Origin of the sequence: Clostridium sp. Marseille-P3244 (assembly GCF_900120155.1) — a bacterium.
Classification (GTDB): Bacteria; Bacillota; Clostridia; order Lachnospirales; family Lachnospiraceae; genus Mediterraneibacter.
On sequence record NZ_LT635549.1, the window covers coordinates 1,928,715 to 1,986,385 of the forward strand.

Below are 57,671 nucleotides of genomic sequence, written 5' to 3' on the forward strand. Positions count from 1 at the left end.
ATGAATTTCGATGCTTCGGCAGTTGATTTCATCAATATTGACAAAGCCTTTTTTTCCTGCACGGCGTTTAGTGTGGAAAAAGGAGCTATGGTACCTGACTTGAATCTGGCGACAACAGAGCGGTGTATATTAAACAGGGCTGCGACGGTCATCCTGCTCTGTGACAGTTCAAAATTTGGAGAGGTTTCCTTTATCAAGGTCGTAGGAGTAAACGACATTGATATGGTGATAACAGACAGTAATCTTCCCAAATTTCACAGAGATACTATGGAAGCTATTGAACAGCTGGATTTTATTGTCGCTCCATAAAACAGGCGGATTTGATCGTGATTTTCCCGTATTTGGAGGAAAAAGAAGTGTATGATATTGTAATTATCGGCGCTGGTGTCAGCGGATGCGCAGTGGCAAAAGAACTTTCCAAATATGAATTGAAGATCTGTGTTCTCGAGAAAGAAACCGATATCTGTGAAGGAACCAGCAAGGCCAACAGTGGAATCGTCAATGCAGGATTTGACCCGGAGCCGGGGAAACTGTGCGCAAAATTAAATGCCCCGGGAGCGGAGATGATGGCGCAGATCGCGGAAGAGCTTGATATTCCCTACAAGCGGAATGGCACAATGGTTGTATGCAGCCATGAGGAATCTCTTCCAATGCTGAAAGTTCTTTATGACCGTGGAAACGCTAATGGGGTAAAGGGATTAAGGATCTTAAACCGTGAGGAAGCTCTCAGATTGGAGCCCAATCTGGCAGATGCGGTATGCGGGGCATTGCTGGCGCCCACCGGAGGAATCATATGTCCGTTTACGTTAACGCTGGCCTTCGCGGAAGTGGCTGCCGCGAACGGTGTTGAATTCAGACTGGGAGAGGCGGCCCTTCATATTGTCAGGGGACAGAACGGGAACGGTTATGAACTGGAAACATCAAAAGGAAAAATTCAAACAAAATATATTATAAATGCAGCCGGAGTCTATGCGGATGTCTTCCATAATATGGTAAGTGAGAACAAGATCCATATTATGCCCAGAAAGGGAGAATACTGTCTGATGGACAAGATTCCTGAAGACTATCTTCATCATACTATTTTTCCGGTGCCTACGGCAATGGGGAAAGGAGTTATTGTTTCTCCGACAGTGCATGGCAACATGCTGATTGGCCCGACTGCGGTGGATATAGAAGATAAGGAAGACACATCAACGACAGCCGAGGGACTGTCCCAGGTGATCAAGATGTCTGCCTTTTCTGTGAAAAATATTCCGTACCGGTCCATTATCACTTCCTTTGCGGGGCTGAGAGCACATGAAGACGGTGATGATTTTATTATTGAAGAAGTAAGGGACGCAAAAGGGTTTATAGATGTCGCGGGGATCAAATCTCCCGGACTTGCCAGTTCACCTATGATCGCTCTTTATGTCAGGGATATTCTGGCGGGGATGTGCGAGCTGAAGGAAAAGAAAGAATATGTGACAAAACGCAGGGGGATCATCCGGTTTGCGGATCTGCCTCTGGAGGAGCAGGAGGCTCTGATTCGAAAAGATCCGGCTTACGGGCGTATTGTCTGCCGATGTGAGAAAGTGACAGAGGGAGAGATCATTGATGCGATCCGAAGACCTCTGGGAGCCAGGACAATGGATGGGATCAAACGGAGGACAAGAGCCGGCATGGGAAGGTGCCAGGCCGGGTTCTGTACCCCGAGAACAATGGAAATTTTGTCAAGAGAACTGGGAATCGGAATGGAAGAGATATGCAAAAACCGGCCGGGTTCTGCTTTGATCAAAGGACTGAACAAAGACAGGATTCAGGGGGTGTGAGCGGATGGAAAGGCATGAATTGGTTATTATCGGTGGGGGACCGGCCGGACTGGCCGCCGCCGTGTCTGCAAGAGAGCATGGGCTGGAGGACATCCTGATCCTGGAGAGAGACAGTGAATTGGGTGGAATCCTGAATCAGTGTATCCATAATGGGTTTGGACTGCATACGTTTCAGGAAGAGCTTACCGGCCCGGAATATGCATCCAGATATGTATCCAAGGTAAAGGAACTGGAAATTCCCTGGTCAGCTGACACGATGGTTCTGGATATAACACGGGACAAGGTGATCACAGCTGTTTCCAGGACAGAAGGGATCCGAACGATCCGGGCCGGCGCTGTTATCCTGGCAATGGGGTGCAGAGAACGTCCCCGGGGCGCGCTGAACATTCCCGGGCAGAGACCCGCGGGGATCTATACGGCAGGGACTGCTCAGAGGCTGGTGAATATAGAGGGATTTCTTCCCGGACGGGAAGTTGTTGTTCTCGGCTCAGGGGATATCGGTCTGATCATGGCAAGACGTATGACTCTGGAAGGAGCTCAGGTGAAGGCGGTCGTAGAACTGATGCCGTTTTCAGGAGGACTGAAAAGAAATATCGTACAGTGCCTGGATGATTTCGGGATTCCCCTGAAACTTGGCCATACGATCATTGACATCAAAGGAAAAGAGCGCGTAGAGGAAGTGACTATCGCGGAAGTGGACGGACAGAAGCGTCCCATTCCCGGTACAGAAGAGACTTATTCCTGTGATACGATTCTCCTTTCCTGCGGACTGATCCCGGAGAATGAGCTGACAAAGCAGATGGGGGCAGAGCTAAGTGACGTGACGGGAGGTCCGATCGTTGATGAAAGTCTGGAGACGGATATCCCCGGTGTATTTGCCTGTGGAAATGTTCTTCATGTGCATGACCTGGTTGATTATGTCTCGGAGGAGGCTTCCCGTGCGGGAGCCCATGCCGCGGCCTATTTAAGAGGAGAACAGAAAAGACGGGAGCCGTCCCGCTCTGTGTGGCTGCGCTCGGGGGGCGGAGTGCGCTATACGGTACCGGCCTCTGTGCAGGAAGACAGGATCACGGAGGATATTGTAATACGGTTCCGGGTAGGAGATGTGGCAAAGAACTGTTATTCCTCTCTGTATATCAATGGAACACGAGTTTTGCATAAGAAACGGGCGATCGTAACGCCTGGTGAAATGGAGGAACTGAAGCTTACGAAAAAAGCGCTGAAAGAAGCGGGAGGCCTCAGAGATATCCTTGTGACACTGGAGTCCGAGTGAACGACAGGGGGTGAAAGGATTGCCAAAAGAAGAGAAGAACAGTAATATTCACGAGCTGACATGTATCGGCTGCCCTCTGGGATGCGCTGTCCGTGTGGAAATGGCGGAAGGAAAGGCAGTGTCTGTCACCGGATATACATGCAGGCGGGGAAAAGAATATGCGGTCAAAGAGGTTACTGCCCCGACAAGGATCGTTACGTCCACAGTGCGCCTGGAAGGGAGAGAACATCTGGTTTTACCGGTCAAGACAGAGCGGGACATTCCGAAAAATAAGATCATGGAATGTGTGTCTGCGTTAAAGAATGTGGCGGTCAGGCCTCCTGTCCATATCGGTCAGGTCATTCTGGAAAATGTGGCCGGAACCGATATCCCTGTTGTAGCGACAAAAAATATCAATGAATAAATGGCTTTGCCTCAGGGTCTGAGATTTCGAGGAGTTCTCTGGCCAGATCATAGTCCACGATCAGGACGTCTGCCAGGCCTCCCCGAAGGATGGCCCGCATGGTATATGCCTTTTTTTTATCTGCGGCGACAATTACCTTTGTCGGAATCTTTTTATATTCATCAAAGTCAATTGACAATGTACGGTCTTTAAGAGAAGTGTCACACTCCTGGCCGTTTTCATCAAAAAATCTCAACAAAATATCACCATATACTCCCTTTCTCTTTAATTCCCCCCATTCTTCGGAAGTCAGATAGTGGTAATCTTTTGCCAGAAGAGGAGAATCCATGTCCGGATATAATGAACCGCATCCGGATACGGAGACAGTGATCCTGGAGAACAATTCTTTGACAATGCGATTCTGCTTCATTGACAACACGTCGGCAAGATGCCTGGGGGAACTGCAGAGTGCGTTGGAGGTAAAATAGAATTTTTTTCCGCCGAAAGCCATCGCGATCCTGGATACCAGATTTTTTACATCATAGGAATACTGGCAATGGGCTACGCTTCCGTGGAGAGTCACAAAAGAATTATTAATTTTCAGGCAGGGGTTCAGGACCTGGATCAAATAGTTTATCGTCCTTCCCCAGGCGATACCGAAAACATCATTGTCATCTATGATACGCTGCAGGAAACGGGCTCCTTCCAGTGCCACGGCATGTCTTGCCGAAGCCGGATCAGAAGAGCCTTCCGCGGGAACCACAATAGTCTCTCTGAGCCCGTACCGGGTCCGGATCTCTTCTGCTATGCGCAGACAGTGTGCATAGGGTTCGTTTACGCGGAAAGAGATGATCCCCTGAGTTTTTGATTTGGTTAAAAGCCGGGAAACTGTGGAAGGAGAAATATTCAATATTCCTGCGATCTCTTTCCCGGAAAGACCATCTATATAGTAGAGGCTGGCTGCCTTCATAGCCAGCCAGCTGGACTGAGAATAAACTTCGCTTTTCAAAACAGACACTCCTTTCAGACAGAGTTTCAGATAGATCAGAATTAAGTCTGCCATTTCCTATTTATTATATTTGCAGATAAAAAGATTTGTAAATAGATATTATTGAAATTTCTTTCTTTATTGCAGTACTTTTCTGCGGGATTTAGAATGATTACAGAATCACTGAAGATTATTTTACTGATAAGTTTACAGAGGAGGAATCAAAATGTTTGTAGATCCTGTTATTGTTCAGTTCCCGGAAAATCTGGACAAAGAACGCTTTATTATTGCTACTTATTATTGCGCGACCAGGCCTGGTACAAATATGCTGAAATTTGCCGCGGCCCTCGCGATCGAGCAGACATGCGGCACCTGGCTGAAAGTCCCGGGAGAAACACCGGAAGTGAGGGAAAGGGCGATCGGGCGTGTCGTCGGTGTATATGAGGCACCTTCTTATCAGATCAATATTCCGGCAGAAGTGACAGAACGTCATTTTATCGTCAGAATCGCATATCCCTGGCAGAATTTTGGGGCTCAGTTTTCGATGATGTTATCTACAGTTATTGGTAATATTTCATCATCGGGTAAAGTTAAACTGATCGACCTGGAGTTCCCGAAGTCTTTCCTGGAAGGGTTCCAGGGACCTAAATTCGGTGTGCAGGGGATCCGTGATCTGCTGGGCGTGTATGACAGGCCTCTTTTGAATAATATGATCAAACCCTGTATCGGCCTTACACCGGAAAAGACAGCGGAGCTTGCCTACGAGGCTGCTGTCGGCGGTGTGGATATTATCAAAGATGACGAACTTGTCTGTGATCCCCCGTTCTGCAGGCTGGAAGATCGTGTAAAGGCGGTTATGGAAGCGGTCAGACGGGCCGATGAAGTAAAGGGAGAAAAGACTCTGTATGCCTTTAATATTACAGCGCCGGCAATGCAGATGCGGGAAAACGCATACCGCGCGATCGAGGCCGGAGCCAACGCGCTGATGGTCAACTATGCTACGTGCGGTCTCGATACAACACGGATGATTACGGAGGACCCGAACATCAATGTGCCGATCCTAGCACACAGTGACTACACCGGCGCCCAGTATGAGAGCGAGTGGTCCGGAGTGGCTGCCACGCTGATCGGGGCAAAGCTTCCGCGTCTTGCGGGCCTTGACATGATCATAGGACTTTCTCCGTACGGGAAATTCCCGATCTTGATGGATACATTTATCAATATGGGATTCCAGATGCTTCAGCCTCTGGGAGAGATCAAACCTTCCTTCCCGATGCCGGGCGGAGGCACAACACAGGGACACATTGAGGATGTGATCCACAAATTTGGAAATGACGTTATTATAGCTGCCGGCGGAGCGATCCATGGCCATCCGATGGGACCTGCGGCCGGAGCAAAGGCATTCCGCCAGGGAATTGACGCGGTTTGCAAAGGACAAAGCCTTGCTGACGCAGGAAAAGAACACGAAGAGCTGGGGATGGCACTTGATCTCTGGGGGATTTATTCGGAAGCGAAAGGCGGTATATTTGATCTGAAAGGATAATCTGGCGTACATGCTTATTTAAGATATTAAGTGTGCAGATAAAAAATATCATAAATCTGAGTTCTCATGATGCAGTAATTGCTCCCTGTCTGAAAAGGTTTCAGCAGGGAGCATTACTTTTGGTGGGATAGAGAAATGATCATTGTTTATTCTGTTGAATTAAGCAAAATTAGTTTTTATGAATAAAAACGTTAATAAAGTGTTAAGAAAAAATATTAAATGAGAATGAAAAACTGTATAGCATTCTGGATTAATAAATATACAATAATCTGAAATATTTCTGTATAATATATAAAAAATTTGACAATTTATGATGAAATTATTAATTATGCAATATGCACAATTATGTATAATAAAATTTGACATGACAATTTTTGATTGTTTATTGCAAAAATCAACAGCAAATGATAAAATATAACACGTAAAGATAAACGGGAAACACCAAGAATTGACACTTAATATGTCAAAACTGCGAATCGGAGGTATTTAATGATGAAAAATGAGTTTGACGTAGTTGTAATTGGCGGTGGAACGACCGGGACAGGAGTGATCCGTGACCTTGTGCTGAGAGGATTTACAAATTCTCTGCTGCTGGAGAGGGAAGACCTTGCGGCAGGTACGTCCGGCGGATGTCACTCTGCACTCCATGCCGGTTCCCGATATGTTATTTCTGACACTCAGACAGCAAGAGAGTGTGTTCAGGAAAACAAGATCTATCGGGAAATTGTTCCTCAGGTGATCGATCCTACCGATTCCCTATGGGTATGCAGAACTGATGAACAGGTTGCATTCGCAAAGGAATGGATGAAAGTAGCAGACGAGATCGGATTACATTATGAAGAAGTTCCGGTTGAAAAGGTGCTGGAAGAAGAGCCTCTTTTCGTAAAGGATCTGAAACTTGCGCTGAAAGCGGATGATGTTGGATTCGATCCGTTCCGTCTGTGTATCGCTCAGGCATATGACGCCAAGATCAAAGGCGCTGAAATCCGGACGCACCATGAAGTCCTTGGACTGCTGATGGATGGGAAAAAGGTCGTTGGCCTGAAAGTCCTTGACCGGGAAGAAAACAGGATCTATGAGATCAAGACAAAGCTGGTCATCAATGCGGCCGGCCCGTGGAGTTCTCAGATCACAGAAATGGCGGGATTCTCGATCCCGATGAAGCCAAACAGAGGAAGTACTGCAATCTACAGCATGCGTCCGACAAAGCATATGTTCTGTATTCTCCGTTATCCGTCCGACGGTGACGGCCTTGTAAGCCAGGGATTCCAGAATACAGCGCTCCTTGGAACATCCTCAGTGGATGTGGAAGATCCGGATGACAATGAACCGGGAATGGATGAGATCAAGCTTATGGAAGACAGCCTGTCAGAGGTTGTGCCGGGCATCCTGGATGCCAGAGCGATCCGTATGTGTGCCGGTGTCAGGCCGCTTTATTCAGAAGGACAGGAGACAGGCCGCGCGGTAAGCCGTGGGATCACACTTCTGGATCATGAGGAGATGGAAGGCGTGAAGGGCCTGATCACCATCACCGGAGGAAAATATGCGACTGCCCGTCTGATGGCGGAATATGCGGTTGATGTTGCGTGTGAGAAGCTGGTCGGCAAGGTGATTCCGTGTACTTCCGACAAACAGATGATCTATGGCGCGTCCACAAGAGAAGAAGCCGAAAAAGATGCGGCGGAGATCCACGAAAAATATCATATTTCCCTTTATGCCGCGCATAAATTCACCGCACGTTACGGCAAACGGGCGAAAGAGATCCTGGAGGATTATCCGGAACATGCTGTTATCATTGATGATACAGTCCAGACGATCGGGTCTGAGATCCCGGACTGCTTTGAAAAAGAAGATGTTAAGGATCTGTGTGACGCGAGAAGAAGGACCCGCCTGGGAATGGGGCAGGATCAGGGAGTGTTCTCTATCTACAAAGCCGGCGGGATCATGCAGGAGCACGGGAAAACAGTGGAAGAAGTTGAGGGATATATGATGGATTACCTGACAGAGCGCTGGAAAGGAGTATATTTCTCCAATCAGTATGGAGATCAGCTTCCTCTCACTCAGCTGATGCAGGATATGTATGTTGGCCTCGGCAGCTTCGATGTATTAAGTGTTGATTAGGAGGATATGCAATTATGAAGAATAATAAATATGATGTCCTGGTCACAGGCGGAGGAATCGCAGGCTGTGCGGCTGCAAAGGCTGCCGCTGACGCAGGAAAGTCAGTGGCAATGATATTTCCCAATGGCGGAGCTTCCGAGATTTCATCCGGAGCAATTGATATCCTTGGAGTGATCCCGGGAGAAAAGGCGGAGATCGTCGAAGATTATGAAAAAGGAATTGAGAAGATCGTCGCTGCATACCCGGATCATCCTTATAAGTACAGCGGAAAAGATGTTTCAAAAGGCGTGTCCGAGCTCATCGGGCTTGCAGCTGCAGGAGGATACGGCCTCCAGGGATTTGACGGAAAGAATGTATGGGTTCCCAATATAATGGGTACATTTTCTGTTGCCGCTTATCTCCCGGATACAATGACAGATTCTGTATGTACTTCCGAAAAGGACGTAGTCCTGGTAGTGGGATTTGAAGGAAACGTGAATTTCAACGCGGAAGCAGCCGCTCAGTCCTACAACAAATATCAGAAACAGCTGGGATTCAGGGAGACGTATTATTCGATCGTTGTCGGTCTTGACGGAATGGAAGGCCGTCATAAACTGAGTGATTCGGAACTTGCGGATTATCTGGATACTCCGGAAGGAGTCCAGGATCTTATCGATAAACTTTCTGAATTCTGCGCGAATAACCGCCAGAAATTTGACAAGATCCTGCTTCCGCCGGTACTGGGATTTGTAAATTACAGTGATGCTGTGAAAAAGCTGAAGAGCGATCTGGGATGCGCTGTCGGCGAAGTGATGACCATGGGCAATGCGGTTGTCGGGTACAGGATGACCAGAGCGATCTGGCAGGGGCTGAAAGAAAGCGGTGTAGATCTTTTCCCGGGTGGAAAGGTGACTGTGATTTCTGCTGCAGATGGCCAGGTATCCGCTGAATGTGTCCTGGGTCTTACAGATCAGCTTCATCCGGGCGCGAAAGTGACTCTTCAGGCTCCGGCTCTTGTCCTTGCGACAGGCGGATTCCTGGGCGGCGGTATCGAGGCAAGGCGCACGAAGATATGGCTGAATCTGCTGGAAGAAGATCTTGGTACAGTGGCGGCTGAAACGCTGGACAGAAATCCGGTCAGCACGACAGGCCAGGATGCTCTCCGGATGGGAGCTTCTGTAAACAGTGATCTGTCTGTTAAAAACGAGAAGTTTGGCGGCTGTGTATATGCCTGCGGAGATTTCCTTGCCGGTCATAATTCGGCAAGTGAGCGAAGCGGAGCAGGCGTGGCTGCTGCTACCGGATGGCTTGCGGGAACAAATGCAGCCAGCAGAGCATAGAGAAGGAGGAAAAGCGAAATGGCAATGAAACATGATTTTGAGACTCTCTATTTCAAGGCGGCGTTTTGTTTGACCAGTGATGTTATCTCGGATTTTAATCCGGTGAGCCGCAGGCTCGGCGTGGATGTGACAGATGGCATGGGAACCGTGTTCACGGCGCTGGGCGCCAGATACGAGATGCGCTATGTAGCTGACGAAGCGTTCCTGACCACCGACAGCTATGAGACAGACACCAGAAGCATCGACAATGTGCCGGTGGCGGAAGTCATGCGTTATACCCGGGGGCAGATCCTCAGGGAGGACGCGGTTCCGGGAAAATATGCCGGATTTGTTGAAAATGTCAAAGCGGGAAAAAGTGTATTTCATGATTATAAAGTTTACAGTTCCGGAGAAAAGGACGCGGCAGTCCTTTATCTGATCAGCCCGGCGGACAAAACACCGGAAAAAAGCGCGGAAGCGTTTGCGAAGCTGGCGGAAAAGATCGGTAAGAGCGCATATTCTACAAATGAATTCGGAGACTGCGGTTATCTGAAGATCCAGCTGGAGCTGTTCAAGGAACTGGAAGAATCTGCAGAGGCTGTTAAGGCCGCACTGGAAAAATATGATCAGATCGTTACAGATGATCAGTTTATTCTGGACGCTCTGCTTATCCAGTTTGAAGATATGGCAGATAAGATCCTGTTTATCGATGGATTTATCGCCGGGAATGCCGGTAAACTTGGCATTTCTGCAGCCGGGAAAAAGATTGCCGTTCATGAGAGCGGGATCATCAACAGACTTTATCCTCTCAGAAAAGCGGATTATGTGGAAGTTCTGAAAGACGCTGAACTCGTTTATCCTGCAAGAAACGGCTATGACGTGAGTGATTCCGGTATGGCAGGCGGGCTTGGCCTTGCGGATGAAGAAGTGATGAAAGCAGTTGCCGGCAGAAGAGAAAAAGATCTGGAAGCGCTGGGCGCGGATGTGATCGTCTCTGTATGTGCAGCCGAGAAGGCCGGACTGGAAGCAGGCGGCGGCAAAGTAGAATCTCTGCTGTGTTATGCTGCAGCACTTTGATAGGGGAAAACTACTTTAATAATTTAGGGAAACTATATTAATCATCATAATAAAAAATAATAAGACAGGAGGAAAGAAAGATGAAATATGATGAGAATATTTATCAGCTTTATGAGTCACTGGATTCGGAGGATGTGATCGTCGCTACATATTATGTGGCGGGATACAGCTCGGATCTCCTCAACAAGGCGGGGGCTATGGCGATCGAGCAGACAACGGGAACATGGCGTCCGGTTCCGCTTGAGACACCGGAAGTAAGACGTCTTCACGGCGGAAAAGTGATCGGAGTATATGAGATCCCGAATTATGAGTTTGATATGCCCGAGACGGAAGGCCAGGAGAGGCACGCGGTTCTTCAGATCGCATTCCCGTTTGAGAACTTCGGATGCAATCTGGGACAGATGCTGTCATCAGTGATCGGAAATATTTCCTTCGCAGGAAAGTGTAAGCTGCTGGATGTTCATCTGCCGAAGAAATTCGTGGCAGGTTTCCAGGGACCGAAATTTGGTATCGACGGCCTTCGTAAGATGATGGATGTTCCGAAACGCCCGATCATCGTCAGCATGATTAAGCCATGTACAGGAGCTTCTCCGGATGATGTGTACAAACTGGTGCATGAACTTGGTATGGCCGGGATCGACTGGATCAAAGACGATGAGCTTTTCAGCGACACAGATTACTGCCATGTAGAAGACAGATGTAAGAAAGCTGTTGAAGCATTAAAAGATGTGTATGAGAAGACCGGGAAGAAAGTCATCTACTCACCAAACATCACAGACCGCCCGGATCTTATGCTGGACAAGGCAAAGAGAGTACAGGAACTGGGTGCCGGCGCTTTGATGGTAAACACACTTCCGATCGGCTGGACAAGCATGCAGATGCTGGCTGAGAATAAGGATCTGGATCTTCCGATCCTTGCTCATCCGTGCTTCTCCGGAGCAATGTACGAGTCTCATTATTCAGGCCTTGCCAGCCACCTGGTACTCGGTAAGTTCATGCGTATGTGCGGCGCGGACCTGGTAATCTATCCGTGCGCTTACGGCAAGGTAGACATCAAGCGTGAAGGCTACATCAGGATCGCGCAGACACTGACTTCCAAACTTGGCGATATGAAGAGAACCTTCCCGGGACCTGCGGCAGGAATCTATCATGGACTGATCCCGGATGTGGCAGCGGACCTCGGACTGGACTTCTCCATCAGCGCAGGTGCTGCAATGCACGCTCATCCGCACGGAAGCGCGGCAGGAACAAAGAGTCTTCTCGTAGCGGCAGATGCTGTTGCGAACGGGATCCCGCTTCGCGAGGCTGCAAAAGACTGCGAAGACCTTCAGATCGCGCTGGATATCTGGGGTGAAGGAGCTTCCACAGACAATAAGCTCTTTGATCTGAAGAAATAAGACGAGTATCTGACAGGATTGATTTCATATTCAGTAAGAAAGGCGTTTGGCCGTGATGAAAAATTCTCTGTATAAAGCGGTGGCAGTCGATCTGGACGGAACACTGCTGAATTCAAGACATAATGTTGACCGGGAGTCACTGGATGCCCTGAATCGACTGCGCCGCGCAGGGATAGAAGTGATCGCTATCACAGGACGGACTTTATATGAAGCCGCGCATGTTGTCAAACCATTTTTGGATATTACGAGAGATACGATCGTTCTTCAGGCCGGGAGTCTTATCATTCAATACAGAGAGAGGAAGATGACCACGGATCTGATGCTGATGAGTGACAGCGATAAAGAGAAACTGGTCTCGATCGGGAAAAAACATGGATTCCCGCCTCTTGTCTGTGTTGACAATGAGATGTGTACGGAAAAGCATGATAATCCGGCATATCCGCCCTATGAGAGCATGATGAGCCACAATATCGTGTTTGTGGATGACCTTATGGATTTTGCACTTTCCAATCCGGTCGGCAAGATCGCCATGGTCTGCGAGAATCATATTCTCCGGGAGATGGAGAAGGATATGAAGAAAGCAGGGATTGAAAGTGCCTGGGGCTGGTCATATGCGGAGGGGATCGATGTGTGTGCCCGCAATAAGAAACGGGCGCTGATGGATCTTCTGGAGCGGATGAACATCACCAGAGAAGAACTGGTAACTGTTGGCGACAGCAACAATGATCTGGAGATGATCCAGTTCGGAGGCCTTGGCGTTGCAATGGCAAATTCAACCCGGGAGCTGATCGACGCGGCAGATTATGTGACTCTGGACAATGACCATAACGGCGTCGCACACCTGATCGATCACGTAATTTTGTCAGATTACACGAAGGGAAAATAGCACTATGAGCATTCAGAAAATGACGACAAATACGAAACTGATCCTTCTGAAACAGAAATTTAAAGATTCTGAGGAAGTGATCTCTACTTTGGGAAAGCTGGCAATGGAGCAGGGGCTTGTAAACGAGGATTATTTGCCGGCGATACTGGAGCGGGAAAAAAATTACCCCACCGGCCTTGATCTGCCGGTCAATATCGCCATTCCTCATATTGATACAGGCGTGAACAGATCCTTTGTCAGCATTGCCACATTGGAGGAACCTGTTACATTTTACAATATGGACTGCTCCGGGTCAGAGGTGAAGGCACGGATTGTATTTGTTTTTGGGATCATGGATCCCAAGGATCAGCTTGCAATCCTGAGAAAATTTGCCGGATCTTTTGCAGACAAAGGGAAGATCCAGCCGCTGCTGGACGCGCAGGACCCGGAAGAACTGATCAGACTTCTGAACGAGCTGCTGGATCAGATGCTGGCGGTAGAAGAAATCTAGATGTTCCTGATTATAATTCTGATCGTAAAAGATTCAGAATTTTAAAATAAAAGAGAAAGGAGGATACATCATGAGAACAGTGAAACTTGCAGTATGCTGCGGCGGAGGTATTTTTACGACTTCTGTAGTTACGGAGGAGATCGAGAAACTCCTGAAAAAAGAGGGGATCCCATATTCGATCACACCTCAGAAACTTGTTGAAATCCCGTCCCTTACCGGACTGGATGTGATCGTGGCTACAGGAAAGACCTCAGCCAAAAACGGCGAGGGAACTCCGGTGCTGATCGGCCTGCCTATGTTTACCGGCGTTGGAAAAGAGGAGTTCTCCAAGGAACTTGTTAAGACAATTCACGAAATAGTTGGAGAATAAGTGAAAACTGAAAGGAGGGGAACCTTTTATGTTAGAGCAAATAGGTGTTATCTTTAAAACATTTATGGACACCTTCGGCGCTTCAATACTGGTGCCGCTTATTGTATTTATTTTAAGTCTTATTTTGAGAGTAAAGCCGATGCAGGCATTCCGTGCGGCCATATTCATGGCCATTGGTCTGACCGCGTTCAATATTATCCTGGGCATCCTGATGGATGAGATGGGTACGGTCATGCCGCTCATGAGCGAGAACACAGGAAGAACATTCGACGTTGTCGATGTGGGATGGCCTGCAGCTGCAACAATTGTTTACAACAATTCCCTGGGTTATATTTACCTGGTTGTCGGACTGATCTGGAACGTTGTGCTGTTCCTTCTGAAGGTTACAGATACATTTGAGCCAACAGATATCTGGAATTATTACTTCTTCGTCACATATGCGATCTGTGTTCAGTTCGTAACGGGAAGCTTTGTACTGGGTCTGATCTGTGCGTTGTTCTGCAATCTGTTTGTGTTGCTTATCTCCGACGCGATCGCGCCGGCGGCGCAGGAATATTATGGCTATGACGGATTGACATGTACCTGTATCAGCTGTTCCAATATCGCGATCTTTGCGGCTGTCTGCAATATTCTTTTCAAGAAGATCGGTCTTGGAAGAGTAAAGGTCAACCCGGATACGATCAACAAGAGACTCGGCTTCTTTGGCGAGCCTGCGATGATCGGTGTTATCCTTGGTCTCATCATGGGGATCATTGCCTATGTGCATGATCTTGGAAATGCTTCCACATGGGCAGCGATCCTGACATTCGCGTTTACCATCGCGGCCATGCTTGTGATTTATCCTACCGTTTCAGGTATGTTCGTCCGTGGACTGATCCCGATCAGTAATACACTGAACGCAAGGATGCGCAGCGGCAACATGAAACGTAAATACTTCATCCTCGGTATTGACCCGGCTGTCTTCTTTGGTGAGACTGCGAATATGACGACGGGCGTACTTTTGATGCCGATTTTGATCCTTACCGCTATCATCCTTCCGGGCAACCGTCTGATCCCGCTGGGCGACATTTCGTCGATCCCGTTCATGGTGATCGGATGTACCTGTGTATTCCAGGGCGATATTCTGAAGTCCACGATCTGCGGTACGATCTACGGATCCTGTGCGCATCTGATCGCGACAGATATGGCGGAACTGTTCACAAATGCCGCGGTGCAGGCAGGCTTTGAAATGGCAGAAGGACAGGCATTTGTAGGCAGCTGGCTTGTATCCGCTCAGCCGCCGCTTTGGGTCTTCTATAAATGCTTCTCAGCATCAGGAAGCCTGAAGTACATTCTGATCGCTGTTCTTGTCGTGCTTTATGTGGCGGCTCTTGTACACTTCAAGAAACACCGCAAAGGCTGGTACAAATTCTTTGGTGCTTCCGAAGAATTTGCAAATAAATTTATGGGAATTGAGACAGCGGAGAATGCTTAAGTAAACAATGATTTCTTAGGGGGAAGATTACCTGCTGTGGAAAAACAGAAAGGGATCTTCCCTTTTCATTTACAGCATATTTTACTGTAAGGAGAGACAGAGGATGTCTGAAAATCAAAAAAAACCATTAAAACTGGTCGTAGTCGGCGGAGTGGCCGGCGGAGCTTCAGCAGCCGCACGTGTACGGCGTCTGGATGAAAAAGCAGAGATCGTAATGTTTGAAAAAGGCCGGCATGTGTCCTTTTCAAACTGCTGCCTTCCGTATCATCTGAGCGGGACGATCGCGGACAGCGAAGATCTTGTACTGATGACTCCGGAAAAGTTCCGTTCCCAGTATAATATCGATGCCAGGACGGACAGCGAAGTGACCGGCATCGACAGAGACAGAAAATGCGTAACAGTAAAAAACCTGCTTACCGGGGAAACTTATGAAGAATCTTTTGATAAACTGGTGCTTTCTCCGGGGGCAAATCCGATTTTTCCGTCAAGTATTGAAGGGATCGAACGTGAAAACGTATACGCGGTCCGAAATGTGGAGGATATCCGCGCGCTGAAAGCAGCTGCTGAGAAGGAAGGCACAGATAACATCGCAGTAGTCGGCGGAGGATTTATCGGGATTGAAGTGGCGGAAAATCTGAGAAACGCGGGGAAAAATGTAAGTGTGATCGAAGGCACAGAACAGATTATGCCTCCCTTTGATTATGATATGGTCCAGATCCTTCATAAAGAACTGGATGACAACGGGGTATCGCTCTACGTATCCACTACGGTTACAGCTATCGGAGACAGATGGGTCAAAGCCATAAAAAATGGAAAAGAATTAGAGATACCCGCGGATATCGTCGTGATGGCGGCCGGGGTCGCTCCGGAAACGAAACTTGCAAAACAGGCAGGACTGGAGATCGGCAAGACCCGCGGGATTAAAGTCAATCATAATTATCAGACCAGTGATCCGGATATCTATGCAGTCGGTGACGCCATCGAGATATTTCAGGATCTGACACATGCCGAAGGCCGCCTTGCGCTGGCAGGTCCGGCTCAATGGCAGGCCCGTGCCGCGGCGGACCATATATGCGGAACCTGCGGCCGAAGGAAAGGATATATCGGATCTTCCTGTATCCGGGTATTCGGCCAGAATGCGGCTGCCACCGGACTGAGTGAAAAAGCGGCGGAAAGGGCAGGGTATACATATGACTCTGTACTGGTCTTTCCACCGGATAAGGTGGGATTGATGCCGGAAAGCCATTATCTGGCATTTAAGCTGATATTTGAGGTCCCGACAGGCAGGATCCTGGGCGCTCAGGCTATCGGAAAGGGAGAAGCAGACAAGCGGGTGGATGTGATCGCTGCCATGATTACGATGAACGCGACCCTGGAAGATCTCAAAGACCTGGAACTGTGCTATTCTCCGGTGTTCGGGACAGCCAAGGATGTGGTGAATCAGGCCGCTCTGGTAGGGTTAAATATCCTGTACGGGAAATATAGACAGGTACATGTGAACGAGGTGCGCGGCCTGGTAGAAAAAGGCGCGTATATCATTGACGTGCGCGAGGAACCGGAGTTTGCCGCGGGCCATTTAAAGGGAGCCCATAATATCCCGCTGAGCCGGCTGCGCTCCCGTATGGATGAGATCCCGCGCGATCTGCCGGTTTATCTGCACTGCCGGTCCAGCCAGAGAAGCTATTATGCGCTGTGCTGTCTGCAGGGAGCCGGATTCCGTAACCTGTATAATATCAGCGGTTCCTATCTGGGGATCAGTCTGTACGAATATTTTAATGATAAGACAGAAGGGCGGACGCCCATTCTTGACCGGTACAATTTTAATTAATTAAAGAGAAAGTCTGTATGTAAAACAATAAAGATTTTATTTGAAACAGGAGGTGGAAAAAGTGTTAACTGCAAAAGACGTGGGCCCCGGGTTCGACCAGGGAATATGTTGTGCCATGGCTGTATTCGGTGAACTGGCTGAGGATGTAGGACTGGATAAAAAAACTGCATACAAGATAGCGTCCGGCTTTGGTTCCGGGATCGGCTATGGAAACGCATGCGGCTGTGTTACCGGCGCGATCATGGCGCTGGGGTACAAATACGGCAATTTTGAACCCGGCCAGCTGGAGCAGAAAGAGATCATGAAGGAAAAAAGAGAGGCGTTCCTGAAGGAATACAAGAAAAGGTTCGGACATTTTAACTGTCAGGAGCATCTCGACAATCTGAATCCAATGGATCCAGATGACCGCAAGATCATAGATGAGCGCGAACTGATGTACACAGTATGCCCGCCGATGGTGGCTGCTACATGTGAGATCGTCCGCAGTTTATTGTGATCTGTGTTATGAGGGATTTTTTATAAGAGAATAAAGATTAGAGGAGGTGCATTTTTTTGTTAGATACAATTAGTGTTGCGTTTAAGTCGTTTATGGATATTTTCGGCGCTCAGCTCCTGGTGCCGATGGTAGTGTTTATACTCAGCCTTATCCTGAGGGTCAAGCCAAAGCAGGCGTTCCGCGCGGCGATCTATATGGCGATCGGACTGGTTGCTTTCAATATTATCCTCGGAATCCTGATGGGACAGATGGAAAGTGTAATGACCCTGATCAGTTCCAACACAGGGAAAGTATTTGATGTTGTGGATGTAGGCTGGCCGGCGGCTGCTACGATCGTGTATAATAATTCACTTGGTATGCTGTACCTGGTGATCGGTCTGATCTGGAATCTTGTTCTGTTCCTTCTGAAAGTGACAGATACCTTTGAGCCTACAGACATCTGGAATTATTATATTTTTGTAACGTTTGCGGTGTGCGTACAGTTTGTGACCGGAAGTTTTGCTCTCGGTCTGGCATGTGCGATGTTCAGCAACCTGTTCGTTCTGCTGACCGCGGATGCCCTTGCACCTGCGCTGCAGGAATATTATGGATATGACGGGCTGACATGTACCTGTATCAGTAATGTGTGCAGCGTATACATCGGCGGCGTTCTCAATATTCTTTTCAAGAAGATTGGGTTCGGAAGAGTACATATCAATCCGGAATCGATCAACAAGAGGCTGGGATTCTTTGGTGAGCCGCCTATGATCGGTACGATCCTGGGTATCCTGATGGGTATAATCGCCTATATCAATGTCCTTGGGGATGCTTCTACATGGGCTACGATCCTGACATTCGCATTTACGCTTGCGGCGATGCTCGTGATCTATCCCACGGTTTCCGGCCTGTTTGTGCGCGGCCTGATACCGATCAGCAACACAATGAATGCAAGAATGAGAAGCGGCGAGATCAAGAGGAAGTACTTCCTGATCGCTATCGATCCGGCGGTGTATTTTGGTGAAACTGCAAATATGACAGCAGGTATCATCCTGATCCCGATCCTGATCCTGACAGCCATCATCCTTCCCGGGAACCGTCTGGTACCGCTGGCGGACCTTCCGGCGATCCCGTTCATGGTGATCGGACTGACTGCCGCGTTCCAGGGCGATATCCTGAAATCTGTGATCGGTGGCACCATCTGGGGTTCCATTGCCCACCTGATCGCCACGGATATGGCGACGACATTTACACAGGCGGCCATAACTGCGGGATTTGAACTGTCCGAAGGACAGACTTTCGTCGGAAGCTGGCTTGTGTCCTGTAATCCGTTTTCCTGGATTTTCTATAAATGCTACTCCGTAGACGGAGCACTGAAGTTTGTTCTGATCGCACTTTTGATCGCGGTCTATGCTGTGGCGCTCATTCACTTCAAGAAACACCGCAGAGGCTGGTATAAGTTCTTTGGTGCTACAGACCCATTCATTGACAAGTATATGGGTGTTGCGCCGGCGGAGGAAGCGTAATTCACGCATCAAGACGACAGAAACAGTAAAAACCTGGTTTTACATACAGTTTTCTGCAGCACACGGGGAAGAGATTTCCCGTGTGCTGTAAAGTTGAGAAAGGAACAAATATGTGGTGGAACACAATTATTTTTGACCTGGACGGCACTCTGCTGAATTCGCTGAACGATATTGCCAACAGCGCCAATTATACAATGCGGAAACTGGGGTTTCCGGAGAGGTCTCTGAAAGAGATTAAAGCCGGGGTGGGAAACGGTGTGGCACACCTGATAGAGTGCTGTCTTCCTGAAGAACAAAAAAAAGATAAAGAAACGGCAGAAAAGGCGGTTGAAGAATTCCGCAGACATTATGTCCTTCACTCTACGGATGAGACTGCGCCTTACGACGGCATAGAAGGACTTCTGGATAATCTTGCCCAAAAAGGACTTAAGACTGCCGTTGTATCAAATAAACCGGATGAGGCGGCACAGAAAGTGGTAAGAAGTTACTTTGGGGACAAGATTACTTATATCTCCGGTGAAAGAGAAGGAGTCAGGAGAAAGCCGGCTCCGGACCTGATCTATGAAGCCATGGAGTTCCTGGGAAGTTCCGCCGGGGATTCTGTCTATGTCGGCGACAGTGAGGTGGATGTGCTGACAGCAAGAAACGCGGGGCTTCCGGTCATACTGGTAAGCTGGGGATACAGGAGCAAAGAGATGCTGGAAACGCTGCATGCGGATCATATGGTAGATGAGCCGGGGGAACTGGAACAATTGCTTTTGGGTGAATCAAACGGATGATTGAAAAACAGAAAAGAGGGACATAAATATGGATTTAAGCAGTCTTTACAGGGGATGCCGTTCATACAGACGTTTTCAGCAGGACCCACTGCCCGATGACCTGCTCCGCAGGATGATCGATAACGCAAGGATCGCCAGCAGCGCGCACAATGCGCAGGCGACCCGTTTTGTAGTTGTGAGCAGCCCCAAACTGGTGGAGGCGATGCATCCGCTGGTGGTATTTGCCAGCTCCCTTCCGAGAGAACTGGGCGAACCCAAACAGGGAGAACAGCCGACGGCCTTTGTAGTCGTATCCAAGACAGTGAACGCAGGAGATTACAGCGATGTGGATCTGGGGCTTGCGGTAGACGCGATGGTGATGACCGCATGGGAAGCCGGATTTGGAAGCTGCCTGCTGGGAAAGATCGATATCCCGGCGATCCGGGCCTTGCTGGATATTCCGGAGAGTGAGACCATACGTCTGGTGGTAGCATTTGGAAAACCAGATCATAAGAGCTATCTAGTGGAACAGGGAGACAGGCCGTCTCTGAAATACTATCTGGACGATGACAGAAACTATTATGTGCCGAAAAGAAAAATGGAAGAAGTGGCAAGATTTTTGTAGAGAGGAACAGGAAGAGAGTCGGAAAAAACAATTTCGGCTCTCTGTTTTTGCGTATACGATAAATCATTTCCTCTGTATTGATATGATGATTGACAAAGCAAAAACGACGTTATGTACTTTGATGTAAGTCTCGTCCATCAGACTTCTTCTTCCGGGATCACGAGTTCCGTTCTGCCGGTAAGCTCGTCCAGAGACACTCCGAAGAAATCCGCGATCATGATAAGCATAAAGACATCGGGCAGAGTAACCCCGCGTTCATATGCGGAGACCGTCTGCCGGAGTGTGTGAAGGTTTGAGGCAAGTTCTTTTTGATTTATATTTTTTTCTTTCCGAAGCCGACGGATATTTTCTCCGAGTATATTTCTTCCGGAAATGTTCTCAGGAGTATCTGAAAAATTTTCGTACTTCGTATTTTGCCTGCTGCAGGTCGTATCATTTTGCCCGTGTCTGATACTGTTCATCATCTGTACCGCCTTTTTATTGCTCAAGGATGTCGTACTCTGATGCTGTCCTGGTATTTACAGCATTTTATCACTGTTTCAGAGTCTATGGGATCAGATATCCGAAATGTGAGTGCCACGATACATTGCATTTGGATATCAAAAAAACTTTTATCCGATAAAATAATGGTAAAAGAATGTCGAAGGGCGGGAGATTTATTGGATAACAGGGTCAGAGAACTCCGTAATGAAAAGGGGATCAGGCAGGTTGATCTTGCCGGGAAGATCAATGTCTCTCAACAGACGATCAGCAGGATAGAGAACGGTCAGAATTCTCTTCCGGCAGATATCCTGATCCATTTATCAAAGTTTTTTCATGTGTCGGCGGACTACATCTTAAAATTATCGGACACACGGCTGATACCGGAATATCGCTTTGAAGTAGATAAGAACATAGAGAGAAATATGGGATTCCTGCGAGCTTTCGAAAGGCTGAGCAGAGTAAATAAAGAACTTGTTACTCTTTTGATCAGTCAGCTGGAGGAGAGACAGAAAGAAAACAGATAAATTGCGAAAAAGAAAGAATCTTTTGTGGATTTTTTCTTTTTTTTATGCATGATATGCTATAATTACAATAATTTAAAGAAACCCGTTAATACTATCTGAAGAAGAATGACGGAGGAAGAGTAATGTTAGAAAAAGTTGATCTGAACAAAAAAATGTCAAAAGAAGAGTATAAGGAGAAAATGCCCTGTCTGGAATCATGTCTGGGACGCCTTCAGAGAGAATGCAAAGCTTTGGGGATTCCTGTTATGATTGTTTTTGAAGGCTTTGGGGCCTCGGGAAAGGGACTGCAGATCGGGCGGCTGATCCAGAGTATGGATCCAAGAGGCTTTGAGGTCCATACAATTAAAAACGAGACAGAAGAGGAGCAGATGCATCCGTTTATGTGGAGATTCTGGACGAAAACACCGGCGAAAGGAAGGATCGCGATCTTTGACGGCAGCTGGTACAGAAAGGTCCTGATCGACCGCTTCGAAAAAAGGACAAAACACCGGGAGCTTGCGGAAGCTTTCCGGTCGATCAATTCCTTTGAAGAGCAGCTGGCTGACGATGGGAACCTGATCATCAAGCTGTTCCTCGATATTGACAAAAAGGAACAGAAAAAAAGATTTGAGAAACTGGAGAAGAACAAAGAGACAGCCTGGCGGGTCAGCCAGGGCGACAAAGAGCGCAACGTGCGGTATGAAGAGTATGCTTCCATGATGGAAGAAATGCTTTTCAAGACGGATACGGACTATGCTCCGTGGACGATCATAGAAGCCATGGACAGGCGATTCGCCACAGTGAAAGTCTATACGACCGTGATAAAGGCCATGGAAGACCAGATTGAAAAAGTGCGGAGAGCGTCGGATAAGAAGGCTGAAGAAGGAAAAGAAGAGAATAAAGAAGAAAGATCACAGGCAGAAAAAGAGCTGGAGGGGCTTCAGGTGTCTATCCTTTCCAGGGCAGACCTCTCTCTTCATTATACAAAAGAAGAGTATAAGAAAAAGCTGGACAAACTTCAGAAGAAAATGGAAAAGCTTCATGGTGAGCTGTATCGGAAGAGGATCCCGGTGGTGCTTGGATTTGAGGGATGGGACGCAGGAGGGAAAGGGGGAGCCATCAAGCGTCTGACGGAAAAGATGGATGCCCGGGGGTATGTGGTCAATCCCACAGCGTCCCCCAACGATATCGAGAAGGCTCACCACTATTTGTGGAGGTTCTGGCGGGCTATGCCAAAGGACGGACATGTGGCGATCTTTGACAGGACATGGTACGGACGCGTGATGGTAGAGCGGATCGAGGGTTTCTGCACGGAAGAGGAGTGGAAGAGAGCCTATAAAGAGATGAACGATATGGAGAGAGATCTGTATGAAGCCGGGGCGATCGTGATCAAATTCTGGATGCACATTGACAAAGATGAGCAGGAACGCAGATTCAAAGAGCGCCAGGAAAATCCGGAGAAACAGTGGAAGATCACGGACGAAGACTGGAGGAACCGGGAGAAGTGGGACCAGTATGAAACCGCGGTCAATGAGATGCTCATGCGCACATCTACAGATTACGCTCCGTGGGTAGTTGTAGAGGGAAATGATAAATATTATGCCAGGATCAAGGTGCTGCGCACGGTAGTGGGTGCCATTGAGAAGCGGCTGAATGAAGAATGACAGAGAATGTCCGGAACAGACTGTCGGGGAGAGAGGGATATCGATGACGATCAGAGAACAGCTGGAAGAAAGAGAGATTGAATATTTAAGTCCTTATGCCGCGCTCAGCAGAAATTCAAAAGGGCGCATGCGGGATGAGCCTCAGTGCGACATCCGGCCGGTGTTTCAGCGGGACCGGGACCGGATCCTGCACTGTAAGGCATTCCGCCGCCTGAAGCAGAAGACTCAGGTGTTTCTCCTGCCCAAAGGCGACCATTACCGGACCAGGCTGACCCATACTCTGGAGGTTTCCCAGAATGCCAGGACGATCGCGAAAGCGCTGCGTCTGAACGAGGATCTGACAGAGGCTATCGCGCTGGGGCACGATCTGGGACATACTCCCTTCGGACATGCGGGAGAGCGGGCCCTTAACAATGTTTATCATTTTTCTCATCAGAAGCAGAGCCTGCGGGTGGTGGACTGTATCGAGAAAGACGGAAGAGGGCTGAATCTTACATGGGAGGTAAGGGACGGGATCCTGAACCATCAGACATCAGGCCGGCCCCATACGCTGGAAGGGTATGTGGTGCGGCTTTCTGACAAACTGGCCTATATCAATCATGATATGGATGACGCGATCCGCGGCGGGATCCTGACGGAGGAGGACATACCGGCCGATATCCGGGAAATACTCGGAGATTCCTGCAAAGCAAGGCTGAACAGACTGGTTCACGACGTGATCACGAACAGCATGGACCGGCCGGAGATCCGGATGTCGCCCAGGGTGGAAAAAGCCATGACAGATCTGCGGGAATTTATGTTTGAGAATGTCTATCTGAACCCCAAGGCAAAGGGGGAGGAAGACAAGGCAGTACATATGATCGAACAGCTTTTTGCTTACTATATCAGACATCCGGAAGCTCTCCCGCAGCAGTTTCAGGACGCTCTGGATCCTCCGGAACTGAGCGTGGAGCAGGTAGTATGCGATTATATCGCGGGCATGACAGATCCTTATGCCGTAAAGAAATATCAGGACTATTTTGTGCCTGAAGCATGGAAAATCTAAAAAAATAAAGGAAAGGAAAACCTTTTGTCGAATATATAATATAGGGTAATCTTTTGTGGAGGGTGAACATGTACTATCCTGAGGAACTGATCGAAGAAGTAAGAACGAGAAATGATATAGTAGATGTGATATCTGGTTATGTACGGCTGAAGAAACAGGGAAGTTCCTATGTGGGGCTGTGCCCGTTCCACAACGAGAAATCCCCCTCTTTTAACGTGAGCAGACAAAAGCAGATGTATTACTGTTTCGGCTGCGGAGCGGGAGGAAATGTATTTACGTTTCTGATGGAGTATGAGAATTTCTCATTCTCTGAGGCTGTGAAATATCTTGCGGACCGGGCCGGGATCCGTCTTCCCGAGGTGGAGTACTCAAAAGAAGCCAGGGAGAGAGCGGACCGGAGGGCTTCGATCCTGGAAGTAAATAAGCGGGCGGCAAAGTATTATTATGCACAGCTGAAATCAGAACGGGGAACACAGGCCTATACATATTTGAAAGACAGAGGTTTGTCTGATGAGACGATCACAGCTTTCGGGCTGGGGTATTCCAATAAATACAGTGACGATCTCTACAAGTACCTGAGGCAGGAGGGCTACAGTGAAGAACTGATCCGTCAGGCTGGTCTGATCAATACGGATGAGCGTCAGGGAGTGTACGATAAGTTCTGGAATCGGGTCATCTTTCCCATCATGGACGTAAACAGCCGAGTGATCGGCTTCGGGGGCCGGGTAATGGGGGACGGAAAACCCAAATATCTGAACTCTCCGGAGACGGAGGTGTTTGATAAAAGCCGTAACCTGTATGGCCTGAACCGGGCAAGGACGTCCAGAAAGCCATATTTTCTTTTGTGCGAGGGGTATATGGATGTGATCTCTTTGCATCAGGCCGGGTTTACCAACGCGGTGGCGTCGCTTGGTACGGCGCTTACACCCGGACATGCCTCATTGATCAAAAGATATGTAAAGGAAGTGTATCTGACATACGACAGTGATGAAGCCGGAACAAGAGCGGCTCTGCGGGCGGTGCCGATCCTCCGGGAGGCCGGGATCTCTGCAAAGGTCATCCGGATGGATCCCTACAAAGATCCGGACGAGTTTATCAAGGATCTGGGAGCGGAAGAATATGAAAAGCGGATCCAGAACGCCAGAAACGGATTTATGTTCGGTCTGGAGATGCTGGAACGCGAGTATGATATGGCTTCTCCCGAAGGAAAGACAGAATTTTTCCGGGAGGCGGCACGGCGGCTTCTTACATTTGAGGATGAGCTTGAACGGAATAATTACATAGAAGCGGTCGCCTCCGCTTATCGGGTCAGCACAGAGAGTCTGGAAAAACTGGTCACGAAGAGCGCGGTGAGCGCGGGGATGGCCCGGCCTGTATCCAGACCCAGGCGGACGGAAGGACGGGAAAAAGATCCGAAGAAAGAGGATGGAATCCTGACTTCACAGAAGGCTCTCCTCACCTGGATGATCGAGGATGAGGAGCTATATGATACGATCAGCCGGTATATCAGTCCCGAGGATTTTACGGGAGAGATTTACCGGGCAGTGGCAGAACAGATCTTTCAGCAGCATGAGAGCGGCAAGATCAATCCGGCCAAGATCCTGAACCATTTTACTGAGGAAGAGGAGCACAGAGAAGCAGCGTCTCTGTTTCACACGAAGATCAAGGCACTGGAGACAAAAAAGGAGGAAGGACAGGCCCTGAAAGAGACGATCCTGAAGGTAAAGACACACAGCATTGACGAGAAGACCATGGCTCTGGATCCTGCGGATATGGCGGGACTCCAGCATCTGATGAAAGAAAAGCAGAAGCTGGAGGAGCTTAAGAAACTGCATATTTCTATTGATTAAGGATAAAATAAAACAAGATAGCCCGCGTTCACACGCCGGCGAAGGAAGGATGGACACATGGAAGAAAACACACAGAAATTTCTGGAAAGAATGAACGAACTGGTTGCGCTTGGAAAAAAGAAAAAGAGTATACTGGATGTTCAGGAGATCAATGATTTCTTTTCGGATATGGAACTCACCACAGAACAGATGGAGAAAGTGTTTGACTACCTGGAAGCAAACAATATCGATGTACTGCGCATCGGCGGTGATACGGACGATGACGCGGACGTGGATATCGATGATATCATATCCGATGAGGAAGAAGTGGATATGGAGAACATCGATCTGTCAGTTCCGGAAGGGGTGAGCATTGAGGATCCGGTCCGCATGTATTTAAAAGAGATCGGAAAGGTCCCCCTTCTGAGCGCGGAGCGTGAGATCGAACTGGCGAAAAGGATGGAAGACGGAGATGAAGACGCGAAGAAAGAACTGGCGGAAGCAAATCTTCGTCTGGTTGTCAGTATTGCAAAGCGGTATGTTGGCAGAGGAATGCTGTTCCTTGATCTGATCCAGGAAGGAAACCTGGGACTGATCAAGGCTGTGGAGAAGTTTGATTATCATAAGGGTTATAAATTCAGCACATATGCCACATGGTGGATCCGTCAGGCGATCACAAGGGCGATCGCGGATCAGGCAAGGACTATCCGTATTCCCGTACACATGGTGGAGACAATCAACAAACTGATCCGTGTGTCGAGACAGCTTCTTCAGGAGCTGGGAAGGGAGCCTATGCCTGAAGAGATCGCGAAAGAACTGGACATGCCCGTAGAGCGTGTGCGTGAGATCTTGAAAATATCCCAGGAACCGGTGTCTCTGGAGACTCCGATTGGTGAGGAAGAGGACAGCCATCTGGGAGATTTTATCCAGGATGACAACGTTCCCGTGCCGGCGGAAGCGGCAGCGCAGACTCTTCTTAAAGAGCAGCTGGATGAAGTGCTGGATACATTGACAGAGAGAGAACAGAAAGTGCTGCGGCTGCGGTTTGGAATGAATGACGGACGGGCCCGCACGCTGGAGGAAGTAGGCAAAGAGTTTGATGTGACCAGAGAGCGTATCCGCCAGATCGAGGCCAAGGCTCTCCGCAAGCTTCGCCATCCCAGCAGAAGCCGGAAACTCCGGGATTATCTGGATTAATACGAGGAAGAAAACATATGGAACTGTCAAATAGAATGAGTGCGGTGGCATCCCTTGTGACTGAAGGCTTAAGGCTGGCGGATATCGGGACAGATCACGGATATATTCCGATCAGCCTCGCAGAGAGCGGACAGATCCCGGCAGCGATTGCCATGGATGTGAATAATGGACCGCTGTTAACAGCAGAGAAAAATATAAGAGTCCATGGCTTAGGACATCGGATCAGTACCCGGATCTCCGATGGGTTTTCCGCACTGAGGCCGGGAGAAGCAGACACGGCAGTGATCGCAGGCATGGGGGGTGCTTTGACGGTCCGGATATTGAGGGAAGGCATGACAGTTGTGCGTTCCCTGAAGGAGTGTATCCTTCAGCCCCAGTCTGAGATCAGAATGGTAAGAGCCTTTCTATTGGAGGAAGGCTTTTTGTTTATCCGGGAAGTTATGGTGAAAGAGGACGGGAAATATTATGTGGTGATGAAAGTTAAGCCACCATCGGAGAAGGAAAATCACAGGAATGACGGCAGTAAGATCTGGGATGAAACAGAACTAAAATATGGCAGGCTTCTTCTGGAAAACCGGGACCCTGTTCTGGAAGAGTATCTGAACAGGGAGAAGACTCTCTGTGAAAAGATCCTTAAGAGACTGGAAGGACAGAAGACAGGGCGGGTACTGGAGAGAAGGAGACAATTGGAACAGGAACTTGTATGGATCAGGAAGGGGATGGATCAGTATGCTGTGTAGAGAGATCATTCAGGTGATCAAGGCTTCTTTTCCGGAAGAGGCAGCTATGGATTTTGACAATGTGGGTCTTCTTGCGGGCAGAGCAGGAAAAGAAGTAAAGAGAGTATATCTGGCGCTGGACGCGACGGACAGGATAATCGATGAAGCGGTAAACGAGGGAGCGGACATGCTGATCACACATCATCCGCTTATCTTTTCGCCGCTGAAGAGTGTGACAGATGAGGATTTTATCAGCAGAAGGGTTATGAAGCTGATCCGCAGCGATATCTCCTATTACGCCATGCACACGAACTATGATGTGCTGAGGATGGCAGAGCTGTCAGAACAGGTGCTTGGTATCCGGGACACGGAAGTGCTGGATGCCACTATGGAAAGAGAAGGAAAAGAAGAAGGAATCGGGAGAGTCGGTTTTCTGGAACATCCGATGACGCTGGAGGAATGCTGTGTATATGTGAAGCATAGACTGAACCTGGGAAGTCTTAAGGTATTCGGAGATATGCAGACAGAAGTATCACGGCTTGCCATATCGCCGGGCTCCGGGAGATCGGCGATCCCGGCAGCCGTCGCCAAAAAGGCGGATGTCCTTGTGACGGGGGACATCGGACATCATGATGGACTGGACGCGGTGGAGCAGGGACTTTGTGTTATTGACGCGGGACATTATGGAACGGAATATATCTTTATCGATGATATGTGTCGGTTCTTAAAAGAAAAGCTTCCTGTGTTGGACGTGGTTTCGGCTCCGGTGGTCCATCCGTTCCAGGTTATGTAAAAGCAGGACAGAGCAAGAGGGAATGATCCAGGAGACCGGCAGTTAAGGAGGAAGAAACGTGTCAGAAAAATGCAGGGTCCGTGTGGAGGGCAGGATAAGAGAGTATGAGAAGGGAACCCCTTATCAGGTAATAGCGGAAGAATTTCAGCCTGATTACGAGCATCAGATCGTGCTTGTCTATGTGGGAGGATTTCATCTCCAGGAGCTGGGGAAAAAAGTGGAAAAGGACTGTGAGCTTAAGTTTGTCACGACAGCGGATGCTATCGGGCATGAAACTTATAAACGAAGCATGTGTTTTCTTCTTGTAAAGGCTGTTCATGATGTGGCCGGACACGACAAGATCGAACGGGTCCGGATCCATTTTTCTCTGGGAAAAGGCTATTACTGTACGGTAGAGGGGGATGTGACGCTTAATGAAGAATTTCTGGAAAAAGTTACCGCGCGTATGAAAAAACTGTCAGAGGACAGGATCACGATCGCCAAGCGCAGCGTCCATACGGACGACGCGGTAGAATTATTTCACAGACATGGAATGTATGATAAGGAGCGGCTTTTTGAATATCGCCGCGTCTCCAGGGTAAATATTTACAGTATCAATGAATTTGAGGATTATTATTATGGATATATGGTGCCGGACGCGGGATATCTGAAATATTTTTCCCTGTACCTTTATGATGAAGGATTCGTGCTGCAGATGCCATCCAGAGAAAGACCGGAAGAGGTGCCAAAGCCGGATTTCCGTCCGAAGCTGTTCCAGGTGCTCAAAGAGTCTGTCCAGTGGGGAGATTGTCAGAATATTGAGACGGTGGGAGATCTTAATGACAGGATCACCAGGAATGATATGCGGGAAGTGGTCCTTGTCCAGGAGGCTTATCAGGAGAGAAAGATCGGGGAGATCGCAGGACAGATCTCAGACAGAAAGAACGTGAAATTTGTCCTGATCGCCGGTCCGTCCTCATCAGGGAAGACAACGTTTTCACACCGGTTGTCTGTCCAGCTGAGGGTAAACGGACTGATCCCTCATCCGATCGCGGTAGACAACTATTTTGTAGAAAGGGAAAACACGCCCAGGGATAAAGACGGCAATTATAATTTTGAATGCCTGGAGGCCATAGACATCAGGAAATTCAATGAAGATATGGAAGCACTCCTGCGCGGGGATGAAGTGTATCTCCCCGTATTTGACTTTAAGTCCGGAAAACGGAAATATGAGAATACCCCCAAAAAACTCGGTCCCCAGGATATCCTTGTCATTGAAGGGATACACTGCCTGAATCCGAAACTGACCGAGATGATGGATGATGACAGCAAATTCAAGATCTATATCAGCGCGCTGACCCAGATCAATATTGATGAGCACAACCGGATCCCGTCCACGGACGGACGACTGATCCGCCGTCTTGTCCGGGACGCACGCACGCGTGGGGCGTCTGCTACGAAAACGATCTCCATGTGGCCGTCGGTCAGGAGAGGAGAGGAAGAAAATATCTTTCCTTTCCAGGAACAGGCGGATGTGATGTTTAATTCCTCTCTTCTCTATGAACTGGCCGTACTTAAACAATATGTGGAACCCCTGCTTTTCCGGGTCGACAAAAGATCGGAAGAATATCTGGAGGCAAAACGTCTGCTGAAATTCTTTGATTATTTTGTCGGAATCGGAAGCGAATTTGTGCCGACAAACTCGCTTTTGCGGGAGTTTATCGGCGGAGGCTGTTTTCAGGTATAGATCTTCTTGATGTTGTCCATCCGGGCCGACATATTCTGCAGGAGAAGATCCGCGATCGTCACTGCGATCATGGATTCTACTACCACCACAGCCCGGGGAACGATGACAGGGTCATGCCTTCCCAGGACCTGGATCTCGGCATTTTCACCGGAAGTATTAACTGTGTGCTGTGTCTTCGCGATGGAGGAGGTAGGTTTTACGGCGGCTCTCAGGATCAGCGGGGAGCCGTCGCTCATTCCGCCCAGGGATCCGCCCGCATGGTTTGAGCTTTTACGGATGACCGGTCCGGAAGAGGTATTTTCTGAGAAGAAAGGATCATTATTCTTGCTTCCCACGGACTTTGACGCCAGAAATCCATCACCGATCTCAACGCCTTTCACTGCTCCGATAGACATGACAGCCTGTGCCAGGAGGGCATCCAGTTTATCAAATACAGGTTCGCCCAGACCGGCGGGAAGGCCTTCGGCGATGCATTCGATCACCCCTCCGCAGGAATCCCTGTCTGCCATAAGTGAGGCAATGTATTCCTGAGCCTGTCCGGCTGTCCGGTTGTCCGGCATATACAGGCTGTTCTCCTGAATTTCAGTATAATGATAATCGGATTCTTCCACTATATAAGGTCCGATGGCTTTCGTGTATGCCCGGACAGTGATACCAAGCTCCTTAAGCAGGCTGGACGCCACGGCTCCGGCAGCCACCCGGCCGATCGTCTCGCGTCCGGAAGAACGCCCTCCGCCACGATAATCACGGAATCCGTATTTTTCCGTGAATGGATAGTCCGCATGTCCCGGACGGTAAAGTGTGGCAATATTCCCGTAATCACGGGACCGCTGATCCTGATTTCGGACAAGAAGGGAGATAGGAGTGCCTGTAGTTATTCCTTCAAATATACCGGACAGGATCTCCACTGTGTCAGACTCATTTCTTTTTGTTGTATATTTACTTTGCCCGGGACGCCGTCTGTCGAGAAAAGCCTGGATTACACTTTCTGAGAGAGGCAGCCCCGCAGGACAGCCGTCGATCACCACTCCGATCCCCGGACCATGAGATTCCCCCCATGTGGTTATACGGAAGATTTTCCCAAACGTTGAACCGCTCATTGATATTCCCCTTTCTGTCATTGTGAATATGAATCTCATTATATAAGACTCTGCCCTCTTTTGACAAGAGCGGCGCTTATTATTTTATTTCCGGGTTCTCTGTTTTCTGCAACCAGAAGCATGTGGATGACGTCTAATATTAAGAGAGGGGACATTCATTAATATTTATTTAAAGATGGAAGAATTGTCTGTACTTTTTATTTTTTTCGTAATATAATGGTCCCGAGACATTGAAAAGGAGAGAGATGGACATCTTATGGGCAAAAAGAAGAGAAATAAAGCTGACTTACAGCAGGAAAATATAGAGTTTCTGGATGAAGAAACTTTTGAAGAAAATGTTCCGGAAGAAGACTTCGCCGAAGATGATCTTGAAAGTATTGAAGAGCCGGAGACGGAACTGGAAGAACCAGATTCTGAAGTAGAGGAAGAGGGCGAAGACGATTTTGAAGATATTGAGCCGGCAGGTTCCGAAGAGGAAGAAGACTTCTGGGAAGAAAATGATGATACAGAAGAAGCAGATGAAATAGAAGAAGCAGAAGCAGATGAAATAGAAGAAGCAGATGAAGATGAAATAGAAGAAGATGATGAGGATCAGGACGCCTCAGAAGAAAATGGGATGAGGGAAGAAGATGATGAGGAAGAACCTGTGAAAAGGCGGCGGAGACGGAGGGGAAGAAGGGCAAAAAGGGAAAAGAAAAGCCTTGGGAAAAAGCCCTGGATTATCGCGGGCAGTATTGCAGGCGGTCTCCTTTTGATCTATCTTGGAATTTCCGCGTTCTTTATTGGACATTTTTATGTAAATACGACCATCAACGGTAAGGATTTTTCAGGAAAGACCGTAGAAGATGTAGAACAGTATATGAAGGAACAGGTGGCGGATTACGAACTTACCCTTCTGGAACTTAACAATGACAGAGATGTGATCAGCGGGTCAGATATATCTCTTACTTATGAAGAAAATTCAGATATACAAGACGCGCTGGATCGGCAGAATCCGCTTCTGTGGGTGACTTCATTTTTTTCTCGGTCCACGGCGGACGTGACTATTGAGGTGGATTATGACGAACAGGCGCTGGAAGAAAAGATACAGTCTATCCGGGCGGTCCAGCAGGAACAGACAGATCCGGTATCTGCACATCCGGAATTTGACGGAAATTCGTTTGTAGTAGAACCCGAAGTATATGGGACAGCTGTGGATATGGACAATCTGACAGACAAGATCAAGGAGTACATCACTGAGTTCAGGTCACAGCTGGACCTGCTTGAAGAACAATGCTATAAAATGCCCAAATATACAGCAGAATCACCGGAAGTACAGGAAGCCTGTGATGCTATGAATGAGTATTTAAAGGCCAGCATTACATATCCGATGACCGAGAATGTAGTGGTGGACAAAACTCTTATATCTACGTGGCTGTCCTATGATGACAATATGCAGGTGACATTTAATGAAGATGCGGTCAGGGAGTGGATGAGGCAATTCGGAGCGACTTATGACACAGTTGGGACTACCAGGACGATCACGACCCCGTCCGGAAAGACGGCAGAGGTATCCGGCGGAACTTATGGCTGGTCCATCGATGAGGAGACAGAGACTCAGAATCTGATTGCAAGCATTAAAAATGGTGAAGTTGTGACAAGAGAGCCGGCCTACACTCAGACAGCGGCATCCCATTCCGCGCAGGACTGGGGCACCACTTATATCGAGGTCGATCTTACAGATCAGTATATGTGGTATATCGTGGACGGCGCGGTGGCATTCCAGGCTTATGTAGTGACAGGCCTTCCCACGCCGGACCGGGCGACGCCTGCAGGAGTGTATTCGATTCTTTATACGGAGAGAAACGCCATCCTGCGGGGAGAAAAAGATCCGGCGACAGGAAAGCCGATCTACGAGACGCCGGTATCCTACTGGATGCCGTTTACCTGGCAGGGACACGGATTCCATGACGCCACATGGCAGCCTGGATTCGGCGGCTCTCTGTATCAGACGCTTGGTTCCCACGGCTGTGTGAATATGTCATACAGTGACGCCGGAACTCTGTTTAGCATGATCAGCGCCGGAACTCCGGTGGTGATCCACTACTGAGAAAAAGGCGGATATCGGACCATGGGTCCGGGAACGCGGATATGAAAAAATATACGAGGTTGCACATTTATGTATGAACTGCTGAAGAAGGACGGCAGGGCCAAGCGAGGGCGGCTGCACACGGTCCATGGCACAATAGAAACGCCGGTCTTTATGAATGTGGGAACGGTGGCGGCAATCAAAGGAGCCGTATCTACGGATGATCTCAGAGCGATCGGGACACAGGTGGAACTTTCCAATACCTATCACCTTCATGTCAGACCGGGGGATGAGATTATCAGGAAGCTGGGCGGTCTTCACCGCTTTATGAACTGGGACAGGCCGATACTTACAGATTCAGGAGGATTCCAGGTCTTTTCTCTGGCATCACTGAGGAAGATAAAAGAGGAAGGGGTCCACTTCCATTCCCATATTGACGGGCGGAAAATTTTCATGGGGCCCGAGGAAAGCATGCAGATCCAGTCCAATCTGGCTTCTACCATAGCGATGGCTTTTGACGAATGTCCGTCCAGCGTGGCAGATAAGAAGTATATCGAAAATTCTGTGGAAAGGACAACCCGCTGGCTGAAGCGGTGCAAAAGAGAGCTTGAGCGGCTCAATCAACTTCCGGGTACGATCAATCCTCACCAGATGCTTTTTGGTATCAATCAGGGTGGAATTTATGAGGATATTCGTGTATCCCATGCACAGCAGATCGCGGAGCTTGATCTGGACGGTTATGCGGTGGGCGGTCTGGCTGTAGGAGAGAGCCATGAGGAAATGTACCGTATTCTGGACGCGGTAGTTCCTCATCTTCCGGAAAAGAAACCGGTTTATCTGATGGGGGTAGGTACTCCTGCCAATATTCTGGAAGCGGTCGACAGAGGCGTGGACTTCTTTGACTGTGTTTATCCGTCGAGGAACGGAAGACATGGACATGTATATACCAATCACGGGAAAATGAATCTTTTTAACGCGAAATATGAGCTGGATGACCGGCCCATCGAAGAGGGATGCGGCTGTCCTGCCTGCAAAAGCTACAGCCGGGCTTATATCCGGCACCTTCTGAAGGCAAAAGAGATGCTCGGAATGCGTCTCTGTGTGCTCCACAATCTGTATTTCTACAACACAATGATGAAAGAGATACGGGAGGCCATCGAGGCGGGAGAATACGGACAGTATAAAACGAAGAAACTTGAAAATATGTCTTGAAGAATATACCATTTTTGTGTATAGTAATCTTATTGTCGGATACAAAGTTAGGAGGAAGATACAACAATGGAAATGGCAAGTATACTGGTCATGTGGGCGCTGGTCCTTGGACTTCTGTATTTTATGATCATGCGTCCTCAGAAAAAGGAGCAGAAGAGAGTCCAGGCGATGCTGGCATCCATGGAGGTGGGTGACACAGCATTGACGACAAGCGGATTTTACGGTGTGATCATCGATATTACGGATGATGATGTGATCGTTGAGTTTGGAAACAATAAAAACTGCCGTATACCGATGCAGAAAGCGGCGATCGCTCAGATCGAGAAACCAAACGCAGAGTAAGTCTATTTAGATGAGGAACAGACAGGACCGGGAAATCTTCTGGCAGAATTGCCGGAAGTTTTATCCGGTCCTTTGTATACGGATGCTGGAAATCCGGGAAATCTTTTTGAAAAACAGGTTCCAGAGTGCCCTCTATTTTTTCTTCCAGACACTTGAAAGACACCGGGAAATGCGGTATGATTAACAGTAACATTTTATATCAAATTGGAAGGATGAACGATTATGGACAGAAAGATCGGAGTGATAAAAGGGGATGGCATCGGCCCGGAGATCGTGGACGAGGCGATGAAAGTCCTCGGCAGGATCGCGGAAGTATACGGCCATACCTTTTCTTATACACAGCTGTTGATGGGCGGCGCGTCTATTGACGTAAATGGAGTTCCTCTGACAGATGAGACTCTGGCCGCGGCGAAGGCCAGCGACGCAGTGCTTATGGGTTCCATCGGGGGAGACGCGAAGACGTCTCCATGGTATCGGCTGGAGCCGTCAAAGCGTCCGGAAGCCGGGCTGCTGAGTCTGCGAAAGGGGCTGAATCTTTTCGCGAATTTAAGGCCGGCAGTGCTTTATGAGGAGCTGAAAGGAGCATGTCCTCTGAAGGAGGAGATCTCGGACCGGGGTTTTGATATGATGATTATGAGAGAACTGACCGGAGGTCTCTATTTTGGAAAACGGAGTACAGAAAAAGTAGACGGGGTTCTTGTGGCCCGGGATGAACTTACATACAGTGAGGAAGAGATACGCAGGATTGCAAGGAAAGGGTTTGACGTTGCTATGAAACGCCGAAAAAAAGTGACCAGCGTCGACAAGGCAAATGTGCTGGATTCTTCCAGACTCTGGAGAAAGATCGTGGAAGAAGTGGCAGCGGATTATCCGGAGGTCACTCTGGAGCATATGCTGGTGGATAACTGTGCCATGCAGCTGGTAAAGGACCCGTCCCAGTTTGATGTGATCCTGACAGAGAACATGTTCGGAGATATTCTTTCGGATGAGGCCAGTATGGTGACCGGCTCTATCGGAATGCTGGCCAGCGCCAGCCTTAATGAGACAAAATTCGGTCTTTACGAGCCCAGCGGCGGCTCTGCCCCGGATATTGCCGGGAAGGGGATCGCCAATCCCATTGCCACGATTCTGTCAGCGGCCATGATGCTCAGGTATTCTTTCGACTTAGATCAGGAAGCGTCAGCTGTAGAACATGCGGTTACCCAGGTCCTGCAGGAAGGGTATCGGACAATAGATATCATGTCGGAGGGAAAGACTCTGATCGGGACGAGAGAAATGGGAGACCGGATCTGTTCCCACATCAGATAAACATATTATAATCATAATTACGGAAAGGGAGGAATCATCATGAGAAGTGATACAGTAACAAAAGGAGTTCAGCAGGCACCCCACCGCTCTCTTTTTAATGCGCTGGGTATGACCCGGGAGGAACTGGACCGTCCACTGATCGGTGTTGTCAGTTCTTATAATGAGATTGTTCCGGGACATATGAACCTGGATAAGATCACAGAAGCAGTAAAGATGGGAGTCGCCATGGCAGGGGGCACCCCGATCGTAGTACCGGCGATCGCCGTGTGTGACGGTATCGCCATGGGACACATTGGTATGAAATACTCTCTTGTAACAAGAGACCTGATCGCGGATTCCACAGAGGCACTGGCGATGGCGCATCAGTTTGACGGCCTTGTGATGATCCCCAACTGTGACAAGAATGTTCCCGGGCTTTTAATGGCGGCGGCGAGAGTCAATATTCCCACAATTTTCGTCAGTGGGGGACCGATGCTGGCCGGGCATGTGCATGGCGGAAAAACAAGCCTTTCCAGTATGTTTGAGGCAGTAGGAGCTCATGCGGCGGGAAAGATCTCAGATGAGGACCTCTGTGAATATGAAAATAAAGCATGTCCTACCTGCGGTTCCTGCTCCGGCATGTATACGGCCAACAGTATGAACTGCCTGACAGAGGCGCTGGGCATGGGGCTTAGGGGGAACGGCACGATTCCGGCCGTATATTCCGCAAGACTCCAGCTGGCAAAACATGCCGGCATGCAGGTGATGGAACTGGTGAGAAAGAATATCCGCCCCAGGGATATTATGACAGAGGACGCGATCCTCAACGCGCTGACCGTGGATATGGCCCTGGGATGCTCCACAAACAGTATGCTTCATCTTCCGGCCATCGCGCATGAGATCGGCATGGATTTCGAGATTGATTTTGCCAACAGTATCAGTGAGAAAACACCGAACCTCTGTCATCTGGCACCGGCGGGACATACTTATATCGAGGATCTTAACGAGGCCGGCGGCGTATACGCTGTTATGAATGAACTGAACAAGAAAGGCCTTCTGCATACAGACTGTCTGACCGTTACAGGAAAAACTATAGGAGAAAACATTGCGGGATGCGAGAACAAGAATCCGGAAGTGATCCGGCCCATCGATCATCCGTACAGTGAGACGGGCGGACTGGCGGTGCTGAAAGGAAATCTGGCCCCGGACGGGAGCGTGGTGAAGCGTTCCGCAGTCTGCGATGAAATGCTGGTACATGAGGGGCCGGCCAGAATCTTTGAAAGTGACGAGGAGGCTACGGAAGCGATTAAGAGCGGAAAGATCAACCCGGGAGACGTGATCGTGATCCGGTATGAAGGTCCGAAGGGAGGCCCCGGCATGAGAGAGATGCTCAATCCTACATCAGCGATCGCAGGATACGGATTGGGTTCAACAGTGGCTCTGATCACAGACGGACGCTTCAGCGGCGCTTCCAGAGGGGCATCTATCGGCCATGTTTCACCGGAAGCAGCGGTGGGCGGTCCCATCGCGCTTGTGGAAGAGGGAGATATCATTAAGATCAATATTCCGGAGCTGAGGCTGGATCTTGATATATCCGACGAAGAGATGGCGGAAAGGAAAGCAAAATGGCAGCCCAGAGAGCCTAAGGTCAAGACCGGATATCTGGCCAGATATGCGTCCATGGTGACTTCGGGAAACAGAGGAGCCATCCTGGAGGTACCAAAAGAGAAGAAATGACAGAGAAAGGGATTCTGCCATAAGACTAAAGGAGTGCAGTATGCAGTTAAATGGATCAGAGATAGTGATAGAATGTTTAAAGGAGCAGGGAGTGGACACCGTTTTCGGTTATCCCGGGGGAGCGATCCTGAATGTGTATGATGAACTGTACAAACACCGGGATGAAATACGCCACATCCTGACATCCCATGAGCAGGGCGCTGCCCATGCGGCAGACGGTTATGCCCGTGCGACAGGAAAAGTCGGAGTCTGTCTGGCTACCAGCGGACCGGGAGCTACGAATCTTGTGACCGGGATCGCCACGGCTTATATGGATTCTATACCGATAGTAGCAATCACCTGCAATGTGGGAGTCTCCCTTCTTGGAAAGGACAGCTTTCAGGAAATTGATATTACCGGGATTACCATGCCCATCACAAAATATAATTTTATCGTGAAAGATGTGACGAAACTGGCAGCTACGATCCGCAAGGCCTTCCGAATCGCCAAATCAGGGAGACCCGGACCGGTGCTCATCGATATCCCGAAAGATGTTACCGCGGCTGTAACAGAATACCGGCCGGAAGAGCTGGGGAAATATACGCCTGACATGTCACATATAAATGAAGAGGGAATTGCCCGGGCGGTTTCCATGCTGGAGAACTGTGAGAAACCTTTTGTATTTGTGGGAGGAGGAGCGGTCCTGTCAGAGGCGGATCAGGAACTCAGAGAGTTCGTTGACAGGCTGGACGCTCCGGTGACAGATACTCTGATGGGGAAAGGGGCTTTCCCCGGAACAGATCCCCGGTATACCGGCATGCTTGGCATGCACGGAACAAAAACTTCCAATTACGGAGTCAGCGAATGCGATCTTCTGGTGGTCCTGGGGGCCAGGTTCAGTGACCGTGTGACCGGAAACACAGAGACTTTTGCCAGAAATGCGAAGATCCTCCAGATCGATATTGATCCGGCAGAGATCAACAAAAATATTATTGTGACCGAGGAACTTATCGGGGATATGAGGGAAGTGCTTAAACTGCTCAATAAGCGCCTGGCACAGCAGAATCATTCGCAGTGGCTTGAGAAAATACAGTCTTATAAAGAAAAATATCCTTTAAAATATCACCCTGATGTTCTGACCGGACCGTTCATTGTGGAAGAAATCTATCGACAGACAAAAGGGAATGCCCTGATCGTGACAGAGGTCGGACAGCATCAGATGTGGGCGGCTCAGTATTATAAATATACAAAGCCGAGGACGCTTCTTACATCCGGCGGCCTGGGCACGATGGGATATGGTCTGGGAGCCGCTCTGGGAGCAAAGACAGGGTGTCCGGATAAAATCGTGGTCAACATAGCGGGAGACGGATGCTTCCGGATGAATATGAATGAGATCGCTACCGCGGTCAGACATCATATCCCGGTAATTCAGGTGGTAGTGAACAATCATGTTCTGGGTATGGTACGTCAGTGGCAGGATCTCTTCTATGATGAGAGATATTCAGCAACTGTCCTGCGGGATGCAGTGGATTTTGTAAAGCTTGCCCAGGCTATGGGTGCAGAGGGCATCCGGGCCGAGACTCAGAAGGAATTCCGGGAGGCGTTTGAACGGGCGCTTACTCTGGACGGACCGGTGCTGATTGACTGTCAGATCGACAGCGATGACAAGGTGTGGCCGATGGTAGCTCCAGGGGCGGCTATCAGCGAGGCCTTTGATGAGGAAGACATGGCAGAGTGATCATGCCTTAATAGAATATACAACCTATAAAAATAGTAGCAGGAGGTAAGGTAAATGAGCAGGGTGTATAACTTTTCAGCCGGACCGGCGGTGCTGCCGGAAGAAGTCCTCAGGGAAGCGGCAGACGAGATGCTGGACTACCATGGCACGGGGATGTCTGTAATGGAGATGAGTCATCGATCCAAAGCATTTGAGGAGATCATCACTACAGCTGAGCAGGATCTGAGAGATCTGATGAACATTCCGGACAATTATAAGGTGCTGTTCCTTCAGGGCGGTGCGTCTTTGCAGTTCGCCATGATCCCCATGAACCTGATGAAGAACAGGTCCGCGGATTACATCATTACAGGGCAGTGGGCCAAGAAGGCCGCAAAAGAGGCAGAGAAATATGGAAAGGTAAACCGTATCGCTTCTTCGGAAGACAGGACGTTTTCTTATATTCCCGACTGTTCCGACCTTCCGATATCGGAAGATGCAGACTATGTCTATATCTGCGAGAACAATACGATCTACGGGACAAAGTTCAAGGAGCTCCCGAATACGAAAGGAAAAACTCTGGTGGCGGATGTGTCTTCTTGTTTTCTGTCTGAACCTGTGGATGTAACGAAATATGGTATCATCTACGGAGGTGTTCAGAAAAATATTGGTCCTGCAGGTGTTGTTATTGTGATCATCCGGGAGGACCTGATTACAGAGGATGTGCTGCCGGGAACACCTGCCATGCTTACATACAAGACGCATGCGGACGCAAAATCTCTGTATAATACGCCCCCGGCATACGGGATCTATATCTGTGGAAAAGTTTTCAAATGGATCAAAGCGCAGGGCGGCCTTGCGGCGATGAAAGAAAAAAATGAAAAGAAGGCCAAAGTCCTCTATGATTTTCTGGATCAGAGCAGGCTGTTTAAAGGAACGGTGGAGAAAAAGGACCGCTCTCTGATGAATGTCCCGTTTGTTACAGGGGATGCGGAGCTGGACGCGAAGTTTGTCAAAGAGGCCAAAGCTGCCGGGCTTGAGAATCTGAAAGGGCACAGGACAGTCGGCGGGATGCGGGCCAGCATTTATAATGCAATGCCATACGAAGGCGTAACAGCGCTTGTGGATTTTATGAAAAAATTTGAAGAGGAGAATCTGTGAGATGTACAAATACCATTGCCTGAACCCGATCTCTCCGATGGGGCTGGAACAACTGGATGAAAATTATGCGAATACAGAGAATATAGAAGAGGCAGACGCGATCTTGGTGCGCAGTGCCAAGATGCATGAGATGGAGTTTGGCAGGAACCTGAAAGTGATCGCCCGGGCCGGAGCCGGAGTGAATAATATCCCACTGGACCGCTGCGCGGAGGAAGGGATCGTTGTGTTCAATACACCAGGAGCCAATGCCAACGGAGTAAAAGAGCTGGTGATCGCCGGCATGCTGCTGGCGGCCAGAGATATTATCGGCGGCATTAACTGGGTGCAGGAGTATGAAGAAGACGGCGACATCGCGAAGATCACGGAAAAGAAGAAGAAAGCTTTTGCCGGAACAGAGCTCCAGGGTAAGAAACTGGGTGTGATCGGACTGGGTGCCATCGGAGTTCTGGTGGCCAACGCGGCAGTTCATCTCGGAATGGAGGTCTATGGATACGATCCATATGTTTCCGTGGATTCGGCCTGGAGACTTTCGCGCAGCATTCATCATGCTGCCACTGTTGATGAACTTTACAAAGAGTGTGATTATATTACGGTACATGTACCCGCGCTCGACGATACCAAGGGAATGATCGACAAGAACGCCATCAGCCTCATGAAAAAGGGCGTGGTCATTCTGAATTTTGCAAGGGATGTCCTTGTGAACCAAGAGGATATTGTTGACGCTCTTGTATCCGAAAAAGTGCGCTGTTACGTGACAGATTTCCCGACCAAGGAGATCGTGGGCGTAAAAGGAGCTATCGTGATCCCTCATCTGGGCGCGTCCACTGAAGAGTCAGAGGATAACTGCGCGAAAATGGCTGCCGCTGAGGTGAAAGATTTTCTGGAGAATGGTAATATTACACATTCTGTCAATTTCCCTGATTGTAACATGGGGGAGAAGACAGAGGGGCCAAGAGTTACCATCCTGCATAAAAATATCCCCAATATGCTCAGACAGGTTACGGGAGTAATGGCCGAGAGAAATATCAATATTTCCCTGATGACAAATAAGAGCCGGAAAGAATATGCGTATACGATGATGGATGTGGACGCGGAAATACCTTCAGAGGTAGAGGAACAGCTGGCGGCTGTGGAAGGAGTGCTCAGGGTAAGAGTACTGTAGAAGAATAGAAGAAACAGTGACATATGAAGAGCTGTATCTGACCAGAACAGGGTGGATACAGCTCTTTGTATATTGAGCAAGGCATAGCTGATGGAACAGGTTTTTGTTGACATTTTCTGTATTCTTGTATACAATTATACAAGAATACAGAAAATGGGCGGTATATTGTACATGCCGGGCAATAAGCTGAGGAGGTAAAAACCAATGGAAGACAGGAAAGTATTTTTTAACAGACACACAAATCTTCTGGAACTGGAGGAGCATATGTTCCCTCTTGTTGATGTAGAGACACCCAATGTGTTCCGTAATCTTTTCCGATACGAAGAGATACCGAAGATCGCCTTCAATGACAGGATTGTCCCGCACAATATGCCGGAAGAGATCTGGATGACAGATACGACATTCCGGGATGGACAGCAGTCGAGAGCGCCCTATACGACGAAACAGATCGTAGATATCTATGAGTATCTTCACAGGCTGGGCGGACCGAAAGGAAAGATCCGGCAGAGTGAGTTTTTCCTTTACAGTAAAAAGGACAGAGACGCTGTGTATCAGTGCCTTGAAAAAGGTTATGAGTTCCCTGAGATCACCAGCTGGATCCGGGCCAGTAAGAAGGACTTTGAGCTTGTAAAAGAAATCGGACTAAAAGAGACAGGAATCCTGGTGAGCTGTTCTGACTATCATATTTTTTATAAGTTAAAAATGACCAGAAAACAGGCGCTGGATCATTATCTGTCAGTCATCCGGGAATGTATGGAAACAGGAGTGAGGCCCAGATGTCATCTGGAGGATATTACAAGGGCAGATATCTATGGTTTTGTGATTCCGTTCTGTGTAGAACTGATGAAGCTGATGGAAGAGTATCAGATCCCGGTGAAGATCCGTGTCTGCGATACAATGGGGTATGGCGTGAACTTTCCCGGAGCAGTGATCCCCAGATCGATCCCCGGAATCATCTACGGACTGATGGTCCATGCGGGTGTGCCGGGTGAATTGATTGAGTTCCACGGCCACAATGATTTCTACAAGGCGGTCAGTAATTCTACTACGGCCTGGCTGTACGGAGCGTGCGGGGTGAACTGCTCTCTGTTCGGGATTGGTGAAAGGACCGGCAACACCCCTCTTGAGGCCATGGTGTTTGAGTATGCCCAGCTGAGAGGCACACTGGATGGAATGGATACAACAGTGATCACAGAACTGGCTGAATATTATGAAAAAGAGATCGGATATAAGATCCCTCCCCAGACACCTTTTGTGGGAAAAAATTTCAATGTGACCAGAGCCGGTATCCATGCGGATGGGATGTTGAAGAATGAAGAAATCTATAATATTTTTGATACGGATAAATTCCTGAACCGGCCGGCTCTCGTCTCAGTGTCCAATACATCCGGGACGGCAGGGATCGCCTACTGGATCAATACTTATTACAGACTGGATAAAGACAGGCAGGTAGAGAAAAATTCTGAACTGGTACAGCGTTTAAAATCGTGGGTAGACAAAGAATATGAGGACGGGCGCGTTACAGTCTTGACAGATGAGGAATTAGTTGACAAAATAGACAGTGTATGCAGGGAACTGCACATAACATTGTAACAGGGAGGATTTGACCCAAATGGAAGAATATCAGGACCATTCTCTGGGGGGCCGTGTTTTCCAGACGATCCGTGAGGATATACTAAATGGAAAATATAAGGAAAACGAGGAACTGCGCGAGAATACCCTGGGGAAGGAGCTCGGAGTAAGCAGGACGCCGGTGAGAGAGGCATTGCGCCAGCTTGAGCTGGAGGGGCTTGTATCGATCATTCCCAACAGGGGGGCTTACGTGACAGGAATATCCCACAAGGATATCTGGGATATCTATAAGATCCGTTCCTTGCTGGAAGGGCTGTGTGCCCGGTGGGCGGCAGAACATATCAAGGAGGCCCAGCTGGAAGAACTGGAAGAGACGATCTTTCTCTCGGAATATCAGATGAAGAAGGAGAGCGGATTTAATCTGGAGCAGGTGGCGTCTCTGGACACCCGGTTCCACGCAATCCTCTATGAGGCGTCAGACAGCCGTATTTTAAGCCATGTGCTGACGGATTTCCATAATTATGTCCAGGCGGCAAGAAAGTCCTCTATTGTTTCAGAGGACCGGGCCAGAAAATCCATCCGGGAACACCGGCAGATCCTTCGGGCCATCAGAGACCGGGATCCGGACATGGCGGAGCAGCTGGCTAATGAGCATATCATGCATGTTATGGAGAATCTGAAGAAACAGGGATACTGACCGGACAGAGATCTGATCCGGGATAAAAACAGAAGTTCAGGAGGACACAGACAATGGAAAAGATTAAGATGACAACCCCCCTTGTAGAGATGGATGGAGATGAGATGACAAGGATCCTCTGGCAGATGATCAAGGATGAACTGCTCATACCTTACATCGATCTCAAGACAGAGTATTATGATCTTGGCCTGGAGCACAGGAATGAGACAGATGATCAGGTAACGGTAGATTCTGCCGAGGCGACCAAGAAGTATAAAGTTGCCGTAAAATGTGCGACGATCACTCCCAATGCGGCCCGTATGGAAGAATATGATCTGAAAGAAATGTGGAAGAGCCCCAATGCGACGATCCGTGCGATCCTTGACGGGACAGTATTCCGTACTCCCATCGTTGTGAAAGGGATCGAGCCGTGTGTAAAGAACTGGAAGAAACCCATCACGATCGCCAGACATGCTTACGGGGATGTGTACAAAGCATCTGAGATGAAGATACCCGGAGCCGGGAAGGTGGAACTGGTCTATACGGCCGAGGACGGTACTCAGACAAAAGAGCTGGTACATAATTTTGACGGGCCGGGCATCGTACAGGGAATGCACAATGTGAACCGGTCTATTGAAAGTTTTGCCAGGAGTTGTTTTACCTACGCTCTTGATACGAAACAGGACCTTTGGTTTGCGACGAAGGACACGATCTCCAAAAAATATGATCATACGTTCAAGGACATCTTCCAGGAAATCTACGATGCGGAATTCGATGACAGGTTTAAGGAAGCAGGGATCGAGTATTTCTATACGCTGATCGACGATGCAGTAGCCCGTGTTATGAAATCTCAGGGAGGATATATCTGGGCCTGCAAAAATTATGATGGAGACGTGATGAGTGATATGGTGTCTTCTGCCTTTGGTTCTCTTGCCATGATGACATCTGTGCTGGTGTCTCCGGCAGGATACTATGAGTACGAGGCGGCTCACGGAACAGTGCAGCGTCACTATTATAAACATTTAAAAGGCGAGGAGACTTCTACCAACTCTGTGGCTACGATTTTCGCGTGGACCGGGGCTCTGAGAAAGCGGGGAGAACTGGACGGGAACAACGAGTTGACAGAGTTCGCTGACAGACTGGAAAAGGCAACTATAGACACGATAGAAGCAGGCGAGATGACGAAAGACCTGGCCCTCATTACGACACTGGAGAATCCCACGGTACTCAACAGCCAGGAATTCATCAGAGCCATCGCAAAGAGGCTGTAATGCCGGCTTAGAGGGAAGACAGAAGTGTCTGCCGGCAACAGAAGCACTGGAGAAAAATAGAAAATGTTCCCGCAGAAGCGGAGATAAGCGAATGTCCCGTGGATGTCAGGAGGCGCCTGAGGCGATTCTTCCTGAGATTCACGGGACATGTGTTATTCTATACTTTAAGGACAGGCTGCCTGTACTCATTGTGGAATGCTGTCTTAAATTTATCTGTCACCACCGACATATAGAGATTAGAGGCAAGGATGTCATTTCTGAGCATTTTCTGCCCGGCATCAGGAAGTTCACTGCTGTCAGAAAGACGGGCCAAAAGGGGGACGGATGTATTTTTGGCAATATGGGAGAGGAGTTTTTCCTGATTTTTCCCGGAACCAAGAAGACGCGCGTAAAAGTGGTATCCACCTTCCATATATTCCCGGACATCGTCCTTTTTCACTCCCAGCATAATATGAAGGAGTGCCCGGTTGATGCGCACCTGGGTGGTCTCCCGTGTTTTCAGCAGTTCACAGAACTGTTTGTAATTAAAGAAATTGTCAAGCTGACCGCTGATCCGGTTGGCCAGTTCTTCCGAGACATCTGCGTAGCGGAGCAGGCTTTCGGGATGTTTGTTGAGAAGTTTGTATTTCAGTATGATAGAAAAATCATTCTGATAAACAGGATACTGCACCCGGTGGTAGTCCTTGAGCATCTCCAGGCAGGAGGCCGGGACCTGGTCTTCCAGATCTCCCAGAAGATTAGAAAACGATGTGTTTTCAAAAGAACCGGCATATTGTTCTGTCTTAAGCGATGATCCGGAATAGGCAAGCAGAGAGCGGATGGCAGAGGCGGAACTGAAACCGTCTGATGTAAGAGACGTATCATGATAATGGGATCCGAGCCGCCGGATCGTATAGGGTTTGATCGGACTGTCCAGCTTTTTCAATGCTTTGAGATACTCGATCCCGAGGATGTTGTTGGGTTCATTCAGCAGATCTGCACAGGATGAGGTCTCCGGGTATTCTGACAGAGCTTTGTATCTCGCGGCGGGAAAGGAACAGCCGTCTTTTAAGTATTTCCTGAGAAGGTGTGTGTATTCGGACGGTTCTTCACAGAGGATCCGGGCAATGAGTGACATGGCCTCCAGATCATTGCTTTCGCTCCCAAAGCAAAGAGCATCTATCACATTGAGCCGGTCAAGCAGGGAAACCGCTCCCATGGCAAAAGATTCGGCGCTGCCAGAGGCATAGCATACGGGCAGCTCAAATACAGCGGACACGCCGCATTTGAGGGCCATTTCCGCGCGGAGGCGTTTCGGCATGAAAGCAGGGACTCCCCGCTGGACATAGTCTCCGCTCATGACAGCAATGACCGTATCAGCTCCGGTTACCCGTCTGGCCTCCCGGATGTGATGGAGATGACCATTGTGGAAAGGATTATATTCTGTGATCAGGCCGACAATTTTCATAAAGAATCTCCTTGTATATCGATTTCTACCATATTATACTATAAAAAGGCAGATTCTTATAGAAAAAATATTTGGATATATGCAGGAAAAGTCTGTTATTTATTTGGATAAAAGCGCAGAGAAGGTGGATGTATGGACAGGGAAAAGAAATTTGATGTTGAGCAGATGACGGAGCTGCTGGACCGGCATGCTTTTAAGGAACTGAAAGAAGAACTGGAAGCCATGCATCCTGTCGATATCGTGGATGCTCTGGAAGAGCTTGACAAGAAACAGCGGACGCTGATCTTCCGGCTTCTGGCCAAAGAAGAGGCAGCGGAAGTGTTCACGGATATGAACAGCGACATGCGCGCGGATCTGATCAATGCTCTGACGGATTCTGAGCTGGAAGAAGTCATGGAAGAGATGTATGTGGACGATACGGTTGACGTTCTGGAAGAAATGCCGGCAAACGTTGTAGATCGTCTGCTCATGGTGACAGATGAAGGAACACGCCGGCAGATCAACGCGCTTCTTCAGTATCCGGAGGACAGCGCCGGCAGTATCATGAATATAGAGTATATCAGCCTGCGCAAGGAGATGACGGTGGCGGACGCGATCTTGAAGATCCGTCAGGTGGGAATCAATAAGGAGACAATCTATACCTGCTATGTTACCGAGAAAAAGCGTCTCATCGGGATGGTGGATGTGAAAGACCTTCTGACCGCGGGGGAATCCCGTCTGATCGGAGACATTATGGATGAGAACGTACTCTACGCCCGCACGCTGGATGATCAGGAGTATGTGGCCAATATGATCAATAAATACGGGCTGGTGGCGATCCCGATCATCGATCACGAGAACTGTCTTGTAGGGATCGTAACCGTGGATGACGCCATGCTTGTCCTTCAGGATGAGACGACAGAAGATATCAGCATCATGGCCGGTGTAAGCCCCAATGAGGATTCTTATTTTGAGACGTCTGTCCTGCAGCAGGTAAAGAACCGTACGCCGTGGCTGATGCTGCTGATGCTTTCGGCTACAGTGACCGGCGAGATCCTGGGGTATTATGAGAATGCCATGGCGGCCATGCCGGTTCTTATCACTTTTATCCCCATGCTTATGGGTACCGGCGGGAACTGCGGTTCTCAGAGCTCCACACTCATCATACGCGGGCTTGCGGTGGGTGAGATCGAATTTTCAGATATATTTAAAGTGGTGTTTAAAGAGATCCGGGTGGCCCTGCTTGTGGGCACGCTTCTGGCAGTTGTCAACGGGATCCGTATCTGCATTATGTATGACAGAAACCTGATGCTGGCGGCGGCTCTTGGAGTTACGATGATCGCGGTCGTTACCATGGCCAAATGCATCGGGTGCATCCTTCCTCTGATCGCCAAAAAGGTCGGTCTTGACCCCGCGATCATGGCAGCGCCCCTGATCACGACGATACTGGATACATGCACGATTCTGGTGTATTTTAACATTGTGACCACAGTCTTTAGGCTTTGAGAGTTTTTGGTATAATCCGATAAAGTAAATGGGAAAAAGCGGAAGATTGTACTTGAAAATGCACATGAATTTACTTGTATACACAAAAAAATTGCTTTATAATAGACACATGTGATTAAAAATGAAAGGTGGCTTTTAAATCATGGGATTTATTGATGAAATCAAGGCAAGGGCTAAGGCTGACAAAAAGACGATCGTCCTTCCCGAGACAGAGGACGAAAGAACTTATAAAGCTGCGGAGGCGGTTTTAAAGGAAGGGATCGCGGATCTGATCCTTGTGGGGGATCCGGCGGAGATCGATAAGAAGAAGGGTACATACGATATTTCCGGCGCAAAGATCGTAAATCCGGCAGATAATGAAAAGACAGAGGCGTATATCGCGAAACTGGTCGAACTGAGACAGAAAAAGGGAATGACCGAAGACCAGGCGAGAGAGCTTTTGCTGAACAATTATCTGTATTATGGTGTTATGATGGTCAAGATGGGAGATGCTGACGGGATGGTGTCAGGAGCATGTCACTCAACAGCGGATACCCTCCGTCCTTCTCTCCAGATCCTAAAGACAAAACCGGGAACAAAACTTGTTTCGGCATTCTTCCTTATGGTTGTTCCGGACTGTGATATGGGAGCGAACGGAACGTTCATTTTCGCGGATTCAGGACTGGAACAGAATCCGGATTCCGAGAAGCTGGCGTACATCGCGATTTCCTCTGCAGAATCCTTCCAGGTACTGACCGGGAAAGAGCCGGTTGTGGCTATGCTTTCCCATTCTACAAAGGGAAGCGCGAAGCATCCGGATGTGGATAAGGTTGTGGAGGCGACCAGACTTGCCCATGAGTTCGCGCCGGACCTGAAGCTGGACGGAGAGCTTCAGCTGGATGCGGCAATCGTTCCCGAGGTGGGCGCGTCCAAAGCGCCGGGCAGTGAAGTGGCAGGACATGCCAATGTGCTCGTATTTCCGGACCTTGATGCAGGGAATATCGGATATAAACTGGTACAGCGGCTCGGCAAGGCGGAGGCATACGGTCCGCTGACCCAGGGGATCGCGGCGCCGGTGAATGACCTGTCCCGCGGCTGCAGCGCGGAAGATATCGTAGGCGTTGTGGCGATCACGGCTGTACAGGCTCAGGCGATGTAGAGCTCTCCTCTGCAGATGGCGGGATCAGCGCCGGATAAAATTTTGTGGCATGGGAATAAATAGAAGTAATTGTTGGAGTAGATCATTGGAGGAAAGAAAATGAACGTATTAGTAATCAACTGTGGGAGCTCTTCTCTGAAATTCCAGCTCATCAACGCGGAATCAGAGGAGGTACTGGCAAAAGGAATCTGCGAGAGGATCGGGATCGACGGCCGTCTGACCTATCAGCCGGAAGGCGGAGAAAAGGAAAAGTCAGATAAACCGATGCCCACACATACAGAGGCGATCCAGTTTGTAATAGAGGCACTGACCAATCCGGAGACAGGAGTGGTCAAAAGCCTGGAAGAGATCGGCGCGGTAGGACACCGTGTAGTCCACGGAGGAGAGAAATTTTCTTCATCTGTCGTTATCACAGAAGATGTGAAGAAGGCAGTGGCAGAGTGCAATGAGCTGGCTCCGCTCCACAATCCGGCCAATCTGATCGGCATTGATGCCTGTGAAAAGCTGATGCCCGGTACTCCCATGGTTGCGGTGTTTGATACTGCTTTCCACCAGACAATGCCTGAGAAGGCATATATGTACGGACTTCCTTACGAGTATTATGAAAATTACAAAATAAGAAGGTATGGGTTCCACGGGACAAGCCACAGCTTCGTATCTAAAAAGGCGGCCGAGGTTATGGGCAGACCTTATGGAGAACTTAAGACGATCGTCTGCCACCTGGGAAACGGATCCAGTGTATCAGCGGTTAAAAACGGAGAATCTGTTGATACCTCCATGGGCCTGACTCCTCTGGAAGGACTGGTAATGGGTACCCGTTCAGGAGATATTGATCCTGCGATCATGGAGTTTATCTCAGAGAAAGAAGGGCTGGACATTGCGGGTGTTATGAATGTGCTGAACAAGAAGTCCGGAGTGTTCGGACTGTCGGGCGGTCTCTCCAGCGATTTCCGGGATCTGACAGACGCTATGAATGCCGGGGACAAGAAGGCGAAGATTGCGATGGATGTATTTTCCTACAGAGTCGCGAAATTTATCGGCGCTTACGCGGCTGCCATGAATGGCGTGGATGATATCGTATTTACAGCCGGTATCGGTGAGAATGACGATTATGTAAGAGAGCAGGTGTGCAGTTACCTGGATTATCTCGGAGTTGACTTTGACGCGGATAAGAACAGAGGCTTAAGAGGAGAGACGGCAGAGCTTTCAAAGCCCGGATCAAAGGTGCGGGTGTTTGTGATCCCCACCAACGAGGAACTGGCGATTGCCAGAGAGACGCTTGCTCTTGTAAAATAAAAGATGAAATTTATGCGGCAAGACAGGTGTATTTTTGTTGTTGACAAACAGAATTTACATGATATAATGATTTAGGTATGAATAGGGGCAATAAGTATGTTGATCAACCTATCAGACACTTTATCAGACCAGCATAGGACAGTGGAAGAGACTGTACCGCTTACTATGGATGTGATCCGGCTGAAATCCGGAGAATATCCTGTTGTCAGTAGCGGGCCGGTCCATGTACGGGCAGAACATATCAGAGGAAAAGAGCTGCTTATCCATGCGGATGCAAGACTTGTGGCTGTGATTCCCTGTGACAGATGCCTGGAAGATGTCAGATATGAGTTTGTACTGGACAGTACAAAACATGTGGACGTGGGTCTCTCCGACGCAGAACTGACAGAAGAGCTGGATGAATCAAATTTTATCGACGGATATGATCTTGACGTGGACAAATTACTCTACAATGAGATTTTGTCAGGATGGCCGGAGAAAGTGCTCTGCCGGGAAGACTGCAAAGGTCTGTGCAGGGTATGCGGCCGGAATTTGAATACAGGGTCCTGTGACTGTGAAGAGCCGGGGCTCGATCCCAGAATGTCAGTTGTCCGTGATCTATTTCAGAAGTTTAAGGAGGTGTAACCTATGTCAATCTGTCCAAAGAATAAATCTTCAAAAGCAAGAAGAGACAAGAGAAGAGCAAACTGGAAGATGAGCGCTCCAAACCTTGTAAAATGCAGCAAGTGCGGGGAACTCATGATGCCTCATCGCGTATGCAAGGCGTGCGGTGCGTATAATAAGCGCGAGATCATTTCCGTAGACTGAGCCGTAAGCGAAAAAGCACTGCTTGAGGCAGTGGGGTGAATAAGACGCAAAAACTTTGTGTTTTGCGTCTTTTTTTATTGATTTTTAGAATGTTTTCCAGTAGAATGTATGAAGTAGTGTTAGGAGGAAGAAACATGTCTGATATGACAAGGGTCGCCCTGGACGCGATGGGCGGGGATAACGCGCCGGCTGAGATTATCAGGGGTGCCGTGGAGGCAGTGGCCCAAAGAAAGGATATCCAGGTCCTGCTCACAGGCCGGGAGGATGTGATACAGAAGGAACTTGCTCAGTATACGTATCCGACGGACCAGATCAGGATCGTCAATGCGGCAGAGATCATCGAAACAGCGGAGCCTCCGGTGAAAGCGATCAGGGGAAAGAAGGATTCTTCCATTGTCGTAGCTCTGAAGCTGGTAAAGAACGGGGAGGCAGACGCTTTTGTTTCTGCCGGAAGTACAGGTGCTGTCCTTGTCGGGGGACAGGTGCTCGTGGGCAGGATCAAAGGTGTGGAGAGACCCCCTCTGGCGCCTCTTTTGCCTACATTAAAAGGTGTGTCCCTGCTGATCGACTGCGGAGCCAATGTGGATGCCCGGCCGTCTCATCTGGTGCAGTTTGCCAAGATGGGGTCCATTTATATGGAGAGCGTGCTTGGGAAGAAGAATCCTACTGTGGGTATTGTCAATATCGGGGCAGAAGAAGAAAAAGGCAATGCCCTTGTGAAAGAGACATTTCCGCTTCTGAAGGCCTGCAGCGATATCAATTTTGTGGGAAGTGTGGAAGCAAGAGAGATTCCTTACGGCAATGTGGATGTCATTGTATGTGAGGCTTTTGTGGGAAATGTGATCCTCAAACTCTACGAGGGCGTGGGAGGCGCTCTGGTGAAAAAGATCAAGAACGGCATGATGGCAAGTCTTCGCAGCAAGATTGGCGCCCTTCTTGTGAAACCCGCGCTGAAAGCGACTCTGAAAGATTTTGATTCCAGTGAGTATGGCGGCGCGCCCATGCTGGGATTAAAAGGGCTTGTGGTTAAGACACATGGAAGTTCGACTTCCAAAGAGGTATGTAACTCGATCATCCAGTGCGTCACATTTAAAGAACAGCAGATAAATGAAAAAATAAAAGCAGCCATTTTGGAGACGCAGGAAGAAAAATCAGAGAATGAGTAAAGTCAGGAGGATTTGATTATGGAATTTGAAAAACTTCAGGAGATTGTGGCGGATGTGCTCAACGTACAGAAAGATGAGATCAAACCGGAGACTACTTTTGTAGATGATCTGGGCGCGGATTCTCTTGATATCTTCCAGATCATCATGGGAATCGAAGAAGAGTTTGACATTGAGATCGACAATGATGAAGCAGAGAAAATAGTAACGGTCCAGGATGCAGTCGACCAGATCAAAAAAGCAGTGGAATAGATGATAACGATGAAAAAGCCCCTGTGGGCTTTTTCATTTTACATGAGGAAAAATACTGCCGAAAAAGAAATGACGGGGAAAGCCGCCGAAAGAAAGTGGAAGAAGGATATGAAAGACAAATTAAAAGAGCTGGAGCAGAAACTGGGATATACATTCCGGGATTTTTCTCTTCTGAGACAGGCCATGATGCACAGTTCCTACACAAATGAGAATCATCTGCCAAAGTACCGGAGCAATGAACGGCTGGAGTTCCTGGGGGACGCGGTACTGGAACTGGTTTCCAGCGAGTTTCTTTACCGGGGATCCGAAACGATGCCGGAGGGAGAGCTGACCAGGACGAGAGCCAGTATGGTCTGTGAATCTTCCCTGGCAATGTGCGCAAGGGATATCAGTCTGGGGGACTATCTGCTTCTGGGAAAGGGAGAGGACGCCACAGGGGGAAGGCTTAGGGATTCCATTACCTCTGATGCCATGGAAGCGCTGATCGGAGCGGTGTATCTGGATGGTGGTTTTACTAATGCAAAAGAATTTATTTACAGATTTGTTCTCACGGATCTGGAGGACAAGAAACTCTTTTATGATAGTAAAACTATCCTTCAGGAAATGGTGCAGGCGGAGAAGGCCGGAGAGATCGCCTATCGTGTCGTAAAAACAGAAGGACCGGACCACAGCAAGAGCTTTTACGTAGAAGTCCTGATCGGAGACTGCGTATATGGAGAAGGAAAGGGGCGGACGAAAAAAGCCGCAGAACAGCAGGCCGCGTATCACGCCATACTGGATCTCAGAAGACAAAAGTAAAGCAGGTGTTTTATGTATTTAAAGAACATAGAAGTGCAGGGATTTAAATCCTTTGCCAACAAGATAAAATTTGATTTCCACAACGGGATCACTGCGATCGTCGGACCCAATGGAAGCGGAAAGAGCAATGTGGCTGACGCGGTACGATGGGTGCTGGGGGAACAGAGAGTGAAACAGCTCAGAGGCGGGAGCATGCAGGATGTTATTTTTTCCGGTACCGAGAACCGGAAGCCTTTAAGCTACGCTGCCGTGGCGATCACGCTGGATAATTCGGATCATCAGCTTCCTGTAGACTACGAAGAGGTGACGGTGACCCGGAAGCTGTACCGGTCAGGAGAAAGTGAGTATCTGATCAACGGGGCATCCTGCCGTCTCAAAGACATTAATGAGATGTTTTATGACACGGGGATTGGCAAAGAGGGCTATTCTATCATTGGACAGGGACAGATCGAAAGAATCCTCAGCGGAAAACCGGAAGAGCGCCGGGAGCTTTTTGATGAGGCGGCCGGCATCGTGAAGTTTAAGCGGAGAAAAACGTTGTCGCTGAGAAAGCTGGAGGAAGAGAGACTGAACCTGACCCGGGTCAACGATATTTTACAGGAACTGGAAAAGCAGCTTGGGCCTCTGGAAAAGCAGGCCGATACAGCGAGACAATATTTAAAAAAGAAAGAAGAATTAAAGACATACGATATCAACATGTTTCTGCTTGAAGAAGAGCGCCTGCGGGAACGGGTGAAAGAAGTGGAGGAAAAATATGAGGTTGCCTCCGCGGAGATGGAAGAATCGAATGTCCGGTATGAAAGGATGAAGACGGAATATGAGGCCGTCGAGGAAGAAGTCGAAGAGATAGAGCTGGCCATTGAGACAGCAAGGAACCAGCTCAATGAGACCAGCCTGCTGAAGCAGCAGCTGGAAGGCCAGATCAATGTTTTAAAGGAACAGATCAACACGGCCCGGATGAACGATGAACATTACGGTAACCGTGCGAATACGATTCATGCCGAGATCGAAAGCCGCCAGAGTCAGCGCTCTGCCTTTGAAAGGGAAAAAGAAGAGATCAGTTTAAAGCTCAGGGAAGCTTCACTTCAGGATGCCAGAGCGAAAGAGTGTCTGGTGGATGTGCAGTCGCAGATCGCGGAGTATACTACAGAGATCGAAGAACGGAAACAGGAGATCATGGAGATCCTGGGAAACCGTGCTTCTACAAAGGCCAAGATCCAGCATTACGACACCACAAAGGAGCAGATTGCTGCCAGAAAGTCTGTTCTGGACCGTGGTATCCTGGAAATCACATCCCTTTCGGAACAGCTCGGCAAGCAGCTGGAACAATACGAGAGGGAGCTTAAGGAAATCCAGAAAGAACTTCAGGGCTACAATGAAACGATCGCGGAAAATGAGAAGAAAATAGAAAGTCTGCAGAAGGAACTGAATGAGAAACAGGAGAAGCTGCGTCTTGGTCAGACAGCTTATCACAGAGAATCTTCCCGTCTGGAGTCTTTGAAGAATATCACAGAGCGCTATGACGGATATGGAAACAGTATCCGCAGAGTCATGGCCAATAAAGATAAGGAAAAAGGTCTGATCGGTGTCGTGGCGGACATCATCAAAGTAGACAAAGAATATGAGATCGCCGTTGAGACTGCCCTGGGAGGCAGTATCCAGAATATTGTCACTGACAATGAGGACACGGCGAAGAGAATGATCCAGTTCCTGAAAAAAAACAAATTCGGGCGCGCTACATTCCTTCCTCTTACCAGCATGCATAAAGGCGGGGGAATCCGTACACCGGAAGCACTTGAGGAATCGGGAGTGATCGGACTGGCAAATTCACTGGTCCATGTGGAAAAGAGATTTGAGAGTCTGGCAGATCAGCTTCTTGGCCGTACGATTGTGGTCCGCTCCATTGACGACGGAATCGCGATCGCGCGAAAGTACCGGCAGTCCCTCAGGCTTGTAACCCTGGAGGGAGAACTGATCAGCCCGGGCGGCTCCATGACCGGAGGCGCATTTAAGAATTCCAGCAACCTTCTGAGCAGGCGCAGAGAGATCGAAGAGTTTGAGAAGACTGTGGCAATGCTCAAAAAAGATATGGAAGCGCTGGAGCAGGATGTGAGCAGAGTGAAGAACTCCCGGGCAGCCTGCTACAATACGATAGACGATATACAGAAAGAACTCAGGAAGGCTTCTGTTGTAGAAAATACGGCACGGATGAATGTGGAGCAGACCCGTGTCCGCCTGGAGGAGGCAGGCCAGCGGTCTTACAGCTACCAGAATGAAAAAAAGGAACTGGACAGACAGCTTGGAGAAATCCAGGAAAATGAAGAGTCTATCCAGATGGAGCTTGAGACTTCAGAGAATCTGGAGGAAAAGTTAAACGAACAGATCGAAGAGCTGCAGAAAGCGCTGGAACAGCAGAAAGCGGCAGAGATGACGCAGCAGAAACAGTCTGAGGAGGCGCATCTTGCTCTGGCCGGTCTGGAACAGCAGAATGTATTTATCCTGGAAAATATTTCACGTATCGGCGAGGAAACAGAGAAATTCCGGGCAGAGCTCCGGGAACTTGACGCAAACAAGGACAATACTTCAGAAGAGATCCGTCAGAAAGAAGAAAAGATCCAGGATCTCAGACAGACGATCGAGGATTCCAAGGATCTGTTTACCGAGATCGGCAGGGAGATTGAGGCTCAGACGCAAAAAAAAGAAGAATTAAATCAGAAACACAGGGATTTCCTCAGACAGAGAGAAGAGCTTTCCAAACATATTTCGGCTCTCGACAAGGAGTGTTTCCGGCTGAACAGCCAAAAGGAATCTTACGAGGCGGCGTCTGAGAAACAAATGAATTATATGTGGGAAGAGTATGAGATCACATACAACCATGCCATGGAGCTCCGCAATGAGAATCTGACAGACCTGTCCTACATGAAGCGGCAGATCCAGACGTTGAAAAGTGACATAAAGAATCTGGGTTCCGTCAATGTAAACGCGATCGAAGATTATAAAAATATATCTGAGAGATATGAGTTCCTGAAAGGACAGCATGATGATCTGGTAGAGGCGGAAGCCGCTTTGATCCGCATCATAGATGAGCTTGATACTGCCATGAGAAAGCAGTTTACCGAGCAGTTCGCAAAAATATCCGAAGAGTTCAATACAGTATTCCGGCAGCTGTTCGGAGGAGGGAAAGGGACATTGGAACTGATGGAAGATGAGGATGTCCTTGAAGCGGGAATCCGTATCATCGCGCAGCCACCCGGTAAAAAGCTGCAGAATATGATGCAGCTGTCCGGTGGGGAAAAAGCGTTGACGGCCATTTCACTTCTGTTTGCCATTCAGAATCTGAAGCCGTCCCCGTTCTGCCTTCTGGACGAGATCGAGGCAGCACTGGATGACAATAATGTGACCCGGTTCGCCCGGTATCTGCATAAGCTGACAAAAAGCACCCAGTTCATCGTTATTACACACAGAAGAGGTACTATGGCGTCAGCAGACCGTCTGTACGGGATCACGATGCAGGAGAAAGGAGTATCCACTCTTGTGTCAGTGGATCTCCTGGAAGATGAACTGGATAAGTAGCTGCTCAGCGCGGGACCGCATTCCGGATGAAGCGGCATGTAAACTGACAGCATGGAAACTGAGGAAAGGCAGGGATTTCGATCAATGGGAGAGAATCAGGGATTTTTTAGACGTCTTGTCTCGGGACTGACAAAGACAAGAGATAATATCGTGTCC

At 48.8% G+C, this 57,671-nt stretch carries 51 protein-coding genes (2 of these 51 cut by a window edge); 47 read left to right on the plus strand and 4 right to left on the minus strand.

Annotation, left to right across the window (positions count from 1 at the left end; all coding sequences use genetic code 11):
- The 4 genes from BQ7367_RS10955 to BQ7367_RS10970 form a co-directional block, all read left to right on the plus strand.
- Positions 1-309: the final stretch of a DeoR/GlpR family DNA-binding transcription regulator gene (locus tag BQ7367_RS10955; RefSeq protein WP_072525470.1), read on the plus strand. 495 nt of this gene lie to the left of the window's left edge; only the last 309 of its 804 coding nucleotides appear in the window; its start codon lies beyond the left edge, outside the window; the stop codon is at positions 307-309.
- 47 nt (positions 310-356) lie between these two features.
- On the plus strand, positions 357-1,808 hold the full coding sequence (locus BQ7367_RS10960) for an NAD(P)/FAD-dependent oxidoreductase (protein ID WP_083588974.1): 1,452 nt from the start codon (positions 357-359) through the stop codon (positions 1,806-1,808).
- 4 nt (positions 1,809-1,812) lie between these two features.
- Positions 1,813-3,081, plus strand: coding sequence for an NAD(P)/FAD-dependent oxidoreductase (locus BQ7367_RS10965; RefSeq protein ID WP_072525472.1), 1,269 nt, complete (start codon positions 1,813-1,815; stop codon positions 3,079-3,081).
- 100 nt (positions 3,082-3,181) lie between these two features.
- Positions 3,182-3,484, plus strand: coding sequence for a DUF1667 domain-containing protein (locus tag BQ7367_RS10970; protein WP_072526185.1), 303 nt, complete (start codon positions 3,182-3,184; stop codon positions 3,482-3,484).
- On the opposite strand, the gene BQ7367_RS10975 is transcribed toward BQ7367_RS10970, so the two are convergent.
- Positions 3,474-4,526 carry a sugar-binding transcriptional regulator gene (locus BQ7367_RS10975; RefSeq protein ID WP_072525473.1) on the minus strand — a complete coding sequence of 351 codons (1,053 nt, stop codon included), beginning with the start codon at positions 4,524-4,526 and terminating at the stop codon, positions 3,474-3,476. The genes BQ7367_RS10970 and BQ7367_RS10975 overlap by 11 nt on opposite strands.
- 151 nt (positions 4,527-4,677) lie before the next feature.
- Between BQ7367_RS10975 and BQ7367_RS10980 the strand changes: the two genes are divergently transcribed.
- The 14 genes from BQ7367_RS10980 (at position 4,678) to BQ7367_RS11045 (ending at position 20,316) form a co-directional block, all read left to right on the plus strand.
- Positions 4,678-5,994 (plus strand): RuBisCO large subunit C-terminal-like domain-containing protein, encoded by a 1,317-nt coding sequence (locus BQ7367_RS10980; RefSeq protein WP_072525474.1) that lies wholly within the window; start codon positions 4,678-4,680, stop codon positions 5,992-5,994.
- Positions 5,995-6,483: 489 nt separating this feature from the next.
- Complete coding sequence (locus tag BQ7367_RS10985) at positions 6,484-8,115, plus strand: FAD-dependent oxidoreductase (RefSeq protein WP_235837593.1); 1,632 nt, start codon at positions 6,484-6,486, stop codon at positions 8,113-8,115.
- A gap of 14 nt (positions 8,116-8,129) precedes the next feature.
- Positions 8,130-9,434 (plus strand): FAD-binding protein, encoded by a 1,305-nt coding sequence (locus BQ7367_RS10990; protein WP_072525475.1) that lies wholly within the window; start codon positions 8,130-8,132, stop codon positions 9,432-9,434.
- A gap of 18 nt (positions 9,435-9,452) precedes the next feature.
- Positions 9,453-10,490: a (Fe-S)-binding protein gene (locus tag BQ7367_RS10995; RefSeq protein WP_072525476.1), complete on the plus strand. Its 1,038-nt coding sequence runs from the start codon at positions 9,453-9,455 to the stop codon at positions 10,488-10,490.
- Between the two features lie 80 nt (positions 10,491-10,570).
- A complete protein-coding gene (locus BQ7367_RS11000) occupies positions 10,571-11,887 on the plus strand; it encodes a RuBisCO large subunit C-terminal-like domain-containing protein (protein ID WP_072525477.1) in 1,317 nt (438 codons plus the stop codon).
- Between the two features lie 55 nt (positions 11,888-11,942).
- A complete protein-coding gene (locus BQ7367_RS11005; protein ID WP_072525478.1) occupies positions 11,943-12,773 on the plus strand; it encodes a Cof-type HAD-IIB family hydrolase in 831 nt (276 codons plus the stop codon).
- 4 nt (positions 12,774-12,777) lie between these two features.
- The gene (locus tag BQ7367_RS11010; protein WP_072525479.1) at positions 12,778-13,263 is read left to right on the plus strand and encodes a PTS sugar transporter subunit IIA; all 486 of its coding nucleotides are present in this window, start codon (positions 12,778-12,780) and stop codon (positions 13,261-13,263) included.
- A gap of 70 nt (positions 13,264-13,333) precedes the next feature.
- On the plus strand, positions 13,334-13,633 hold the full coding sequence (locus BQ7367_RS11015) for a PTS sugar transporter subunit IIB (protein ID WP_072525480.1): 300 nt from the start codon (positions 13,334-13,336) through the stop codon (positions 13,631-13,633).
- A 28-nt stretch (positions 13,634-13,661) separates the two neighbouring features.
- Positions 13,662-15,107, plus strand: a complete 1,446-nt coding sequence (locus BQ7367_RS11020) for a PTS transporter subunit IIC (RefSeq protein ID WP_083588928.1) — start codon at positions 13,662-13,664, stop codon at positions 15,105-15,107.
- A gap of 103 nt (positions 15,108-15,210) precedes the next feature.
- Positions 15,211-16,935 (plus strand): FAD-dependent oxidoreductase, encoded by a 1,725-nt coding sequence (locus tag BQ7367_RS11025; RefSeq protein WP_072525481.1) that lies wholly within the window; start codon positions 15,211-15,213, stop codon positions 16,933-16,935.
- Positions 16,936-16,996: 61 nt separating this feature from the next.
- Complete coding sequence (locus BQ7367_RS11030) at positions 16,997-17,431, plus strand: C-GCAxxG-C-C family protein (RefSeq protein WP_083588929.1); 435 nt, start codon at positions 16,997-16,999, stop codon at positions 17,429-17,431.
- Between the two features lie 56 nt (positions 17,432-17,487).
- Entirely contained in the window at positions 17,488-18,933 is a 1,446-nt protein-coding gene (locus BQ7367_RS11035) for a PTS transporter subunit IIC (RefSeq protein ID WP_083588930.1), read from the plus strand.
- Positions 18,934-19,043: 110 nt separating this feature from the next.
- Positions 19,044-19,712, plus strand: coding sequence for an HAD family hydrolase (locus BQ7367_RS11040; protein WP_072526190.1), 669 nt, complete (start codon positions 19,044-19,046; stop codon positions 19,710-19,712).
- Positions 19,713-19,740: 28 nt separating this feature from the next.
- Entirely contained in the window at positions 19,741-20,316 is a 576-nt protein-coding gene (locus BQ7367_RS11045; RefSeq protein ID WP_072525482.1) for a nitroreductase family protein, read from the plus strand.
- A 137-nt stretch (positions 20,317-20,453) separates the two neighbouring features.
- Here the strand turns inward: BQ7367_RS11045 and BQ7367_RS11050 are convergent, their stop codons facing one another.
- Complete coding sequence (locus BQ7367_RS11050) at positions 20,454-20,777, minus strand: helix-turn-helix domain-containing protein (RefSeq protein ID WP_083588931.1); 324 nt, start codon at positions 20,775-20,777, stop codon at positions 20,454-20,456.
- A 165-nt stretch (positions 20,778-20,942) separates the two neighbouring features.
- Between BQ7367_RS11050 and BQ7367_RS11055 the strand changes: the two genes are divergently transcribed.
- The 8 genes from BQ7367_RS11055 to BQ7367_RS11090 all read left to right on the plus strand — a co-directional run bounded on the left by BQ7367_RS11055 (position 20,943) and on the right by BQ7367_RS11090 (position 30,275).
- Positions 20,943-21,323, plus strand: a complete 381-nt coding sequence (locus BQ7367_RS11055) for a helix-turn-helix domain-containing protein (RefSeq protein ID WP_072526192.1) — start codon at positions 20,943-20,945, stop codon at positions 21,321-21,323.
- Positions 21,324-21,445: 122 nt separating this feature from the next.
- On the plus strand, positions 21,446-22,966 hold the full coding sequence (gene pap, locus BQ7367_RS11060; RefSeq protein WP_072525483.1) for a polyphosphate:AMP phosphotransferase: 1,521 nt from the start codon (positions 21,446-21,448) through the stop codon (positions 22,964-22,966).
- A 43-nt stretch (positions 22,967-23,009) separates the two neighbouring features.
- Positions 23,010-24,011, plus strand: a complete 1,002-nt coding sequence (locus BQ7367_RS11065) for a deoxyguanosinetriphosphate triphosphohydrolase (RefSeq protein WP_072526193.1) — start codon at positions 23,010-23,012, stop codon at positions 24,009-24,011.
- Between the two features lie 68 nt (positions 24,012-24,079).
- Positions 24,080-25,861 carry a DNA primase gene (dnaG, locus tag BQ7367_RS11070; RefSeq protein WP_072525484.1) on the plus strand — a complete coding sequence of 594 codons (1,782 nt, stop codon included), beginning with the start codon at positions 24,080-24,082 and terminating at the stop codon, positions 25,859-25,861.
- Positions 25,862-25,918: 57 nt separating this feature from the next.
- Positions 25,919-27,037 (plus strand): RNA polymerase sigma factor RpoD, encoded by a 1,119-nt coding sequence (gene rpoD / locus BQ7367_RS11075; RefSeq protein WP_072525485.1) that lies wholly within the window; start codon positions 25,919-25,921, stop codon positions 27,035-27,037.
- A 17-nt stretch (positions 27,038-27,054) separates the two neighbouring features.
- Positions 27,055-27,777: a tRNA (adenine(22)-N(1))-methyltransferase gene (locus tag BQ7367_RS11080; RefSeq protein WP_072525486.1), complete on the plus strand. Its 723-nt coding sequence runs from the start codon at positions 27,055-27,057 to the stop codon at positions 27,775-27,777.
- On the plus strand, positions 27,767-28,549 hold the full coding sequence (locus BQ7367_RS11085; protein WP_072525487.1) for a Nif3-like dinuclear metal center hexameric protein: 783 nt from the start codon (positions 27,767-27,769) through the stop codon (positions 28,547-28,549). The genes BQ7367_RS11080 and BQ7367_RS11085 overlap by 11 nt, the downstream gene beginning before the upstream one ends.
- Before the next feature lie 58 nt (positions 28,550-28,607).
- Positions 28,608-30,275 (plus strand): nucleoside kinase, encoded by a 1,668-nt coding sequence (locus BQ7367_RS11090; RefSeq protein WP_072525488.1) that lies wholly within the window; start codon positions 28,608-28,610, stop codon positions 30,273-30,275.
- Here BQ7367_RS11090 and aroC read toward each other — a convergent pair.
- Entirely contained in the window at positions 30,266-31,375 is a 1,110-nt protein-coding gene (gene aroC / locus BQ7367_RS11095; protein ID WP_072525489.1) for a chorismate synthase, read from the minus strand. The genes BQ7367_RS11090 and aroC overlap by 10 nt on opposite strands.
- Before the next feature lie 256 nt (positions 31,376-31,631).
- Here aroC and BQ7367_RS11100 point away from each other — a divergent pair, with 256 nt between their 5' ends.
- The 11 genes from BQ7367_RS11100 (at position 31,632) to BQ7367_RS11150 (ending at position 45,556) form a co-directional block, all read left to right on the plus strand.
- Positions 31,632-33,464 (plus strand): L,D-transpeptidase family protein, encoded by a 1,833-nt coding sequence (locus BQ7367_RS11100; protein WP_083588932.1) that lies wholly within the window; start codon positions 31,632-31,634, stop codon positions 33,462-33,464.
- Positions 33,465-33,533: 69 nt separating this feature from the next.
- Positions 33,534-34,655, plus strand: a complete 1,122-nt coding sequence (tgt, locus tag BQ7367_RS11105; protein ID WP_072525490.1) for a tRNA guanosine(34) transglycosylase Tgt — start codon at positions 33,534-33,536, stop codon at positions 34,653-34,655.
- A gap of 66 nt (positions 34,656-34,721) precedes the next feature.
- Positions 34,722-34,997 (plus strand): preprotein translocase subunit YajC, encoded by a 276-nt coding sequence (yajC, locus tag BQ7367_RS11110; protein WP_442855377.1) that lies wholly within the window; start codon positions 34,722-34,724, stop codon positions 34,995-34,997.
- A gap of 222 nt (positions 34,998-35,219) precedes the next feature.
- Positions 35,220-36,305: a 3-isopropylmalate dehydrogenase gene (leuB, locus tag BQ7367_RS11115; protein WP_072525491.1), complete on the plus strand. Its 1,086-nt coding sequence runs from the start codon at positions 35,220-35,222 to the stop codon at positions 36,303-36,305.
- Positions 36,306-36,344: 39 nt separating this feature from the next.
- On the plus strand, positions 36,345-38,021 hold the full coding sequence (gene ilvD, locus BQ7367_RS11120; RefSeq protein WP_072525492.1) for a dihydroxy-acid dehydratase: 1,677 nt from the start codon (positions 36,345-36,347) through the stop codon (positions 38,019-38,021).
- 40 nt (positions 38,022-38,061) lie between these two features.
- Positions 38,062-39,738 carry a biosynthetic-type acetolactate synthase large subunit gene (gene ilvB / locus BQ7367_RS11125; RefSeq protein WP_072525493.1) on the plus strand — a complete coding sequence of 559 codons (1,677 nt, stop codon included), beginning with the start codon at positions 38,062-38,064 and terminating at the stop codon, positions 39,736-39,738.
- Between the two features lie 54 nt (positions 39,739-39,792).
- On the plus strand, positions 39,793-40,875 hold the full coding sequence (gene serC / locus BQ7367_RS11130) for a 3-phosphoserine/phosphohydroxythreonine transaminase (RefSeq protein ID WP_072525494.1): 1,083 nt from the start codon (positions 39,793-39,795) through the stop codon (positions 40,873-40,875).
- 1 nt (position 40,876) lies between these two features.
- Positions 40,877-42,037, plus strand: a complete 1,161-nt coding sequence (locus BQ7367_RS11135) for a phosphoglycerate dehydrogenase (protein ID WP_072525495.1) — start codon at positions 40,877-40,879, stop codon at positions 42,035-42,037.
- Between the two features lie 204 nt (positions 42,038-42,241).
- A complete protein-coding gene (locus BQ7367_RS11140) occupies positions 42,242-43,630 on the plus strand; it encodes a 2-isopropylmalate synthase (protein WP_072525496.1) in 1,389 nt (462 codons plus the stop codon).
- Between the two features lie 19 nt (positions 43,631-43,649).
- Positions 43,650-44,306, plus strand: coding sequence for a GntR family transcriptional regulator (locus BQ7367_RS11145; RefSeq protein WP_072525497.1), 657 nt, complete (start codon positions 43,650-43,652; stop codon positions 44,304-44,306).
- A 53-nt stretch (positions 44,307-44,359) separates the two neighbouring features.
- Complete coding sequence (locus BQ7367_RS11150; RefSeq protein WP_072525498.1) at positions 44,360-45,556, plus strand: NADP-dependent isocitrate dehydrogenase; 1,197 nt, start codon at positions 44,360-44,362, stop codon at positions 45,554-45,556.
- A 157-nt stretch (positions 45,557-45,713) separates the two neighbouring features.
- Here BQ7367_RS11150 and BQ7367_RS11155 read toward each other — a convergent pair whose 3' ends face one another.
- Positions 45,714-47,003, minus strand: a complete 1,290-nt coding sequence (locus BQ7367_RS11155; RefSeq protein WP_072525499.1) for a nucleotidyltransferase — start codon at positions 47,001-47,003, stop codon at positions 45,714-45,716.
- A gap of 132 nt (positions 47,004-47,135) precedes the next feature.
- Between BQ7367_RS11155 and mgtE the strand changes: the two genes are divergently transcribed.
- The 10 genes from mgtE to ftsY form a co-directional block, all read left to right on the plus strand.
- Positions 47,136-48,488: a magnesium transporter gene (gene mgtE / locus BQ7367_RS11160; protein WP_072525500.1), complete on the plus strand. Its 1,353-nt coding sequence runs from the start codon at positions 47,136-47,138 to the stop codon at positions 48,486-48,488.
- Positions 48,489-48,630: 142 nt separating this feature from the next.
- The gene (gene pta, locus BQ7367_RS11165) at positions 48,631-49,626 is read left to right on the plus strand and encodes a phosphate acetyltransferase (RefSeq protein ID WP_072525501.1); all 996 of its coding nucleotides are present in this window, start codon (positions 48,631-48,633) and stop codon (positions 49,624-49,626) included.
- A gap of 99 nt (positions 49,627-49,725) precedes the next feature.
- Positions 49,726-50,922, plus strand: a complete 1,197-nt coding sequence (locus BQ7367_RS11170; protein WP_072525502.1) for an acetate kinase — start codon at positions 49,726-49,728, stop codon at positions 50,920-50,922.
- A gap of 96 nt (positions 50,923-51,018) precedes the next feature.
- Entirely contained in the window at positions 51,019-51,546 is a 528-nt protein-coding gene (locus BQ7367_RS11175; RefSeq protein ID WP_072525503.1) for a YceD family protein, read from the plus strand.
- 3 nt (positions 51,547-51,549) lie between these two features.
- On the plus strand, positions 51,550-51,729 hold the full coding sequence (gene rpmF, locus BQ7367_RS11180; RefSeq protein ID WP_004846204.1) for a 50S ribosomal protein L32: 180 nt from the start codon (positions 51,550-51,552) through the stop codon (positions 51,727-51,729).
- 134 nt (positions 51,730-51,863) lie between these two features.
- Entirely contained in the window at positions 51,864-52,895 is a 1,032-nt protein-coding gene (plsX, locus tag BQ7367_RS11185) for a phosphate acyltransferase PlsX (protein ID WP_083588933.1), read from the plus strand.
- Positions 52,896-52,913: 18 nt separating this feature from the next.
- Entirely contained in the window at positions 52,914-53,144 is a 231-nt protein-coding gene (acpP, locus tag BQ7367_RS11190) for an acyl carrier protein (protein ID WP_072525505.1), read from the plus strand.
- Positions 53,145-53,252: 108 nt separating this feature from the next.
- A complete protein-coding gene (gene rnc, locus BQ7367_RS11195; protein WP_072526196.1) occupies positions 53,253-53,942 on the plus strand; it encodes a ribonuclease III in 690 nt (229 codons plus the stop codon).
- A gap of 12 nt (positions 53,943-53,954) precedes the next feature.
- Positions 53,955-57,515, plus strand: coding sequence for a chromosome segregation protein SMC (smc, locus tag BQ7367_RS11200; RefSeq protein WP_072525506.1), 3,561 nt, complete (start codon positions 53,955-53,957; stop codon positions 57,513-57,515).
- 84 nt (positions 57,516-57,599) lie between these two features.
- Positions 57,600-57,671, plus strand: partial view of a signal recognition particle-docking protein FtsY gene (gene ftsY, locus BQ7367_RS11205; RefSeq protein WP_072525507.1) — the beginning only. 864 nt of this gene lie beyond the right edge of the window; the window shows 72 of its 936 coding nt (coding positions 1-72); its start codon is at positions 57,600-57,602; its stop codon lies beyond the right edge, outside the window.

Excerpts from the sequence above, each read along its gene's own strand:
- BQ7367_RS10980 (WP_072525474.1), top strand. The coding sequence starts at position 4,678 with ATGTTTGTAGATCCTGTTATTGTTCAGTTCCCGGAAAATCTGGACAAA.
- BQ7367_RS11025 (WP_072525481.1), top strand. The coding sequence starts at position 15,211 with ATGTCTGAAAATCAAAAAAAACCATTAAAACTGGTCGTAGTCGGCGGA.
- serC (WP_072525494.1), top strand. The coding sequence starts at position 39,793 with ATGAGCAGGGTGTATAACTTTTCAGCCGGACCGGCGGTGCTGCCGGAA.
- BQ7367_RS11100 (WP_083588932.1), top strand. The coding sequence starts at position 31,632 with ATGGGCAAAAAGAAGAGAAATAAAGCTGACTTACAGCAGGAAAATATA.
- BQ7367_RS11150 (WP_072525498.1), top strand. The coding sequence starts at position 44,360 with ATGGAAAAGATTAAGATGACAACCCCCCTTGTAGAGATGGATGGAGAT.
- tgt (WP_072525490.1), top strand. The coding sequence starts at position 33,534 with ATGTATGAACTGCTGAAGAAGGACGGCAGGGCCAAGCGAGGGCGGCTG.
- BQ7367_RS11170 (WP_072525502.1), top strand. The coding sequence starts at position 49,726 with ATGAACGTATTAGTAATCAACTGTGGGAGCTCTTCTCTGAAATTCCAG.
- ilvB (WP_072525493.1), top strand. The coding sequence starts at position 38,062 with ATGCAGTTAAATGGATCAGAGATAGTGATAGAATGTTTAAAGGAGCAG.
- BQ7367_RS11055 (WP_072526192.1), top strand. The coding sequence starts at position 20,943 with ATGGTAAAAGAATGTCGAAGGGCGGGAGATTTATTGGATAACAGGGTC.
- acpP (WP_072525505.1), top strand. The coding sequence starts at position 52,914 with ATGGAATTTGAAAAACTTCAGGAGATTGTGGCGGATGTGCTCAACGTA.
- BQ7367_RS10990 (WP_072525475.1), top strand. The coding sequence starts at position 8,130 with ATGAAGAATAATAAATATGATGTCCTGGTCACAGGCGGAGGAATCGCA.
- BQ7367_RS11145 (WP_072525497.1), top strand. The coding sequence starts at position 43,650 with ATGGAAGAATATCAGGACCATTCTCTGGGGGGCCGTGTTTTCCAGACG.
- BQ7367_RS11080 (WP_072525486.1), top strand. The coding sequence starts at position 27,055 with ATGGAACTGTCAAATAGAATGAGTGCGGTGGCATCCCTTGTGACTGAA.
- pta (WP_072525501.1), top strand. The coding sequence starts at position 48,631 with ATGGGATTTATTGATGAAATCAAGGCAAGGGCTAAGGCTGACAAAAAG.
- rpmF (WP_004846204.1), top strand. The coding sequence starts at position 51,550 with ATGTCAATCTGTCCAAAGAATAAATCTTCAAAAGCAAGAAGAGACAAG.
- rpoD (WP_072525485.1), top strand. The coding sequence starts at position 25,919 with ATGGAAGAAAACACACAGAAATTTCTGGAAAGAATGAACGAACTGGTT.
- BQ7367_RS10970 (WP_072526185.1), top strand. The coding sequence starts at position 3,182 with ATGGCGGAAGGAAAGGCAGTGTCTGTCACCGGATATACATGCAGGCGG.
- BQ7367_RS11085 (WP_072525487.1), top strand. The coding sequence starts at position 27,767 with ATGCTGTGTAGAGAGATCATTCAGGTGATCAAGGCTTCTTTTCCGGAA.
- plsX (WP_083588933.1), top strand. The coding sequence starts at position 51,864 with ATGTCTGATATGACAAGGGTCGCCCTGGACGCGATGGGCGGGGATAAC.
- BQ7367_RS11045 (WP_072525482.1), top strand. The coding sequence starts at position 19,741 with ATGGATTTAAGCAGTCTTTACAGGGGATGCCGTTCATACAGACGTTTT.
- BQ7367_RS11135 (WP_072525495.1), top strand. The coding sequence starts at position 40,877 with ATGTACAAATACCATTGCCTGAACCCGATCTCTCCGATGGGGCTGGAA.
- BQ7367_RS11020 (WP_083588928.1), top strand. The coding sequence starts at position 13,662 with ATGTTAGAGCAAATAGGTGTTATCTTTAAAACATTTATGGACACCTTC.
- dnaG (WP_072525484.1), top strand. The coding sequence starts at position 24,080 with ATGTACTATCCTGAGGAACTGATCGAAGAAGTAAGAACGAGAAATGAT.
- mgtE (WP_072525500.1), top strand. The coding sequence starts at position 47,136 with ATGGACAGGGAAAAGAAATTTGATGTTGAGCAGATGACGGAGCTGCTG.
- smc (WP_072525506.1), top strand. The coding sequence starts at position 53,955 with ATGTATTTAAAGAACATAGAAGTGCAGGGATTTAAATCCTTTGCCAAC.
- pap (WP_072525483.1), top strand. The coding sequence starts at position 21,446 with ATGTTAGAAAAAGTTGATCTGAACAAAAAAATGTCAAAAGAAGAGTAT.
- BQ7367_RS11065 (WP_072526193.1), top strand. The coding sequence starts at position 23,010 with ATGACGATCAGAGAACAGCTGGAAGAAAGAGAGATTGAATATTTAAGT.
- ilvD (WP_072525492.1), top strand. The coding sequence starts at position 36,345 with ATGAGAAGTGATACAGTAACAAAAGGAGTTCAGCAGGCACCCCACCGC.
- BQ7367_RS10975 (WP_072525473.1), bottom strand. The coding sequence starts at position 4,526 with ATGGCAGACTTAATTCTGATCTATCTGAAACTCTGTCTGAAAGGAGTG.
- aroC (WP_072525489.1), bottom strand. The coding sequence starts at position 31,375 with ATGAGCGGTTCAACGTTTGGGAAAATCTTCCGTATAACCACATGGGGG.
- BQ7367_RS11010 (WP_072525479.1), top strand. The coding sequence starts at position 12,778 with ATGAGCATTCAGAAAATGACGACAAATACGAAACTGATCCTTCTGAAA.
- BQ7367_RS11175 (WP_072525503.1), top strand. The coding sequence starts at position 51,019 with ATGTTGATCAACCTATCAGACACTTTATCAGACCAGCATAGGACAGTG.
- BQ7367_RS11000 (WP_072525477.1), top strand. The coding sequence starts at position 10,571 with ATGAAATATGATGAGAATATTTATCAGCTTTATGAGTCACTGGATTCG.
- BQ7367_RS10995 (WP_072525476.1), top strand. The coding sequence starts at position 9,453 with ATGGCAATGAAACATGATTTTGAGACTCTCTATTTCAAGGCGGCGTTT.
- rnc (WP_072526196.1), top strand. The coding sequence starts at position 53,253 with ATGAAAGACAAATTAAAAGAGCTGGAGCAGAAACTGGGATATACATTC.
- BQ7367_RS11140 (WP_072525496.1), top strand. The coding sequence starts at position 42,242 with ATGGAAGACAGGAAAGTATTTTTTAACAGACACACAAATCTTCTGGAA.
- BQ7367_RS11015 (WP_072525480.1), top strand. The coding sequence starts at position 13,334 with ATGAGAACAGTGAAACTTGCAGTATGCTGCGGCGGAGGTATTTTTACG.
- BQ7367_RS11155 (WP_072525499.1), bottom strand. The coding sequence starts at position 47,003 with ATGAAAATTGTCGGCCTGATCACAGAATATAATCCTTTCCACAATGGT.
- BQ7367_RS11005 (WP_072525478.1), top strand. The coding sequence starts at position 11,943 with ATGAAAAATTCTCTGTATAAAGCGGTGGCAGTCGATCTGGACGGAACA.
- yajC (WP_442855377.1), top strand. The coding sequence starts at position 34,722 with ATGGAAATGGCAAGTATACTGGTCATGTGGGCGCTGGTCCTTGGACTT.
- BQ7367_RS10985 (WP_235837593.1), top strand. The coding sequence starts at position 6,484 with ATGATGAAAAATGAGTTTGACGTAGTTGTAATTGGCGGTGGAACGACC.
- BQ7367_RS11040 (WP_072526190.1), top strand. The coding sequence starts at position 19,044 with ATGTGGTGGAACACAATTATTTTTGACCTGGACGGCACTCTGCTGAAT.
- BQ7367_RS11050 (WP_083588931.1), bottom strand. The coding sequence starts at position 20,777 with ATGAACAGTATCAGACACGGGCAAAATGATACGACCTGCAGCAGGCAA.
- BQ7367_RS10965 (WP_072525472.1), top strand. The coding sequence starts at position 1,813 with ATGGAAAGGCATGAATTGGTTATTATCGGTGGGGGACCGGCCGGACTG.
- leuB (WP_072525491.1), top strand. The coding sequence starts at position 35,220 with ATGGACAGAAAGATCGGAGTGATAAAAGGGGATGGCATCGGCCCGGAG.